Annotated in this window: 45 protein-coding genes, 1 pseudogene and 1 riboswitch; of the genes and pseudogenes, 24 read left to right on the top strand and 22 right to left on the bottom strand. The window is 73.4% G+C overall.

Annotated elements, in window-relative coordinates; translation table 11 throughout:
• Nucleotides 1-92: riboswitch (cobalamin riboswitch) on the bottom strand. This riboswitch is flagged as partial in the annotation.
• Nucleotides 93-170: 78 nt separating this feature from the next.
• Together UWG_RS0108065 and UWG_RS0108070 are read right to left on the bottom strand one after the other, a co-directional pair.
• The gene (locus UWG_RS0108065; RefSeq protein ID WP_016906693.1) at nucleotides 171-1232 is read right to left on the bottom strand and encodes an MBL fold metallo-hydrolase; all 1062 of its coding nucleotides are present in this window, start codon (nucleotides 1230-1232) and stop codon (nucleotides 171-173) included.
• Nucleotides 1233-1299: 67 nt separating this feature from the next.
• Nucleotides 1300-1926 carry a TetR family transcriptional regulator gene (locus tag UWG_RS0108070; protein WP_016906694.1) on the bottom strand — a complete coding sequence of 209 codons (627 nt, stop codon included), beginning with the start codon at nucleotides 1924-1926 and terminating at the stop codon, nucleotides 1300-1302.
• Nucleotides 1927-2182: 256 nt separating this feature from the next.
• On the opposite strand from UWG_RS0108070, the gene UWG_RS0108075 reads away from it, so the two are divergent.
• The 3 genes from UWG_RS0108075 (at nucleotide 2183) to UWG_RS0108085 (ending at nucleotide 5425) form a co-directional block, all read left to right on the top strand.
• On the top strand, nucleotides 2183-3529 hold the full coding sequence (locus tag UWG_RS0108075) for a glycosyltransferase family 4 protein (protein WP_016906695.1): 1347 nt from the start codon (nucleotides 2183-2185) through the stop codon (nucleotides 3527-3529).
• A 70-nt stretch (nucleotides 3530-3599) separates the two neighbouring features.
• Nucleotides 3600-4340 (top strand): class I SAM-dependent methyltransferase, encoded by a 741-nt coding sequence (locus UWG_RS0108080; protein WP_016906696.1) that lies wholly within the window; start codon nucleotides 3600-3602, stop codon nucleotides 4338-4340.
• Entirely contained in the window at nucleotides 4337-5425 is a 1089-nt protein-coding gene (locus tag UWG_RS0108085; protein WP_016906697.1) for a glucosidase family protein, read from the top strand. The genes UWG_RS0108080 and UWG_RS0108085 overlap by 4 nt, the downstream gene beginning before the upstream one ends.
• A gap of 108 nt (nucleotides 5426-5533) precedes the next feature.
• On the opposite strand, the gene UWG_RS0108090 is transcribed toward UWG_RS0108085, so the two are convergent.
• The 3 genes from UWG_RS0108090 to UWG_RS0108100 form a co-directional block, all read right to left on the bottom strand.
• A complete protein-coding gene (locus UWG_RS0108090; RefSeq protein ID WP_016906698.1) occupies nucleotides 5534-6349 on the bottom strand; it encodes a hypothetical protein in 816 nt (271 codons plus the stop codon).
• Between the two features lie 179 nt (nucleotides 6350-6528).
• On the bottom strand, nucleotides 6529-7449 hold the full coding sequence (locus UWG_RS0108095; RefSeq protein WP_016906699.1) for an N-acetylmuramoyl-L-alanine amidase: 921 nt from the start codon (nucleotides 7447-7449) through the stop codon (nucleotides 6529-6531).
• A gap of 31 nt (nucleotides 7450-7480) precedes the next feature.
• Nucleotides 7481-8125: a class I SAM-dependent methyltransferase gene (locus tag UWG_RS0108100; RefSeq protein WP_016906700.1), complete on the bottom strand. Its 645-nt coding sequence runs from the start codon at nucleotides 8123-8125 to the stop codon at nucleotides 7481-7483.
• A gap of 241 nt (nucleotides 8126-8366) precedes the next feature.
• Here UWG_RS0108100 and UWG_RS29685 point away from each other — a divergent pair, with 241 nt between their 5' ends.
• From UWG_RS29685 to UWG_RS0108115, 3 genes are all read left to right on the top strand, one after another.
• Nucleotides 8367-9917: an MFS transporter gene (locus tag UWG_RS29685; RefSeq protein ID WP_033196029.1), complete on the top strand. Its 1551-nt coding sequence runs from the start codon at nucleotides 8367-8369 to the stop codon at nucleotides 9915-9917.
• Complete coding sequence (locus tag UWG_RS0108110) at nucleotides 9907-10689, top strand: SDR family NAD(P)-dependent oxidoreductase (RefSeq protein ID WP_016906702.1); 783 nt, start codon at nucleotides 9907-9909, stop codon at nucleotides 10687-10689. Before UWG_RS29685 ends, UWG_RS0108110 begins: the two co-directional genes overlap by 11 nt.
• 251 nt (nucleotides 10690-10940) lie before the next feature.
• Nucleotides 10941-11798: a MaoC/PaaZ C-terminal domain-containing protein gene (locus UWG_RS0108115; protein WP_016906703.1), complete on the top strand. Its 858-nt coding sequence runs from the start codon at nucleotides 10941-10943 to the stop codon at nucleotides 11796-11798.
• A 106-nt stretch (nucleotides 11799-11904) separates the two neighbouring features.
• Here UWG_RS0108115 and UWG_RS33005 read toward each other — a convergent pair whose 3' ends face one another.
• Both UWG_RS33005 and UWG_RS0108125 read right to left on the bottom strand, forming a co-directional pair.
• On the bottom strand, nucleotides 11905-12063 hold the full coding sequence (locus tag UWG_RS33005) for a hypothetical protein (RefSeq protein WP_016906704.1): 159 nt from the start codon (nucleotides 12061-12063) through the stop codon (nucleotides 11905-11907).
• A gap of 68 nt (nucleotides 12064-12131) precedes the next feature.
• Entirely contained in the window at nucleotides 12132-14804 is a 2673-nt protein-coding gene (locus UWG_RS0108125; RefSeq protein WP_016906705.1) for a hypothetical protein, read from the bottom strand.
• A gap of 310 nt (nucleotides 14805-15114) precedes the next feature.
• Here UWG_RS0108125 and UWG_RS0108130 point away from each other — a divergent pair, with 310 nt between their 5' ends.
• Genes UWG_RS0108130 through UWG_RS0108140 form a run of 3 tightly spaced genes read left to right on the top strand, consistent with a single transcriptional unit; the run spans nucleotide 15115 to nucleotide 17989 of the window.
• Nucleotides 15115-16023 (top strand): Nif3-like dinuclear metal center hexameric protein, encoded by a 909-nt coding sequence (locus UWG_RS0108130; protein ID WP_016906706.1) that lies wholly within the window; start codon nucleotides 15115-15117, stop codon nucleotides 16021-16023.
• Entirely contained in the window at nucleotides 16020-16763 is a 744-nt protein-coding gene (locus UWG_RS0108135) for a zinc ribbon domain-containing protein (protein ID WP_193386427.1), read from the top strand. The genes UWG_RS0108130 and UWG_RS0108135 overlap by 4 nt, the downstream gene beginning before the upstream one ends.
• Nucleotides 16760-17989 carry a bifunctional RNase H/acid phosphatase gene (locus UWG_RS0108140; protein ID WP_016906708.1) on the top strand — a complete coding sequence of 410 codons (1230 nt, stop codon included), beginning with the start codon at nucleotides 16760-16762 and terminating at the stop codon, nucleotides 17987-17989. Before UWG_RS0108135 ends, UWG_RS0108140 begins: the two co-directional genes overlap by 4 nt.
• Before the next feature lie 34 nt (nucleotides 17990-18023).
• On the opposite strand, the gene UWG_RS0108145 is transcribed toward UWG_RS0108140, so the two are convergent.
• Nucleotides 18024-18644: a bifunctional 4-hydroxy-2-oxoglutarate aldolase/2-dehydro-3-deoxy-phosphogluconate aldolase gene (locus UWG_RS0108145; RefSeq protein ID WP_016906709.1), complete on the bottom strand. Its 621-nt coding sequence runs from the start codon at nucleotides 18642-18644 to the stop codon at nucleotides 18024-18026.
• A gap of 160 nt (nucleotides 18645-18804) precedes the next feature.
• Between UWG_RS0108145 and UWG_RS0108150 the strand changes: the two genes are divergently transcribed.
• A complete protein-coding gene (locus UWG_RS0108150; RefSeq protein WP_016906710.1) occupies nucleotides 18805-19242 on the top strand; it encodes a cupin domain-containing protein in 438 nt (145 codons plus the stop codon).
• Between the two features lie 6 nt (nucleotides 19243-19248).
• Here UWG_RS0108150 and yaaA read toward each other — a convergent pair whose 3' ends face one another.
• The gene (yaaA, locus tag UWG_RS0108155) at nucleotides 19249-20052 is read right to left on the bottom strand and encodes a peroxide stress protein YaaA (RefSeq protein WP_016906711.1); all 804 of its coding nucleotides are present in this window, start codon (nucleotides 20050-20052) and stop codon (nucleotides 19249-19251) included.
• Nucleotides 20053-20143: 91 nt separating this feature from the next.
• The gene (locus UWG_RS0108160) at nucleotides 20144-21484 is read right to left on the bottom strand and encodes a radical SAM protein (RefSeq protein WP_016906712.1); all 1341 of its coding nucleotides are present in this window, start codon (nucleotides 21482-21484) and stop codon (nucleotides 20144-20146) included.
• A gap of 321 nt (nucleotides 21485-21805) precedes the next feature.
• On the opposite strand from UWG_RS0108160, the gene UWG_RS0108165 reads away from it, so the two are divergent.
• Together UWG_RS0108165 and UWG_RS0108170 are read left to right on the top strand one after the other, a co-directional pair.
• On the top strand, nucleotides 21806-22624 hold the full coding sequence (locus tag UWG_RS0108165) for an SAM-dependent methyltransferase (protein ID WP_016906713.1): 819 nt from the start codon (nucleotides 21806-21808) through the stop codon (nucleotides 22622-22624).
• 53 nt (nucleotides 22625-22677) lie between these two features.
• Nucleotides 22678-23385: a type 1 glutamine amidotransferase gene (locus UWG_RS0108170; protein WP_016906714.1), complete on the top strand. Its 708-nt coding sequence runs from the start codon at nucleotides 22678-22680 to the stop codon at nucleotides 23383-23385.
• 4 nt (nucleotides 23386-23389) lie between these two features.
• Here UWG_RS0108170 and UWG_RS0108175 read toward each other — a convergent pair whose 3' ends face one another.
• From UWG_RS0108175 to UWG_RS0108185, 3 genes are all read right to left on the bottom strand, one after another.
• The gene (locus UWG_RS0108175) at nucleotides 23390-24541 is read right to left on the bottom strand and encodes a lactonase family protein (RefSeq protein ID WP_029391266.1); all 1152 of its coding nucleotides are present in this window, start codon (nucleotides 24539-24541) and stop codon (nucleotides 23390-23392) included.
• Nucleotides 24542-24712: 171 nt separating this feature from the next.
• Complete coding sequence (locus UWG_RS0108180; RefSeq protein ID WP_016906715.1) at nucleotides 24713-24940, bottom strand: hypothetical protein; 228 nt, start codon at nucleotides 24938-24940, stop codon at nucleotides 24713-24715.
• A gap of 334 nt (nucleotides 24941-25274) precedes the next feature.
• On the bottom strand, nucleotides 25275-26753 hold the full coding sequence (locus UWG_RS0108185; protein WP_016906716.1) for a helix-turn-helix domain-containing protein: 1479 nt from the start codon (nucleotides 26751-26753) through the stop codon (nucleotides 25275-25277).
• A gap of 373 nt (nucleotides 26754-27126) precedes the next feature.
• On the opposite strand from UWG_RS0108185, the gene UWG_RS0108190 reads away from it, so the two are divergent.
• Nucleotides 27127-27693 (top strand): putative immunity protein, encoded by a 567-nt coding sequence (locus tag UWG_RS0108190; RefSeq protein WP_016906717.1) that lies wholly within the window; start codon nucleotides 27127-27129, stop codon nucleotides 27691-27693.
• Between the two features lie 99 nt (nucleotides 27694-27792).
• Here the strand turns inward: UWG_RS0108190 and UWG_RS0108195 are convergent, their stop codons facing one another.
• Nucleotides 27793-29136, bottom strand: a complete 1344-nt coding sequence (locus UWG_RS0108195; RefSeq protein ID WP_016906718.1) for an MFS transporter — start codon at nucleotides 29134-29136, stop codon at nucleotides 27793-27795.
• Nucleotides 29137-29873: 737 nt separating this feature from the next.
• Between UWG_RS0108195 and UWG_RS0108200 the strand changes: the two genes are divergently transcribed.
• Genes UWG_RS0108200 through UWG_RS0108210 form a run of 3 tightly spaced genes read left to right on the top strand, consistent with a single transcriptional unit; the run spans nucleotide 29874 to nucleotide 32181 of the window.
• Complete coding sequence (locus UWG_RS0108200) at nucleotides 29874-30269, top strand: GntR family transcriptional regulator (RefSeq protein ID WP_016906719.1); 396 nt, start codon at nucleotides 29874-29876, stop codon at nucleotides 30267-30269.
• The gene (locus UWG_RS0108205) at nucleotides 30266-31165 is read left to right on the top strand and encodes an ABC transporter ATP-binding protein (RefSeq protein WP_016906720.1); all 900 of its coding nucleotides are present in this window, start codon (nucleotides 30266-30268) and stop codon (nucleotides 31163-31165) included. The genes UWG_RS0108200 and UWG_RS0108205 overlap by 4 nt, the downstream gene beginning before the upstream one ends.
• On the top strand, nucleotides 31162-32181 hold the full coding sequence (locus UWG_RS0108210) for a hypothetical protein (protein ID WP_016906721.1): 1020 nt from the start codon (nucleotides 31162-31164) through the stop codon (nucleotides 32179-32181). The genes UWG_RS0108205 and UWG_RS0108210 overlap by 4 nt, the downstream gene beginning before the upstream one ends.
• 23 nt (nucleotides 32182-32204) lie before the next feature.
• Here the strand turns inward: UWG_RS0108210 and UWG_RS0108215 are convergent, their stop codons facing one another.
• From UWG_RS0108215 to UWG_RS0108220, 3 genes and pseudogenes are all read right to left on the bottom strand, one after another.
• Nucleotides 32205-32426, bottom strand: a complete 222-nt coding sequence (locus UWG_RS0108215) for a hypothetical protein (protein WP_016906722.1) — start codon at nucleotides 32424-32426, stop codon at nucleotides 32205-32207.
• Between the two features lie 166 nt (nucleotides 32427-32592).
• Nucleotides 32593-32949 (bottom strand): annotated as a pseudogene (locus tag UWG_RS32040) (PaaI family thioesterase); the annotation flags it as partial.
• 111 nt (nucleotides 32950-33060) lie between these two features.
• The gene (locus tag UWG_RS0108220) at nucleotides 33061-33678 is read right to left on the bottom strand and encodes a LysE family translocator (protein ID WP_016906723.1); all 618 of its coding nucleotides are present in this window, start codon (nucleotides 33676-33678) and stop codon (nucleotides 33061-33063) included.
• A 111-nt stretch (nucleotides 33679-33789) separates the two neighbouring features.
• Between UWG_RS0108220 and UWG_RS0108225 the strand changes: the two genes are divergently transcribed.
• Entirely contained in the window at nucleotides 33790-34248 is a 459-nt protein-coding gene (locus UWG_RS0108225) for an Lrp/AsnC family transcriptional regulator (protein ID WP_016906724.1), read from the top strand.
• A gap of 34 nt (nucleotides 34249-34282) precedes the next feature.
• Here UWG_RS0108225 and UWG_RS0108230 read toward each other — a convergent pair whose 3' ends face one another.
• Nucleotides 34283-34549: a hypothetical protein gene (locus UWG_RS0108230; protein ID WP_016906725.1), complete on the bottom strand. Its 267-nt coding sequence runs from the start codon at nucleotides 34547-34549 to the stop codon at nucleotides 34283-34285.
• Between the two features lie 10 nt (nucleotides 34550-34559).
• A complete protein-coding gene (locus UWG_RS0108235; RefSeq protein ID WP_016906726.1) occupies nucleotides 34560-35930 on the bottom strand; it encodes a TRAP transporter large permease subunit in 1371 nt (456 codons plus the stop codon).
• Nucleotides 35931-36139: 209 nt separating this feature from the next.
• Here UWG_RS0108235 and UWG_RS0108240 point away from each other — a divergent pair, with 209 nt between their 5' ends.
• From UWG_RS0108240 to UWG_RS0108250, 3 genes are all read left to right on the top strand, one after another.
• A complete protein-coding gene (locus UWG_RS0108240; RefSeq protein WP_016906727.1) occupies nucleotides 36140-36892 on the top strand; it encodes a GntR family transcriptional regulator in 753 nt (250 codons plus the stop codon).
• Nucleotides 36893-36997: 105 nt separating this feature from the next.
• Nucleotides 36998-38374, top strand: coding sequence for an acyclic terpene utilization AtuA family protein (locus UWG_RS0108245; protein ID WP_016906728.1), 1377 nt, complete (start codon nucleotides 36998-37000; stop codon nucleotides 38372-38374).
• Between the two features lie 29 nt (nucleotides 38375-38403).
• Nucleotides 38404-38727 carry a DUF4387 domain-containing protein gene (locus UWG_RS0108250; protein WP_016906729.1) on the top strand — a complete coding sequence of 108 codons (324 nt, stop codon included), beginning with the start codon at nucleotides 38404-38406 and terminating at the stop codon, nucleotides 38725-38727.
• A gap of 48 nt (nucleotides 38728-38775) precedes the next feature.
• Here UWG_RS0108250 and UWG_RS0108255 read toward each other — a convergent pair whose 3' ends face one another.
• On the bottom strand, nucleotides 38776-39906 hold the full coding sequence (locus tag UWG_RS0108255; RefSeq protein WP_016906730.1) for a CaiB/BaiF CoA transferase family protein: 1131 nt from the start codon (nucleotides 39904-39906) through the stop codon (nucleotides 38776-38778).
• Nucleotides 39907-39992: 86 nt separating this feature from the next.
• On the opposite strand from UWG_RS0108255, the gene UWG_RS0108260 reads away from it, so the two are divergent.
• Both UWG_RS0108260 and UWG_RS0108265 read left to right on the top strand, forming a co-directional pair.
• Nucleotides 39993-41183 (top strand): acyl-CoA dehydrogenase family protein, encoded by a 1191-nt coding sequence (locus tag UWG_RS0108260; protein WP_016906731.1) that lies wholly within the window; start codon nucleotides 39993-39995, stop codon nucleotides 41181-41183.
• A 68-nt stretch (nucleotides 41184-41251) separates the two neighbouring features.
• Nucleotides 41252-41920: a GntR family transcriptional regulator gene (locus tag UWG_RS0108265; RefSeq protein ID WP_237720028.1), complete on the top strand. Its 669-nt coding sequence runs from the start codon at nucleotides 41252-41254 to the stop codon at nucleotides 41918-41920.
• A gap of 265 nt (nucleotides 41921-42185) precedes the next feature.
• Here UWG_RS0108265 and UWG_RS0108270 read toward each other — a convergent pair whose 3' ends face one another.
• Both UWG_RS0108270 and UWG_RS0108275 read right to left on the bottom strand, forming a co-directional pair.
• Nucleotides 42186-43463 (bottom strand): sensor histidine kinase, encoded by a 1278-nt coding sequence (locus UWG_RS0108270; protein WP_016906733.1) that lies wholly within the window; start codon nucleotides 43461-43463, stop codon nucleotides 42186-42188.
• A 350-nt stretch (nucleotides 43464-43813) separates the two neighbouring features.
• A complete protein-coding gene (locus UWG_RS0108275) occupies nucleotides 43814-44473 on the bottom strand; it encodes a response regulator transcription factor (protein ID WP_016906734.1) in 660 nt (219 codons plus the stop codon).
• A gap of 484 nt (nucleotides 44474-44957) precedes the next feature.
• Here UWG_RS0108275 and UWG_RS0108280 point away from each other — a divergent pair, with 484 nt between their 5' ends.
• Together UWG_RS0108280 and UWG_RS0108285 are read left to right on the top strand one after the other, a co-directional pair.
• Nucleotides 44958-45725 carry an ABC transporter ATP-binding protein gene (locus UWG_RS0108280; RefSeq protein ID WP_016906735.1) on the top strand — a complete coding sequence of 256 codons (768 nt, stop codon included), beginning with the start codon at nucleotides 44958-44960 and terminating at the stop codon, nucleotides 45723-45725.
• 3 nt (nucleotides 45726-45728) lie between these two features.
• The gene (locus tag UWG_RS0108285) at nucleotides 45729-48302 is read left to right on the top strand and encodes an FtsX-like permease family protein (RefSeq protein WP_016906736.1); all 2574 of its coding nucleotides are present in this window, start codon (nucleotides 45729-45731) and stop codon (nucleotides 48300-48302) included.
• The last annotated feature ends 98 nt before the right edge of the window (nucleotides 48303-48400 follow it).

Here is a 48400-nt window from a genome sequence, read left to right on the forward strand (position 1 = left end):
GCTCACGGTTGCGGGTCAGCGCCGGATTCGCACCGGCCTTCCCCCGGTCGGGACCTGTTGGGTACATGAGTACCTCGGCCACTGTAGCCGCAGCACCGCAGGCGCCCTCCGGCCGCGTACCCGTCGACGGGAGCACACGCACACACACCGGGACGATCCCGGCATTCGCCTCAGGCGGCGCGGTACCTCCCCGGATCGCTCTCGGGCACCTGCTCGGCGCGGCCCAGCTTCACCAACCGCCACAGGTGCGCCGCCACCTCGGAGACGGCCATCCCGCGCGAGGCGAACGGGATCTCGGCCCACGGCCGGTTCCACGTCATCCGCTCCGCCAACTCCCAGGGCGTGCACGGTCCTTCGGCGAGGAGGGCGTACATCTCCTCCAGCCGCTCCCCGTGGTGCGAGAGGAGTTCGGCGACGCGTCCCCGGGAGTCGGTGAACGCGTACTGGTGGGCGGGGAGCACTTCGGCCGGGCGGAGGCGGTCGACGCGCTCCAGCGAGTCGAGGTAGTCGCCGAGCGGGTCGACCGAGTCGTCCTCGGGGTCCTCGTAGAGGCCGATGTGCGGGGAGACCGTCGGGAGGAGGTGGTCGCCGGAGAAGAGGCGGCCGTGGCCGGTGAGCGTCCCTGGGTTCGGGTGCTCCTCCTCGAGGTGGAGGCAGACGTGTCCCGGTGTGTGTCCCGGCGTCCAGATCGCGCGGAGGCGGCGGCCCGGCAGGTCGAGGAGTTCGCCGGGGACGATCTCCCGGTCGGGCAGCGCCGCGTGGTGGCCGGGGACGGCGTCGGGCCCGGCCTCGGCGGCGAAGGCGCGGAGCGGGGCGATCTCCTCCTCGGGGGCGCCGGTGAGGGCGAGCCGGTCGAGGAGCGAGAGGAGCCAACTCGCGGGCGCCGTCTCGCGGCTGCGGCGCACCACGTCGGCGTCGGCGGCGTGCATCGCGATCCAGGCGCCCGACGCCTCGCGCACGCGGGCGCTGAGGCCGTGGTGGTCGGGGTGGTAGTGCGTGAGGACGACGCCCTTGAGCTCCTCGACGGAGGTGCCGCACGCACGCAACCCCTCGGTGAGCGCCTGCCAGGAGGACGGGTGGTCCCATCCCGTGTCCACGACGACGGGCCCGGTGTCCGTCTCGACGAGGTGGACGAGGGTGTGGCCCAGCGGGTTGTCGGGGATCGGCACCGGGATGCTCCACACCCCGCCGCCGTGTTCTGTCGTCTGCGGCGGCTGCGCCGGGTTCGCCATGGGTCGGCCCCCTTCTCCCTTGCCGGACAAGGGGATTCTTCCTTGTGACGAGAACAAGTACTAGTTTTCAGAGTGTGGGTGGTGTCACAGCTCCGGTCTCCCGCTCCCCGACGAGCCGGCAGGCGGTGGCGAGGTCGGTGGCGACCTGGTCGAGGGAGGCGCGCCCCGAGAGCCAGGTGATCACCAGTGAGAGCCAGGTGTGCTCGATCACCCGGACCGCGGAGAGCTGCTCGGGCGCGGGCTCGCCCGGCAGGCGCATCGCGTCGAGGATCACCGCCGTGGTGAGCCGGGAGGCGGCCGCCACCTCGTGCCCCGCCGAGCGGTCGGCGAACGTCAGCGCCCGCACCATGGCGTCCGCGAGCTGGGGCTCCCTGCGCAGCGAGCGGAAGGCCCGCGTCAGCGTCTGCGCGACGCGCTCGCCCGCGTCCTCGGCGTCTGGCGGGTGGCGCAGCAGCTTGCGGTGCATCGCCTCCAACTGCTCGCCGAGGACGGCGACGAGGAGGTGGATCTTGGAGGGGAAGTACCGGTAGACGGTGCCGAGTGCGACGCCCGAGCGCTCGGCGACCGTGCGCATCTGGACCGCGTCGAAGCCGCCGCTGCGGGCGAGTTCGGCGGTGGCCGCCAGGATGCTGCTGCGGCGGGCCGCCTGGCGGGGGGTGAGCCGGGTGGTGCGGGGGATGGGGTGTGCGGTCATGCGTCCTCGCCGTTTCGCGCCGTGCCGGGGCTGCGCGCGTACGGCTGCGGCGGTCCGTCGTGCGTCCGGCGGAGTCCGCGGACGGCGGCTCCGGCAGGGGTGGCGTGAATCACCTGTGCCCCCCGTACTCCGGAAGTGACCGGCCGGTAGATTCTTCTCCGCGGGCGCTGCGCCCCGTCGGCATTGTTGGAACTTGTTCTAGATTAACGCGAGCGGCTACGCTCCGTCCACGAAACTGAGGCGAAGGGGGCCGCGAGTGACCGCAGAGGCCGTACGCGACAGCGAGCCCGGCCCCCGGAAAGCCGCCGGGCCCGAACCGGCGGAGGACGGCCGACGCCCCCTGCGCGTGGCCCTCTTGACGTACAAGGGCAACCCCTTCTGCGGCGGCCAGGGCGTCTACGTGCGCCATCTCTCGCGCGAGCTCGCCGCGCTGGGCCACACCGTCGAGGTGATCGGCGCCCAGCCCTACCCGGTGCTCGACGACGGCGTCGCCCTCACCGAGCTCCCCAGCCTCGACCTCTACCGGCAGCCCGACCCCTTCCGCACTCCGCGCCGCGGCGAGTACCGGGACTGGGTCGACCTCCTGGAGGTCGGCACCATGTGGACGGGCGGCTTCCCCGAACCCCTCACCTTCTCGCTCCGCGCCCGCCGCCATCTGCGCGCCCGCAGCGGCGAGTTCGACGTCGTCCACGACAACCAGACGCTCGGGTACGGCCTCCTCGGCGACGTCGGCGCGCCCCTCGTCACCACCGTCCACCACCCCATCACCGTCGACCGCAGGCTGGAGCTGGAAGCGGCGGACGACTGGCGGCGCCGGTTCTCCGTCCGCCGGTGGTACGGGTTCACCAGGATGCAGAAGCACGTGGCGCGGCGGCTGCCCGCCGTGCTCACCGTCTCGGAGTCCTCGCGCCGCGAGATCGTCGAGGACCTCGGCGTGCGCCCCGACCGCATCCACACCGTCCCGATCGGCGCCGACGCGCGCACCTACCGGCCGGACCCGGCGGTGCCGAAGGTGCCGGGCCGGATCGTCACCACCTCCAGCGCCGACGTGCCGCTCAAGGGACTCGTCCACCTCGTCGAGGCGCTCGCCAAGGCGCGGGTCGAGCGGCCCGAGGCGCACCTCGTGGTGATCGGCAGGCGTCCCGAGGAGGGCCGGGTCGCCGACGCCGTCGCGGAGTACGGGCTCGAAGACGCCGTCGAGTTCGTCAAGGGGATCACGGACGAGGAGCTCGCCGCGCTGCTCCAGGGCGCCGAACTCGCCTGCGTCCCCTCGCTCTACGAAGGGTTCTCGCTCCCGGCCGCCGAGGCGATGGCCACGGGCACGCCGCTCCTCGCCACGACGGGCGGCGCCATCCCCGAGGTCGCGGGGACCGACGGCGAGACGTGCCTCGCGGTGCCGCCGGGGGACGCGGGAGCGCTCGCCGCCGGCCTCGTCCGGCTCCTCTCCGACGCCGAACTCCGCGCCCGCATCGGGGCCGCCGGGCGCGCACGGGTGCTCGCCCGCTTCACCTGGCAGCAGGCAGCGCGCGCCACCGTCCGCCACTACCGCGCCGCGCTCGCGGCGCGGACCGCAGCCCCCAGGCCCGCCGCACACCCCGGCTGAGCCGCCCCCGGCCGCCCCGCCGGCCGGAAGCCACCGCACCGCCCCGCACGCCAGGAAGGCAGAACTCCAAGTGCTCACCGTGGACTTCACCCGCTTCCCGCTCGCCCCAGGCGACCGCGTACTCGACCTCGGATGCGGAGCGGGACGCCACGCCTTCGAGTGCTACAGGCGCGGAGCGCACGTCGTCGCGCTCGACCGGAACGCGGACGAGATCCGCGAGGTCGCCAAGTGGTTCGCGGCGATGGACGATGAGGGCGAGGCGCCCGCAGGCGCCACGGCGACCGCCATGGAGGGGGACGCGCTCGCGCTGCCCTTCCCCGACGAGAGCTTCGACGTCGTCGTCATCTCTGAGGTGATGGAGCACATACCGGACGACAAGGGCGTCCTCGCGGAGATGGTCCGGGTCCTCAAGCCGGGCGGCCGGATCGCGGTGACCGTGCCCAGGTACGGTCCCGAGAAGGTCTGCTGGGCGCTGAGCGACGCGTACCACGAGGTCGAGGGCGGCCACATCCGCATCTACCGCGGGGACGAACTCCTCGGCCGCATGCGCGAGGCGGGCCTGCGCCCCTACGGCACCCACCACGCGCACGGCCTCCACTCGCCGTACTGGTGGCTCAAGTGCGCCTTCGGCGTCCACCGGGAGGGCGACGACGCCGCGCTCCCCGTCCGCGCCTACCACAAGCTCCTCGTCTGGGACATCGTCAAGAAGCCGCTCGCCACCCGCGTCGCCGAGCGCGCGCTCGACCCGCTGATCGGCAAGAGCTTCGTCGCGTACGCCACCAAGCCGCACGCGCGCGAGGCCGCCGCGTGACACCGCACCGTCCGCGGCCCGGGCAGACCGAGCAGTTGGTGCTGTCCGGCGTGCTCACGGCCGAGCAGGCCGCGGAGACCGTCGCGGGGATAGCCGCCGTGCAGCGCGACGACGGCGCCATACCCTGGTTCCGCGGCCACCACCTCGACCCGTGGGACCACGTCGAGGCGGCGATGGCGCTCGACGCGGCCGGCGAGCACGAGCGCGCCGCCGCCGCCTACGCCTGGCTCGCCGCGCACCAACTCCCCGACGGCTCCTGGTACGCGGCCTACGACGACGGCGACGCCTCGACCCCCACGGACCGCTCGCGCGAAAGCAACTTCTGCGCCTACCCGGCCGTCGGCGTCTGGCACCACTACCTCGCCACGGGCGACGACGCGTTCGCCGAGCAGATGTGGCCGACCGTGGCGGCGGCGGTCGAGTTCGTCCTCCGGCTCCAGCAGCCGGGAGGCCAGATCGGCTGGAAGCGCGAGCCGGACGGCACCCCCGTGCACGACGCGCTCCTCACCGGCTCCGCCTCCGTCCACCAGGCGCTCCGCTGCGCCCTCGCGCTCGCCGAACACCGCGAGGAGCCGCAGCCCGACTGGGAGTTGGCGACGGGGCTGCTGGGCCACGCCGTCCGCGCCCACCCCGAGCGGTTTCTCGACAAGAGCCGCTACTCGATGGACTGGTACTACCCCGTCCTCTCCGGCGCCGTCCGCGGAACCGAGGCGAAGCAGCGGCTGGAGGACGGCTGGGACACCTTCGTCGTCCCCGGGCTCGGGGTGCGCTGCGTCTCGCCCAACCCGTGGGTGACCGGAGGAGAGAGCGCCGAACTCGCCCTCGCGCTCTGGGCGATGGGCGAGTCCGACCGCGCGCTCGACGTCCTCCGCTCGATCCGTCACCTGCGCGCCGAGGACGGCATGTACTGGACGGGTTACGTCTTCGACGACGGCGTCGTCTGGCCGCGCGAACGGACGGCGTGGACCGCCGGCTCGCTCCTCCTCGCGGTCGCCGCGCTCGGCGGGGAGGAGGCGACCGTGCAGATCTTCTCCGGGGAGCGGCTGCCGTCGGGGCTGGAGCCCGACGCGGCCGACTGCTGCTGATTCCGGCACACGCGAAAGGGCCCGCACCGAGGTGCGGACCCTTTCGCGTGTGCCGGGCTGCCGGCGGGGTCCCCCGTGCGTCCCCCGGTCCGGCAGCCCGCTACGGCGTCAGCCGCGCTGGATGCCGCTGGTGTCCTGGAGGATGCCGCGGCGGCCGTCCTGCGTCTGCGCGATGAGCGCCTGGCCCCGCTGGTCGACCGCGAGAAACCAGGTGCCCGGGGTGAGTTCGGCGACCGGCTGCGGAGAGCCGTCCTCGGGGAAGAGGGGCCTGGCGACCGGCACGGCGAACCAGAACGGCTGGAACGGCTGGGCCGCGCCCATGTCCTGCGGCTGCGGTGCGCCCGGCTGGGGCTGCTGGCCGTACGGCTGCTGCCCGTACGGGCCCGGCTGGCCCTGCTGCGGTGCGCCCGGGTAGCCGTAACCGCCGGGCTGCTGGCCGTAGGGCATCTGGCCCATCTGCGGCTGCTTCGGCCCGCCCGCCGGGATCAGCGGGGTGCGCAGGGCCGGGACGAGCGGCGTCGCGAGGGCGAAGCCGGCGATGACAAGGGTGGCGAGGAAGCCGAGCCACGCGCCCGCGCCGAGGCTGAGCCCGGAGGCGTCGGGCTTCAGCACCAGCGACCAGAACGAGCTCCAGAAGGCGGCGACGGCGAGCGGTACGCCCCACTGCCCGAGGCTGAGCGTCGCGAACTTGACGTCCTGCTGCATCAGCCGGCCGAGGACGACCAGTACGGCGGCGATGATGCCGAGGAGGTACACCGCCGGCAGGATCACGGTCACCATGTCCGTGTCCCAAGCGCTCGGCAGCTCGTTGCAGCGCTCGCCGCAGTCGTCTGCCGTGTAGAAGTTGAGGAACGAGGCGATGAACAGCAGGACCGCTGCTGCAGCCACCGCGCCGTCGCCTCGTGTGAGCGAGCGGATGTTCACGTGGGGTCCTTAGTCGGTTTCGTCGTGGTCATGGTCTGCCGGGGGTGAGGCCCCATCGTACGGATGAACCCCCTGCCGCATCCGGCGGGTTCGGTACTTCGCGCTGTGAGATCGATCAGGTCCTCGCCCTCCGGGCGGGGATGGTGACTCCCTCTGCGGGCAAGGCTGTTGACCGGCGCTTACCTGCGGTCACTCGCCGCGGCGCCGCGCGTCAGGTACGCGGTCAGGCCGTCGGCCACCCCCGCGGCGGCGCGCTTCTGCCATGCGGGCGAGGAGAGTTGGGCCGCGTCGCGGGCGTTGCGCATGTTGCCGCACTCCAGGAAGACCTTGGGGACGCGGCTGAGGTTGAGGCCGCCGAGGTCCGCGCGGATGTCGAGGCCGCTTCCGTCGCCGATGTACTCGGCCGGCCGTGCACCCGTCGCCGCGCGGAAACCCGACGCCAACTCCCGGCCCAGCCGGGCCGAGGGCGCCACGATGGCGCGGGTGTCCGCGCCCCGGGTGCGGACCTCGCCCGGGAGGATGACGTGGAAGCCGCGGGCGTCCGCGGGGGCTCCGTCCGCGTGGAGCGAGACCGCGGCGTCCGCCTTCGCCTCGTTGCCGATCCGGGCGCGCTCGTCGACGCACGGCCCCCACTCCACGTCCCCGCGCTTCTCGCCGCCGGAGTGCACCAGCACCACCTCGGCGCCCTCCGAGACCAGCAGCCGCTCCACGCGCTCGGCCAGCGCCAGTGTGAACTCCGCCTCGGCGTAGCCGTCTTCGGTCTCGGTGCCCGTCGTGTCGCACTCCTTCGTCCCCTCGCCCATGTCGACCTGACGGTTGATCTCCCGTGCGTGGTCGCGGTTGCCCGGGTGGTGCCCGGGGTCGAGCACGACGGTCCGGCCGTCCAGCACCTTCTCCTGCGCGGACGGGCTTCCGGACGGCCGCGCGTCCGGGGCGCGTTGCGCGGTACCTGCGCCGTCGTCCCCGCCCCACACGCGCCAGCCGAGCCAGCCGAGGAGCACGAGGGGGACGGCCACGCAGAGGGCGAGCAGGACGGCGCCGCGCGGGCCGCGGCGTCCCGGCGGCCGGTCGGGCAGGGGCGGGGGGAGGGTGTTCGACACGAGTGGCGATGGTAGCCGCGGCGTGCGGCGTTCAGATGCCCGGTCCTGTACGGCGCAGCACGCGGAGCGAGCGCACGGTCGAGATCTCGGTGAAAGCGCCGGAGGAGAGCGCCCTCCTGTGCATGCGGTACGGCGCCTGGCCGCCGTCGGCCGGGTCGGGGAAGACGTCGTGGATGACGAGGAGTCCGCCCTCCGCGAGGTGCGGTGCCCAGCCCTCGTAGTCGGCCGTGGCGTGCTCGTCGGTGTGTCCGCCGTCGACGAAGACGAGCCCCAGCGGGCTGCCCCAGACGGCCGCGATCTGCGGCGAGGCTCCGACGAGTGCGACGGTGTGCCGCTCCAGCCCCGCGGCGTGCAGCGTGCGGCGGAACTCGGGCAGCGTGTCCGTCAAGCCGACGGCGGGGTCGACGAGTTCGGCGTCGTGGTACTCCCAGCCCGGCTGCTGCTCCTCGCTGCCGCGGTGGTGGTCGACGGTGAGCGCGGTGACGCCCGCCCGGCGGGCCGCGTCGGCGAGGAGGAGGGTGGAGCGGCCGCAGTACGTGCCTATCTCCAGCAACGGCAGCCCGTTGCCCGCCGCCTCGACGGCGGCGGCGTGGAGCGCCATGCCCTCGTCGCGGGGCATGAAGCCCTTCGCCTTGTCGAAGGCGGCGAGCAGTTCGGCGGAGGGGCGCTGGTGCATGGGCTTCCCGTGGTCGTGTGGTGCGTGCGCCGGGGCCGACGGGCCGCCGTGCGCCGGGCGGACGGCCGCCTCGTGTCCGACGCCGCTCCCGTGCGGGGCGCGCGGGCGGCCGCCCCCATGCTGCCGTACGCTCCCGGCTGCGCGGTAGGCGGTGCGGCACCTGCGCCCTAGGTCGCGGGGCCGAGGGGCCGGGGCCGTCTTCCCGACGCGGTTGTCGGTGGCGGGTGCCAGGATGCTCCCTATGGCATCCGAGACAGCAGGGCGCGGCGGCGCCGCAGTGCGCACACCGGCAGGCAGGTGGGGCGTCGTGCTCGCCGCGTGCGCCGGGCAGTTCCTCGTCGTCCTCGACGTCTCCGTGATCAACGTGGCGCTGCCCTCGCTCCGCGCCGACCTCGGGCTCAGCGCGACGGGGCTCCAGTGGGTCGTCAACGCCTACACCCTCACCTTCGCCGGCTTCATGCTCCTCGGCGGGCGGGCCGCCGACCTCTTCGGACGCAAACGCGTCTTCGTCACCGGGCTCGTGCTCTTCGCGCTCACCAGCCTCGCGGGCGGACTCGCGCAGGAGCCGTGGCAGTTGGTGGCCGCGCGCGCCCTGCAGGGCGTCGGTGCCGCAGCGCTCGCACCCGCCACCCTCACCATCCTCACCACCACCTTCCCCGAGGGCCCCGCGCGCACCCGCGCCATCGGCACCTGGACCGCGGTGGGCGCGGGCGGCGGCGCGATGGGCGGCCTCGTCGGCGGTGTCCTCACCGAGTTCCTCTCCTGGCGGTGGGTGCTGCTCGTCAACGTCCCCATCGGGGCGCTCGTGCTCGTCGTGGCCGCGGTGTGGGTGGTGGAGCGCCGTGGGCGGGGGCGCCCGCGGCTCGACGTCCTCGGGGCCGTCCTCGTCACCTCCGGGATCGGGGCGCTCGCCTACGGCATCGTCAACGCCGAGACGAGCGGCTGGGGTTCGGCGCAGTTCCTCGTGCCGTTCCTCGGCGGGGCGGTGCTGCTCGGCCTCTTCCTCCTCGTCGAGCGGCGCACGGCGCAACCGCTGATCCCGCTCGGCCTCTTCCGGCTGCGCTCCGTCGCCTCGGCGAACACCGTCCTCTTCGTCAACGGCTCGGCGATGGTCTGCATGTGGTATTTCTTCTCCCTCCACATGCAGAACGTCCTCCACTACCCGCCGCTCCAGGCCGGGTTGGGGTTCCTGCCGATGTCGGTCTCGATCGTCCTCGGCTCCAAGGCGGCGCCGTGGATCATGGTTCGCGTCGGGGAGCGCACGCTCGCCGTCGCGGGCACCCTGACGGCCGCCGCCGGCTACCTCTGGGCGGGCACCATGACGGCGGGCGACGGCTTCGCCGTGACGGTCCTCGGTCCCGGCGCCCTGATGGCGCTCGGTGCCGGGCTGGCGAGCACCACGCTCGCCTCCGTCGCCACGGCGGACGCCGCCCCGCAGGACGCCGGCCTCGTCTCCGGCATGATCAACACCTCCCGTACGCTCGGCGGCGCGCTCGGCCTCGCGGTGCTCTCGACCGTCGCGGCCTCCCGCATCCAGGAGGACGAGCAGGTCGCCTCCCTCGCCTCCGGATACGCGCTCGCGTTCCTCACCGGCGGGCTCGTACTGCTGGGGTGCGCGGTGCTCGGCGTCGTCGCGCTGCCGCGGCCGCGCCGGCGGGCGGCCTCGCCCGCCGCGGGCGCCACGCCGAACGCACCGGCAGGCGACCGGAGTTCGCCCGCCGCGTCCCCCGCGTCCTCCACGTCCGGAGGCACGGGACCCGAGAACCACGAGGAGCAGACCGATGCACGCTGAGTTCCCCTCCACCGGCCGCAGAGTCCTGGTGACGGGCGCTGCCGACGGTCTCGGCCGCGCCCTGGCACGGGAGTTCGCCGCGGCGGGGGACCGCGTCGCGGTGCACTACGGCAGCCGCCGCGCTCAGGCGGAGGAGACGCTCGCGCTGCTCCCCGCCGTCGAGGCGGGACCGCACACCCTCCTCGGCGGCGACCTCTCGGACACGGCCGAGCCCCCGCGGCTCGTGGCGGCGGCCGTGGAGAGCCTCGGCGGACTCGACATCCTCGTCAACAACGCGGCCGTCAACCTGCCGCACCCTCCCGTCGACACGTCGTACGCCGACTGGACTGCGGCCTGGCAGCAGCACACCGCGGTGAACCTGCTCGGCACCGCCGGGCTGGCCCATCAGGCGGCGGCGCGGATGATCGCGCAGGGCCGCGGCGGCCGGATCGTCAACATCGGTTCGCGCGGGGCGTTCAGAGGCGAGCCCGACCACCCTGCCTACGGCGCCACCAAGGCCGCCGTGCACGCCCTCGGCCAGTCGCTCGCGGTCGCCCTCGCGCCGCACGGCATCGCCGTGGCCTCCGTCGCGCCGGGGTTCATCGAGACACCGCGGGTCGCGGACCGCCTCGGCGGCGAGGCGGGCGAAGCGATCCGTGCGCAGAGCCCGTTCGGACGGGCGGCGCAGCCGGAGGAGGTCGCGGCTGCCGTGGCGTGGCTCGCCTCGCCGGCGGGGGAGTGGAGCTCGGGCGCCGTGCTCGACCTCAACGGGGCCTCGTATCTTCGTACTTGAGTCCGGTGCCTGCCGCCGCGGTGGTCCGGCGGGGCAGCGGGGTCGGGGGTGTGCTTGGCGCCAAGGAGGTTCGTGCCTGCGTCGTCGAGACGGCGCCCGTCGGTCCTGCTGCACCGAGGATGAGGTGGTCCACGTCGACGGGGGTCCCAACTCCCTTACCGCTCGGTAGGATCGGGCCGACGCAGCGCAGCCCGGGCGTGCGCGCGCCTCCCGGCGGTGGCGGCCCCGGGCGGGGAAGGAGGCACACCGGGATGCCGATCGACGCCGAGCGGGCCCTCGCGGCCGAACCCACCACGGCCCGGATCGCCTGGGACCACAAGGACGTTCAGCTCTACCACCTCGGCCTCGGAGCCGGCACCCCCGCACTCGACCCGCAGGAGCTGAGGTACCTCCTCGAAGACCGCCTCCACGTCCTCCCCACCTTCGCCACGGTGGCCGGCGGCCGGATGAACGTGACCGACGCGCTCTCGACGCCCGGCCTCGACGTCGACCTCGCCGGAGTCCTCCACGGCGGCCAACTGGTGCGCGTACACCGGCCGTTGCCGATGCGCGGGGACGCCGAGCAGACCTCGCGGATCGTCGCGCTCCACGACAAGGGGAAGGCGGCCGTGCTCGTCATCGAGTCGGCGGCGTCGGACGCCGAAGGGCCGCTCTGGGAGCAGCAGACGCAGCTCTTCCTCCGCGGCGAGGGCGGGTTCGGCGGCGAGCGCGGACCCTCCGAGCGGATCGCGGCGCCCGAGCGCGAGCCGGACACCGTCGTGGAGAAGCCGATCCGCGAGGACCAGGCGCTGCTCTACCGCCTCTCCGGCGACTGGAACCCCCTCCACGCCGACCCGGAGTTCGCGGCGCTCGCCGGCTTCGACCGCCCCATCCTGCACGGACTCAGCTCCTACGGCATGGCCCTCAAGGCCGTCGTCGACAGCGTCCTCGGCGGCGATCCGACGCGGGTGCGCAGCTACCGCACGCGGTTCGCCGGCGTCGTCTTCCCCGGTGAGACGCTCCGGGTCCGCCTCTGGCACGTCGGCGAGGGGCGCGTCCAGCTCACCGCGACGGCCGTGGAGCGGGAGGACGCGACGGTGCTGGCGGACACCGTCGTCGAGCACACCTGAGCGCGGCGCGCACACCGCGAGGGCGGTGCCGAGGAGACGAACTCCTCGACACCGCCCTCGGTTTGTCTCTCCCCCTTTTTGGTGTGTGCCGGCCGCGGTCAGCCGCTCAGGCGACCGAGGCGTCCGGCTGCTGCGGTGGCCGCCGATGGCGCCCCTGCCCCTGCGCGGGAACGCTGGGCTCCCGCTCCTCCGCAACGGAGGCCGGCCCCCTGTGCTTCCCCGGGGGGTGCTCTTCGCGGGGCGAGTCGGTCTGGATCTCGGACATCGCGAGGTAACTCCGTGGTCTTGCTTGCGCCGTACCCGACCGGATTCTAACGGTGCGTCGGCTCGTCCTCATGTTCTCTCGGCCGCTGCGAGCGGCGCCTCCTGCAGCGGCACGGGCCGGTGCGCAGCGGCGCTGCCCGCGGAGAACTCCGCCGCCGCGCCCGGCCGCCGGCACACCCCTGCCTCTTCCGGACGCCCGGGTTGTTGCGGGGTTGTGATCCTGCGGCGCGCCTCGGCCGACGCGGGCCCCGGACGCGCCTCCCGCTGCCCCTCGTGGGCCGCCGACAGCGCTTCGACGGCGGGTAGTTGGAGGGCCAGGAACGGTGCACCTGCCCGCGGGGCCCAGTGCTGCGGCCCGGTGGCGGGGTCGTCCGCGCCACGAGGTCGGTCGCTGGACACCTTGAGGGCACCACCGGGGCTCTGCGCCTCGTCGTGCGCTGCGTCGGCGACCGGTTCGGCGGAGTGCGGTGCCCGGGGGCCCTTGGGCGCGGGGTGGTGGGCGGGTGGCTCCGGTGACGGGACGGGGGGAGCGGTTCGCCAAGTTGCCGTGGTCGGCGCCGCATTGGGGAGCCCTCCCTGCGGCAGCCCGGTGGTGCTTTGGTCAGGGGTGTCGGGGGCCTGTGGTGCGGGGGCTGCCTGGGCGGGGATGTCGGGGTGTTGTGCGGGAGAGGGTGGGGAGGTCGGCTGGTTCGAGGGTGCCGGCTCGGTGGCCGAACAACCGGCGGGGGCCGACGGGCCGGGAGCTGCGGAGTGCCAAGTCGTTGTGGCAGGGGGTGGGCTGTGCAGCTCGGGGATGCCGCGGGTGTCGGGAGCCGCGGCCTGTGGTGCGGGGGCTTCCTGCGCGGTGCTGTCGAGGTGCTGCGCCGGAGGGGGTGGGGAGGTCGGCTTGTTCGAGGGTGCCGGCTCGGTGGCCGGGCAACCGGCGGGGGCTGACGGGCGGGGAGCGTGGACAGGGATCACGGGACGCCAAGTCGCCTCCGCAGAAGGAGAGTTGTGCGGACCGGGGGTGCCGCCGGTGTCCGGACCCGGGGGCTGCGGCGCGGGCCGTACCTGGCCGCAGGTGCCGGGCCGCTTCCCCGGCGCCGTGGACGAACCGGTCGACGGTGCCGGACCGGCGGCCGACGGCGCGCCGGGTCCGGGCTCCGAGGAGGCAGGCGGTGCCGGTCGCGGGGGATCGGAGCCGTCGGCGCCGGGCGGCGGATGCGGGCCGTCGTTCCCCGAGGGCGCTGCCCCGCGGGTGGGCTGCCGGGGAGACGCCGCCTCCCCGGTGGCATGCCGGCCGCCCTCGGGGCCGGGTCTCGGAGGTGTGTCGTCGTCGCCCTGCTGCGGGTCCCCTTCCATGCCGGGGAGTCGGGGCGCGGAACCGGGCGGGCGGCGACCCCGGCCGGACGAGGAGTTGCGTTGCGCGGGCATGCGGGGGTGCTCGGTGCCGGATCCTCGCGGGCTCGACGGCTCGTCGGAGGGCTGACGCCGAGTCGCCTCGGTGGCCTGCGCGTCGGAGGAGTTCTTGTCCGGGCCCCGCTCCCGCGCGCCCTCGGCGGGACGCGCATCCCCGTCGGACGGTTCGTGCCCGGCGCCGGACTCCTCGCCCTCCGGCGTGCCGGAGCGTTCCTGCACCGGCGCGTGCCCTCCGGCCTCCGGCGGCTCGGGGAGGGGAGTGCGGAGGCAGGCGAGCCCGCAGAGCGCGTGGGGCACCGAGTACGGGAGGCGGAGGTCGCCCTCGGCGCTCCAGAGGCCGTGCCCCGTCAACCATCCCTGCGGCGGCGGGATATGGCGCACCCCGCGCTGCGCCGGGCGCCAGACCGCCAGCCAGCCCTCGCCGCCGAGCGGCATGCGCACCCCGTGCGCCCCCGCGTCCCGCGGCGCCGCGGCGCCGGGCGCGGGCACCGGCTGGGCGAGGAGCGCGACGGTGCACCGTTCGGGGAGGAGCGTCTGCCGCGGCTGGGTCGCGAAAGGGGTGAGCCGGACGCCGTGCGGATGGAGCGCCTCGGGGAAGCGGACGGGCCGGTGGCTGCCGAGCACCCCCCAGCCGAGGCGTGCCTCGCCCGGCGCGTCGGAGCGGACGAGGAGGAGGCCGCTGTCCCGGTCGGCGAGGAGGAGCCGGTCGTTGCTCGTCTCCGTGATCTGGAGGAGCGGGCTCACCTCGCCGCCCCGCGCCAGGTCGACGACGACGCTCTTGACGGGCGCCGAACCGCCCCCTGCCTCGGCCCGGTCGACGGCGAGGAGCCGGCCCTCCGGGTCGAGCCACGCGCCGCCGCTGCACCGCCCCTGCACGTGCGCGAGCAGTTCGGGCCGCCCCGGCGTCCCCCCGGCGACGAGCCAGACGGCGGAGCCCTCGCGCCCCTGCGCGAGGGCGTAGACGCGGGTCCCGCACGGGGAGGGCGGGAGCAGCGTGAGCCGCGGGGACTCGACGGAGCCCAGGGGGAGTTCGCCGGTCCCCGAGTCGGTGGGGTAGAGCAGTGCGAGCGCGTACTCGCCGCCCACGTCGCGGGCGATGAGCACCCGGCCGTCTGTGAGGGGGAGGACCTGGGTGCCGGGCTCCTCCGGCTGGTTGCCGGGGAGCGGGACGGCGTAGGGTTCGGGACCCGCGAGCGTCCAGCGCTCCGGATACCAGTTGGGCGCGGCGCTGCCGGGCTCGGCGGGCGCCAGCCGGGCGGCGTAGGAGCCGTCGGCTGCGATGGTGAAGCTGCTGCCGGGCGCCGCGGGCGCGGGCGCGTTGCCGTCGTCGGTACGAGACGTCACGACGCGATCACCTCCTGTGACAGAAGCAAGCTAGGTCTCGTACTTCCTGTCGAACAACGGGAGTTGAGTTCGTTCATGCGGAAGGGTGAAGCGCAGAACACTCGGTCGCGTGCCTCTGTGACCCCTGGGGTTTCTGTGGCCGACGGGGCGGACAGGGTCCGCCGAGCCGCTGCTCCTCGGGTTCGCCGCCGCCCAACTCGGCGCCGTGCAGCGGCCTTGCGTACGCCCGGCCCGCCCGCGGCCGCGCTCGTCCGCAAGGGGCCTCCCCGGGCCCCTCGCGCGGTGCCGCACGGCAGGTAGCCTTTCCTCCGTGCCCGCACTCTCCGAAGTCATCGCCGTGCTCGACGCCCTGTGGCCGCGCGAGCGCGCAGAGCAGTGGGACGCCGTCGGCACCGTCGTCGGCGACCTGCACCACGATCCGGACGTCGGCCGCGTGCTCTTCGCCGTCGACCCCGTGCAGCAGATCGCCGACGAGGCCGTCGCGCTCGGCGCCGACCTGCTCGTCACCCACCACCCGCTCTACCTGCGCGGCACCACCACCGTCGCCGCCGACACCTTCAAGGGCCGAGTGGTGCACACTCTCATCCGCAGCGGCACGGCGCTCCACGTCGCGCACACCAACGCCGACACCGCGGACCCCGGCGTCTCCGACGCGCTCGCCGGCGCCCTCGGGCTCCGCGTCGTCGCGCCGCTCGTCCCCGACGCCTCCGACCCGGCGGGGCGCCGCGGCCTCGGCCGGGTCTGCGAACCCGAGGAGCCGCTCAGCTTCGCCGAGTTGACGAGGCTCGCGGCCGAGCGCCTGCCCGCGACGGCGCAGGGCATCCGCGCCGCGGGCGACCGGCAGCAGATCGTTCGCACGGTCGCCGTCAGCGGCGGCAGCGGCGACAGCCTCTTCGACGCCGCGCGTGCCGCGGGCGTCGACGCCTTCCTCACCTCCGACCTGCGCCACCACCCCGTCTCGGAGGCCCGCGAGCACTCCCCGCTCTGCCTGCTCGACGCCGCGCACTTCGCCACGGAGTGGCCCTGGTGCGAGCAGGCCGCAGCCCAACTCGACGCCGTCGCCGCGGAGCGCGGCTGGGACCTGCGCACCCACGTCTCGCACACGGTCACCGACCCGTGGACGGCACACGCCGCGTCCCCGGTCGCCGGCGCCGCCCCCTCCTCCGTCGCGTCCGCCGCGCGGAGCACCGACCGACCCACACCAGGAGCCCCCAACTGAACGCCGCGCCAGCCGACCAGATCCGACTCCTCGACGTACAGGACCTCGACACCCGCCTCACCCAGCTCGCGCACCGCCGCTCCCACCTTCCGGAACACCAGGAGGTGCAGCAGCTCGAGGCCGACCTCGTGCAGCTCCGTGACCTGCTCGTCGCCGCGCAGACCGAGGAGAGCGACACCACTCGCGAGCAGACCAAGGCCGAGCAGGACGTCGACCAGGTCCGCCAGCGCGCCGCGCGCAACCAGCAGCGCCTCGACTCGGGCGCCGTCACCAACCCGAAGGACCTGGAGAACCTCCAGAGCGAACTCGCCTCCCTCGCCAAGCGCCAGGGCGACCTGGAGGACATCGTCCTGGAGGTGATGGAGCGGCGCGAGTCCGCGCAGGAGCGTGCGGAGGAGCTCGCCGAGCGCGCCGAGTCCGCGGGCAACCGCGTCGCCGAGGTCACCGAGCGCAGGGACGCGGCGCTCGCCGAGATCGACGACGAGATCTCCTCCACCCGCAAGGAGCGCGAGGTCACGGCCGGTGCGGTCCCCGACGACCTACTGAAGCTCTACGACCGCATCCGCGAGCGCGAAGGCGGCGTCGGCGCGGCCAAGCTCTACCAGCGCCGCTGCGAGGGGTGCCGCCTGGAGCTCAACATCACCGAGCTCAACGACGTCCGCTCCGCAGCCCCCGACACCGTCGTCCGCTGCGAGAACTGCAACCGCATCCTCGTCCGCACACCCGAGTCCGGTCTGTGACGACCGCGCACCGCACCCTCCTCGTCGAGGCCGACGGCGGCTCCCGCGGCAACCCCGGGCCCGCCGGCTACGGCGCCGTCGTCAAGGACGCCGCGACGGGCGGGACGCTCCAGGAGGTCGCCGAGTACATCGGACGCGCCACCAACAACGTGGCGGAGTACCGCGGGCTGTTGGCCGGGCTGCGTGCCGCGCACACGCTCGACCCGGAGGCCGCCGTCCTGGTGCGGATGGACTCCAAGCTCGTCGTGGAGCAGATGTCGGGGCGCTGGAGGATCAGGCACCCCGACATGCAGCCCCTCGCGGACCAGGCACGCGGCGTCTTCCCGCCGGGTGCCGTGACGTACGAGTGGATTCCGCGCGCCGAGAACAAGCACGCGGACCGCCTCGCCAACGAGGCGATGGACGCGGGTGCCGAGGGCGGCGAGTGGCAACCGGGGGCGTCGACGGCGGAGTTGGAGGCACAGACCGCGGCCGCGGAGCGGGGCGCGGAGAAGGGGGCGGCCGCGGAGAAGGCCGCCGTCGCCGAGGCGGCGGTGCAGGCAGGCGAGGCGAGCGCCGAGCGCGCCCCGCGGACCGTGCAGGGGTGGGGCCCCGACCTCGGTCCGCCCGCCACCTTCGTCCTCCTGCGGCACGGCGAGACGCTCCTCACCCCGCAGAAGCGCTTCTCCGGCAGCGGCGGCACCGACCCCGAACTCTCCGAGGCGGGCAGGGCCCAGGCCCGCGCCGCCGCCGACGCGCTCGCGGCCCGCGGCACCGTGGAGGCCGTCGTCACCTCGCCGTTGCTGCGCTGCCGCGAGACGGCCGAGGTCGTCGCGGCGCGGCTCGGCCTGGAGGTGCGCACCGAAGAGGGCCTGCGCGAGACCGACTTCGGCGCCTGGGAGGGCCTCACCTTCCGGGAGGTGCGCGAGCGCCATCCGGCGGACCTCGACGCCTGGCTCGCCTCCCCCGAGGCGCAACCGACGGGCGGGGGCGAGTCGTTCGCCGACGTGGGCCGCCGCACCGCCGTCGCCAGGGACGAGCTGCTCGCGCGCTACCGGGGGAGGACCGTCCTGCTCGTCACGCACGTCACGCCGATCAAGACCCTGGTGCGGCTGGCGCTCGGTGCGCCGCCCGAGTCCCTCTTCCGTATGGAACTCTCGGCGGCTTCCCTCTCGGCCGTCGCCTACTACGCCGACGGCAACGCGTCGGTGCGGCTCTTCAACGACACGGGGCACCTGCGGGGTTGAGTCGCGAAGGCCGCCCGCCTCGACGCCGGCAGCCTCACCCCCGCAGCCCGCTCGCCTGCTCCGCGAGCCGCGTCACGCGCGCCCAGTCCCCCGCGGCGAGCGCGTCCCCGGGGGCGAGCCAGGTGCCGCCGACGCAGCCGACGTTGGGGAGCGCCAGGTACTCCCGCGCGTTCTCCGGCGTGATGCCGCCCGTCGGGCAGAAGCGGGCGGACTCCAGGGGTGAGGCGAGCGCCTTGAGGTAGGGGACGCCGCCCGCCGCCTGGGCGGGGAAGAACTTCATCTCGCGGACTCCGCGCTCCAGCAGCGCGACCGCCTCCGACGCCGTGGAGACGCCGGGGAGATAGGGAAGCCCGCTCCGCTGCGCCGCGCCGAGGAGGCGGTCCGTCCACCCCGGGCTGACGAGGAACCCGGCCCCTGCGGCGCGCGCCTCCTCGACCTGCTCCGGCCTGAGCACCGTACCCGCGCCGACGGCCACCTCCGGCACCTCGGCCGCGATGCGCCGGATCGCCTCGACGGCGCCCGGCGTGCGGAGGGTGACCTCCACGGCCGTCAGCCCGCCCGCTGCGAGCGCGCGCGCCAACGGAACCGCGTTCTCCGGATCTTCGAGGACGACGACGGGAAGCACGGGCGCGAGGTCGAGCGGGGAGTGGTCCATGCCGCCATCCTGCCCGCGGCACCCATACCGCGCAACGGCCGTTGCGCACTGCGCAATGCGGTCCGCTCGCCGCCCGATCCTCCTGGCACGGACCGGAGTTGACAGCGACCCGGCCCGGAATGCCCGGATACCGGAGGTCGACGGTGAGAGGCTGGGCGGCGTGAAAGACGCGGAGCGGTTGAGGGAACGGTTCGGCCTGGCGCCGCACCCGGAAGGCGGCTGGTACCGGAACGCCTACACCAGCCCCGTCCCCGTGCACCTCGACGACGACCGCGGCACGCGCCCGGCGGCGACGCTCATCCACTACCTCCTCGACGCGGGCGAGGAATCGGCCTGGCACGTCGTCGCCTCGGACGAGGTCTGGCTCTGGCAGCTCGGCGGCCCGCTGGAGCTCCGGCTCGGCGGCAGCGGCGCCGCGCCGGACGGGACGACCGCCGTCGCACTGGGCCCCGAGCCAGGCGAGCAGCAGCTCCAGAGCCTCGTCCCGGCCGGGACCTGGCAGACGGCCCGGCCCCTCGCCGACGAGCCGGTGCTCCTCGGCGTCCTCGTCTCACCCGGCTTCGACTTCGCCGACTTCCGGACGCGCAACGGCGGTTGAGCCCCGCTACAGCTCGCTGACGACCACGTCGAACTGCCGCACCCGCCCGGCCTGCGCCTCTTGTGCCTCGATCGTGTACCCCAGCGCCCGCAGCGCCTCCGCCAACTCCTCGGGCCCCGCGGGCTCGGCGCCCGACTCCAGGAGTTCCCGTACGAGACGGCCCTTGGTCGCCTTGTTGAAGTGGCTCACGACGGAGCGCTTCTCCACCCCGTCCACCGTCCGCACGTGGAGCACCCGCACCGACGCGGTGCGCTCCGCCAACTTCCGCGCGGGCTTGAACATCCCGGTGTACGCCGAGGAGCGCAGGTCGAGCACGAGCCCCTCCCCGGCGGCCTGCGGCACCGCCTCCCCGAGCGGGCCGCGCCAGTGCGCCGCGAGCCCGCCGACGCCCGGCAGCTTGACGCCGCCCGCGCACCGGTAGGCCGGGATCGCGTCCTCGGGTCCCACAACTCCCCACAGCCCGGAGAAGATCAGCACCGAGCGCGCCGCGCGCTCGCGCGCGGGCCGGCTCAGCGTCGCGAAGGAGAGCGCGTCGTAGAGGACGCCCGTGTACCGCTCGCGGGCGGGGAGCGTGGGTGCCTGACGCAGCGCGGCGTTCTTCGCCACCTCGGCGCGCTGGCCCGGGCTGAGTCCGAGGACGGTGCGGGCCTTTTCGACGGCGTCGTCGTCGCCGGAGCAGAGCGCCACCAGCTCGTCGAGGACGGCGCGCCGCGCGGGCGCCAGTCCGGGGAGCGTCAGCGACGCCGGGTCGACGGGGGGCCCTTCCCCGCCCTCGGCCTTGCCTTCGGACGGGGGCAGCAGCACCAGCACTGCGTCTCTCCTTGCTCTGCGAGGTCTCCGGCGGAACGCCCGAGCGCCCGCCCCCGCCGGGCGGCGGGGGCGGGCGCAGCGCGTGCGGTGTTCAGCCCGCGGCGGCCGTCGACGGCTCGTCCGCGGCCTCGTTGGGCGCGAGCGTGTCCATGAACGAGCTCACGGAGAAGACGGCGTTGCCCGCGCCCGCCGGGCCGTAGCCGGGGGGAGAGGTGAGGCCGTGCTTGTCCATGGTGGCGCGGTACGCGTCGAGGAGGCGGATGTGATACTCAAGCGGGGCGCCCTTGGGGTTGGTCTTGCCGAGCGGCGTCGTCGGCTCCGGGCACCAGGTGGTGAACCGGGGTGTGATGCCCTTCGACATGAAGTACTCGAGGCCCTCGGTGGTCGAGGCGATCGCCTCGTCGACGTCGGTGAAGCCGAAGGGCTCCGCCATCTCGACGCCCGCGACGAAGTTGGGGATGACGTTCCGCGGCCCGAAGATCTCGGCGGAGTCGAGGATGCGGCGGTGCCACTCGTCACGGCCGACGTACCGCTCCTTGCCGGGGCAGTACAGCTCGAAGAGCCGGCGGTCCCACACCTCGTAGTTGGGGTGGTAGATGCGGATGCCGTAGTCGTGGAAGCGCTGGACGTCCTCCTTGGGGAGCGCCTGCGCGACGACCTTGCCCGTCCAGCGGCCGGGGAAGCGCTCCTCGATCGCCTTGGCGTAGCTGCCGTAGAAGTCGGCCTCGTCGCGGCCCTGCACCTTGGAGGTGATCGAGCCGCCGGTGAGCGTGTAGGCGCGGGAGGTGCCGGCCGTGTCGTACTGCGCGATGATGTCGAGCGCCTCCAGCACCTCGTCGGCCGGCTTCACCCCGGTGTACGGGCGTCCGGCGGCCTTGTGCTGGCGCCAGTTGTGGTTGATGTCGCAGTACTGGCACTCCTCCTTGGCGCCGAAGTACTGGCAGACGCGGAAGACGGTGAGGTAGATGAGGTAGCCCCACTGGATCGTCGGCGCCACCTCCATCACGGACTTCCCGTTGGAGAGCTTGTGCCGGTAGTACTCGGGCATGGGCGGCAGCCCGACGTCGCCGATGAACCGGCCGTCGAGGTAGAGGCCGAGCACGCCCTCGTCGTCCGGCTTCACGGTGTACGGCGAGTCCGGGTTGACGCGCACCGAGACGACGGTGCGGCGCAGTTCGTACGGGCCGCCCGTGAGGACGATCTCCTCCGGCGGGCGCTTGAGCGCCGCGGCTCCCAGCTCGGGCAGGGTGCGGTGGTCGAAGGAGAAGATGAAGTAGGACTTCGGCTTGACGTCGCCGTCCTCGTTGCCGCTGAGCGCCGACTCGTCGAAATTGATCCCGCCGCGGAGGAGGTCCTCCTTGAGTACGGCCTCCCGCGGAATGTGCGGGAAGCGCTCCATCAACTCCTCGACGACTGCGGTACGGCTGTCCATCAACGTTTCGTCTCCCTAGGTTCCCGTCCCGTGACCCCCGACGGTACTCCGCGGGATCAGCGGTGCGTACACCCCTCCCCGTCATGGGCCGAGCGCCGCCCGCGTACCGGCATACGCGGGCAACCCAGATATACCGCACCCCTCTCCGCCGTTCCGGAACCGGACCCGGGGACGCGTCCGGCCGGCCCGGATGATCGCCGGGGGTGACAAGCAGGCGCTCCGGTGCGATTCTTGCGCCTTCGCACCACCCTTCCCAGCAGGCCGCGCGGTACGCGCGGAGGTATCCCGGACGGAGAATCCAGCGTGCTAAGGAGTACGGCTGTGCCGGAGGACGCGCAGAACCGCTTCGAGGCCACGAGGCCGCACCCGGCGCGGGTGTACGACTGCCTCCTCGACGGCAAGGACAACTACCCGGTCGACCAGGAGGTCGCCGACGAACTCGCGCGCCGCTGGCCCGAGATACGCCTGGGCACCCAGGAGAACCGGGCGTGGATGCACCGCGTCGTGCGCCGCCTCGCGACCGAGCACGGCGTCCGCCAGTTCCTCGACATCGGTACCGGCATCCCGACCAGCCCCAACCTCCACGAGATCGCGCAGGAGGCGGCGCCGGCCGCTCGCGTCGTCTACGTCGACAACGATCCCGTCGTCCTCGCGCACGCGCAGGCCCTCCTCACCCCGGTGAGCGCCGCAGGCACCACCAGCTACGTCCAGGCGGACCTGCGCGACCCGGCCGCCGTCCTCGCCTCCGAAGAGGTGCGCGGCACCCTGGACTTCAGCAAGCCGATCGGGCTGACGCTCGTGGCGATCATGCACTTCCTCGAGGACGCCGAGGACCCGTACGACGTCGTCGCCACCCTCGTCGACGCGCTGCCGACGGGCTCCTACGTCGCCCTCTCGCACGCCTGCGGCGACGCGGCGCCGGCGAGCGCGGCGGAGGCGGCCGTCTTCTACCGCGAGCGCGGTGTCTCCGCGCCCGTGGTGCCGCGGAGCGTGGCGGGGATCGAGCGGTTCTTCGACGGTCTCGAACTCCTCGACCCCGGCGTCGTCCCGGTCAACCGCTGGGACGAGGACCCGGAGCGGCGGCTCGACGAGGACGTCTGGTTCTTCGGCGGGCTCGGCCGCAAGCACCGCACCTCCTGAGGCCGTCCGTCGGGGAGCGCGGGACCAGCAAGCCGAGAAACGGAGCACCGCACGTGCCGCGGACACTCGTCGTTCAGCACACGCCGACCTCGGGGATCGGCCGCCTCGGCGGCTGGTTCGAGGAGGACGGCCTCACCCTCGACCACGTCCACGCCTACCGCGGTGACCCGCTGCCCGAGGCGCTCGACGCGTACGGGGCGCTGGTGGTCCTCGGCGGCGGCTACCTGCCGGACGAGGACGCCCGCGCACCGTGGCTCGCGCGCACGCGCCAACTCACCACCCTCGCCCTCCGGTCGGGCACGCCCGTCTTCGGTGTCTGCCTCGGCGGCCAGCTCCTCGCGCACGTGGCGGGCGGCGCCGTCACCGCCCGCCACGGCCTGCCGGAGGCCGGCAGCACTCCGCTGACGCTCCGTCCCGAGGCGGCGGAGGACGCGCTCTTCCGCGGGCTGCCGGAGCGCGTGACCGCCGTCGAGAACCGGGTCGACGCGGTGACCCGGCTGCCCTCCGACGCGGTGTGGCTCGCCGAGAGCGAGCGGTGTCCCGTGCAGGCGTTCCGGGTCGGGGAGCGCGCCTGGGGTGTGCAGTTCCATCCGGAGGCCGACGCCGCCCGGGTCGCCGGCTGGGACCGGGAGGAGCTCGCGGCGCGCGGTTTCGACCGGGAGGAGCTGGTGCGCGCCGCCGAGCGGGACGAGGCGGCCTCGCGGCAGGTCTGGCGGACGGTGCTGCGGAGGTTCGCCGCGCTCGTCGCGCCCGGCGGCTGAGCCGCTACAACGGCAGCAGGAAGACCGGCGAGGGGACGTCCAACCGGTCTGCGACGGGGGAGAGTTCGCCGCTCGCCTCGTCGACGTCGAAGACCTGCACCGCGTCCGAGTGCTGCCCGCCGACGAAGAGGAGCCGTCCGTCGGGCGAGAGCGCGAGGTGGCGGGGGAAGGCCACGTCGAGCGGGACGGTGCCGAGGAGGCGGAGGCCGGCTCCGCCGTCCTCGACGGCGTACCGGGTGAGCGTCTCGTCGCCGCGGTTGCCGAGATAGGCGTGGGCGCCGTCGCCCGTGACGACGAACTGCGAGGGGGCGCTGGGCGCCGTCGTGCCGGTGCCCTGCGGGGCCGCGGGGGTGAGGGTGCCGGTGGCCGCGTCGTAGGCGCAGACGGCCACCGTGTCGTCCAGCTCGTTGGCGAGGTAGGCGTAGGCGCCGTTCGGATGGAAGGTGAGGTGCCGCGGTCCTGCGCCGGGGGCGAGTGCGGCCCGGGCGACCTCCCGCAGGGTGCCGGCCGTCTCGTCGAACGCGTAGCTGTAGACGGTGTCGGTCCCCAGGTCGCAGGCGAGCGCGTGCCGTCCGTCGGGGGAGGGGAGCAACTGATGGGCGTGCGGCCCCTGTTGTCCTGGTCCGGGCGGCGGGTCGTCGTGGACGACGTGTGCGGTGAGCGCGCCGAGTGCGCCGTCGTGCTCGATCGCGTGCACGGCGACGCTGCCGGAGCCGTAGGCGGCGCTCAACAGCCAGTCGCCCGACGGGTGCACGGCGACCTGGCACGGCGCGGAGCCGCCGGCGGGCACGGTGCCGAGCACCTCGTACGCCCCGTCGTCCCGCACGGCGACGGCCGTGATCCCGCCCTCCTCCTGTTCGTTGACGGCGTAGAGCGTCCTGCCCGACGGGTGCGGTGCGAGGTACGACGGGTTCTCGACGGGTACCTCGCCGACGAGCGAGACGGTCCCGCTCGCCGCGTACTCCGCGACGCCGATCCCCGTCGCCCCGTCCTGCCCGGTGTAACTCCCCAGCAGCAGCCGCCTGTCGGCGCCGCCGGACCGCGGACCCGCATGCGCCGGACCCGGGGCGGCGACGGCCCCTGCCGCCAGGTCCTCCGTCACCGCGCGCCGGGTCGGGCGGGCGTCTCTCGGCGGCTTGCGGTGCGGGTGCGGCATCGCGTGTACCTCGGTGTCGGGTGCTGGAAGGCTGCGGTCCGGACCAATGCCACCCTGGCGGTTGGCTCGCCGGATGACAAGAGACGGCCACCCGCCCCGGCGCGGCGAGTCGGGACGCGCACGGGCCGGCCCGAGGGGAACTCCCGGGCCGGCCCGTGCCGGTGCGCTCCGTCAGTACCAGAAGAGGCCGCCACGGCTCTTGCCCGTGGTGCTCTCCTTGGCGTCGAAGTCCGTGAGGTGGAGGGTCGGGGTGGTGAGAGAGCTGCCCGACACCCCCTTGTCCTTGTGGAAGGAGGAGTCGTGCCAGCCGAAGCCGTCCGCCTGGGCGGCTGCCGCACCGGACAGGCCGAAGCCTGCCAGGGCGACGGTGACGACTGCGGCGCGCAGGGTCGTACGCATGGGGAGACCTCCCGCTCGTCGATTGGATCGAGGGCGAGGTACCACAGCGGTGCGCCCGGTGCACCTGCCGTGACCCCGACGGCGGACGACGCGCATGCGGATGGCGGCAGGCGGCGCCGGCACACCCCGCCACGGCGGAGGGCGGCGCTCGCGGACCGCGTCGAGGGCCGGCCGACCGTGGGCTGCCGCGCGGCGCTTCCCCCGATGCGACGCCGGCGATCGCCCTCTCGCCCCCGTGCCGGTCGGCCGACCCTCGATGACGAGCGTAGGAGCGCCGCGAGCACCGGACCACCGTGCACTCTGCTCAGGTTCGCGCGCCGGGTGTGCACGGTGCTCAGTCCGCCGGTGCCGTCCCACCTGTGATGTCGAGCGCCAGCACAAGGTCGTGGACGCCCGAACCGCTCGTCAACAGGTCGCGATTGAGGAGGCGTTCGGCCGTGCGCAGGCGCGCCCTGACGGTGTTGCGGCTGATGCCGAGGTGCTCGGCGGCTCTGCGCGCGTCCGCGTTGGCGGCCGTCCAGGCCCGCAGCGTCGACTCGACGTGCCCCGTGTCGCGCAACGGGTGCAGGAACGACGAGGCCCAGGCGGCGGCGGGGCCCGAGCGCAGCAGGTGCTCCAGCGTCGCGCGCGGAGTGGGCTCGTCCGGCTGCTGACGGGACGGCGCGAGCGAGAGCGCCAGGCCGAGCGCGGCGCGGTCGTGCAGGTCGCCGAGGTCGAGCCCGAGCGCCTCCTCGACCGTGTGCAGGTGCGCCGCGACGGTGTTGCGGCTCACCCCCAACAGGCGCGCGACGAGAGTCCTGGGGAAGGTGACGCTGAGGCGCGCGGCGTCGAGGGTGAGCGCCTTGGCGGACTCCAGCGGGCGGAGGAAGCCGTGCGCCCAGGCCGGCGCCTCGGGACGGGGCAGCGTGTCCCCGAGCGGCGCCGTGCCGCGGTAACCGGCCACGCGCGCGGGGAGGTTGCGGGCCACGGCGAGCGAGTGCAGGGACTGCGCGTACGCCGTGCCCGTGCCGTGGAGCGGCTGGGGCTCGCTGATCCCCAGTGCGTACCGCGGCTTCTCCCGCACCAGTCGGCGCAGCAGCGGCCCGAGCCCTTCGTCCGGCGCTTCCGTCCCCGCCGGCTCCGGGACGACGCAGATGAGGTGCTCGGCGAAGGCGGGGCACTGCACCATCAGGCCGCGGCCGTGGTAACCCGACGGGTCCTGGAAGCCGTCGGCGATGTCGTCGCGCTCCCTCGGTACGCAGTGGAGGAGGTAGACGCGGACGCGCTCGGCGTCGAGGAGCGGCGGTACGGAGCCGATCGTCATCCGGCGGGCGAGCACCGGGTCGCCGTCCATCAGCGAGCTGAGCAGGGCGAACCGCAACTGCCGTGATTTGAGGCGGTAGTTGCGGTCCATCTCGGCTGCCCGCCGTGCGCCGTCGAGGATCGTGAGGACGCTGCCGGTGTGCGAGACGAGCGTGGCGGCGGCCGGCGGCAGCGGGGTGTCCCCGACCACCACGAGGGCCGCGCGTCCCCCGGACGTCTCCACGGCCTCCGCGTGCACGTGGTGGCCCTCGGCGCGGACCGCGGCCGTGGCGGTGTGTCCGTCGAGGAGGCGGCAGAGGAGCGGCCCGATCGGTTCCAGCGCGGAGTGCGGGAACCCGCTCGTCGCCGCCTGCACTTCGCCTGTGGCGCCGAGGAGCGCCACGCGCGAGCCGATCTGGCGGTCGAGCCACCGCAGCAGTTGGTCCGGGTCGGTCGCCGTCGTCTGGCGGCGCAGTTCTCGCAGCAGCCCCTCCAGCCGCCGGGCGTGCCATTCCGCTTCAGCTGTCTCCATGATCCAAGGGTCTCCGCTCCGCGCCTGTCGCCCGACTCGGCCCCCGTCTCAGGCGTGGGATGAGACGCGAGTGGTTCGCCGGTGGTTCGGGGTGCGGACGAAGTGGTCGGATTTTCTTGAGAGTTGGTTCCGGATGGGTGTCGGGGCGGGGGCTACGGCCTGTTCCCGCCGTTCGTGCGGCGTGCCGCGGATGCCGCTGCGGGCCGTCGGCCTTGTGGTGCGGTGACTCGTCTGCCCGGAATTCGGGCGTGCAGGCCGGGGACCTTCGCGGACGGCAGGACGAGGGCAGCGCTCTCCAGTACGAACTACCCTCCTGCGAACCGTACTTGTAGCGTTTCCAGCGCGCGTGGGCCGAGGCCGAGGAGCACTGACCATGATCCTTCCGAAAGTCCGGGACCCCCGGTTCACGACGATCCGCCGCGGTGGCACCCTCACCGACCCCGATCACCACCTCCTCGCTCTCTGGGCGGCGACTTGCGCCGAGCACGTCCTCCCCTTCTTCGAGTCGGTCCGGCCCGAGGACCCGCGGCCGCGCCGGGCGATCGGGCACGCCCGCGCCTGGGCGCGCGGCGAGGTCGGAATGACCCCGGCACGTACCGCGGGCGGCCACGCGATGGGCGCGGCGAGGGACTTGCGCGGGGCCGCACGGCACGCCGCTTACGCTGCCGGCCAGGCCGCGGTCGTCGCCCATGTCGCCGCGCACGAACTCGGTGCGGCCGCCTATGCGATCAAGGCCGCACGTGCTGCCGTCCCGGAGGGAGAGGGCGAGGCGGCGAGGCGGCTCGAGTGCCAGTGGCAGCGTGACCGGTTGCCGGAGGCGATACGCGAACTGGTCCTCGACGACCAGCGGTTGCGGAACGACATCTGCTGGTCGGTGTTTGACGTCCAGGGCACGCCGGGTGCGGATGCCGCCGGAACCGCTCCCACAGAGGGCCGGTGACGGGCACGTGACCTTCTGCTCGACAGTGGCGCTCGTGATCCCGTTTGTGCCCAGGGCTGCGCCCGACCGGGCCGCCGGACGGGCGCAGCCTGCCCGGGATCACCCGAGCTTTTCCTCCATCACGGCGGCGGGCATGGAGATCCGCCAGGCGATGCACCCGGCCGCAGCGAGCCCGGCGACCGCCAGGAAGCTACTGGCGAGGAACGGGTCGGCGCCGTCCAGAGCGGGAGCGAACCCTATGCCGACGTAAAGCGTGACACCGGTGGAACCGCCCAGTTGGTCGGCGGCTCGCTGGACGCCGGAGGCGATGCCGGCGTCGTCCTCGGTCACTCCGGTCACCGCGACGTACTGCAACCCGACGATCCCGAACCCCATCCCGGCCGCGATCAGCATCATGGCCGGAATCAGCGCCGGACCGGTGGCCCCGAGGAAGGCGACCAGGGCGATGGCTGCCATCGCCAGCGCGGTGAAGCCGATCCCGGCCAGGACACAGACCCGGGCGCCCCACCGTCCGAGCAGCCGGGGAACCAGCACCGAGGCCGCGATCAGGGACACCGCCAGCGGCAGCATGGTCAGGCCGGCCCGGAGCGGACCGGCGCCCAACCGGTCCTGCAGGTAGTAGGTGAACAGCAGGAAAGAGGTGGAAAGCGCCGCGCTCAGCAGAGCGGTGGCGAGGTTGGCCAGGACGCGCGGCCGGTTTCGGAAGAACCGCAGCGACACGAGCGGGTTCCGTGAACGGTGCTCGACCCTGACGAACAGGACTCCGGCTGCCGTCGCGCCGACCAGCGCCACCGGCGGCAGCCAGGACAGGGTGCTGTCCGCCTCTCCCGCTTCGATGACGCCGAGGGTGAACAGCAGCGGAGCCGCGACCAACAGGAGCGAACCGGGCAGATCCAAAGGCGTGGGCCCGGCGGGCCGTTCGCTCGGCACGAGAAGGACCACGGCGGCGAGCACGACCGCGATGAACGGAACGGACACCAGGAAGATCCACCGCCAGCCGAGCAACTCGGTGATGATCCCGGAGACCACGAACCCGAGGACGAGGCCACAGCTCGCGACGGCCGCCCACACGCTCAGCGCCCGCGACCTGTGCGGCCCCTCGGGGAACATGAGCACGATCACTGCCATCGCTGCCGGAAGCGCGACGGCTTCCCCGGCGCCCTGCAGCAGCCGGGCTGTCACCAGCACGGCGAAGGATGGCGCGAGTCCGGCCAGCAAGGACGCGGCACCGAAGAGCGTTGTGCCGAGAAGGAGGATGCGGCGCCTGCCGAGCACGTCGCCCAGTCGGCCGCCGAGCATCAGCAGCCCGCCGCCGGTGATCGTGTATCCGACCACGACCCAGGTCAGGGCGTGCCCGTCGATCCCGAAGTCTGCGCCGATCGAAGGCAGGGCGACGTTGACCACGGTCACGTCAACCGCGATGAAGAACTGCAGCATGGCCATGCAGCACAGCAACAGCCACGCATGCACCGGGGACCATCCGTCCCGGCGCGAAGAGAGAATGCCTGAAAACACCGAGTGCTCCGTTGCCCAGAAGAAGTTCCGAGCAGCACGAACGTGCCGCTCCGGTTCAACCACGGAGCGACGGAACGTTCAACAGAAGTGAGACGAACGCCCCGCCGCTAGCGGAGCGTCCTCGTCACCGCGGCGCAAGCCGCGCACGAAGCAGCAGACATGTTGCCGATACTACCGGAGCCGACGACAAGTGATCCCTTGACGTCACTCCGCCGCGGAGCTATCAGCCACACCCAGCCCCTGGCCGCCCGTCACGCCCGGCCGGGCCGGCGCCGTCGGAGAGACCTGCCGCCTGTCCGCGCGACTCCCCGGGCGAAGTCGGGTGGCCGCGCGCGGTCGCCCGTGCGGCGGCAGCCGCGGTCGGGCGACGGCCGGCGGAACAACGCGCGGTGTACGTACACGGGTTGAGCAGTCCTCGGCCCGTTCGGCGTGCGGCGGGTGGTGCGCACCGTCAGGAGGCGGAGTCACGCCTACGCCCCGAGCCCCCGGACCCGCCGCCGACCGCCCCGAAAGCCGCAACACACCCGCCGACGCCCAACTGCACGGCGAACACTTCCGGTTGACAGCCCCATTCGCCCAGTTCCCCGTCGAATGTCGCGGTTGACAACTCGGCCCGCCTACAACCACCCTTTCACTACTCAATTAGTGAAAGGGTGGTTGTCCGAGTGGTCGAGTACCGCATCGACCGGCGCAGTGGCGTCGCCACCTACGTGCAGATCGTCCAGCAGACCAAGCAGGCGCTCCGCATGGGCCTGCTGCAACCCGGCGACAAGTTGCCCACGGCCCGCGAGGTCGTCCAGGCGACGGCCGTCAACCCGAACACGGTCCTGAAGGCGTACCGCGAACTGGAGCGCGAGGGGCTCGTCGAGGCCCGCCGCGGCCTCGGCACCTTCGTGCGCAAGGTGCTCGGCACCGCCCCCGCCGAGTCCCCGCTGCGGGCAGAACTCGCCGACTGGGCCGTACGCGCCCGTACGGCCGGACTCCAACGGGACGACGTGGCGGCGCTCTTCACTGCCGTACTCGACGAGCACTTCGAGAACTCCGAAAGGCAACAGGGATGACCAACACCGCCATGGAAGCGGTCGAGCTCGGGAAGAAGTTCGGCCGGCGCGGCAAGTGGGGGCTGCGGGGCTGCGCGTTCCGCCTGCCCGCCGGGTGCGTGTGCGCCGTCGTCGGCCCGAACGGCGCGGGCAAGTCGACGCTCCTCTCGCTCGCCGCGGGACTGGAGGCGCCGACCGAGGGCGCGCTCAAGGCGCTCGGCGAGCAACCGGGCGCCGTGCGCGCCCGCGTCGGGTACGTGGCCCAGGACAAGCCGCTCTACCCGCAGCTCACCGTCGCGGAGACGCTCCGCACCGGCGCGGAGCTCAACCCCGCACGCTGGGACGCGGACGCCGCCGAGCAGGTCGTGGCCGGCGGCGACCTCGATCCGCGCTCCCGCGTGCGCTCCCTCTCGGGCGGGCAGCGCACCCGCGTCGCCCTCGCCCTCGCGCTCGCCAAACGCCCCGAACTCCTCCTGCTCGACGAGCCGATGGCCGACCTCGACCCGCTCGCCCGCCACGAGCTGATGGGCCTCCTGATGACCCGGGCAGCCGAGCACGGCACCACCGTCGTGATGTCCTCGCACGTCGTCGCCGAGCTCGACGACGTCTGCGACCACCTGCTCGTCATGCGGGACGGAAGCGTCCGGCTCGACGGCGGCACGGACGACCTGCTCCGGTCGCACACCCTCGCGATCGGTCCGGCGGACGCCGCGGACCAGCCGGCCCCGCACGCGGTCGTCGAGTCCCGCAGGACGGGCCGCCAACTCACCGCGCTCCTCCGCGCCGACGAGCCCGCACCCGAGGGCTGGCGCTCCGAGCAGCCCTCGCTGGAAGAACTCCTCCTCGCCTACCTGCGCGCCCCGCAGACCCCCGACGCCCCGTCCGCTCCGGCCGAGACCCAGGAAGCAGCCGTATGACCACCCTCGTTCCCACCGCACCGCGCGGGCGTTCCGAACTCCTCGCGCAGGTCCGTCTCCTGGTGCGCCTGCACCGCCCGGCGCTCATTCTGTGGGCGGCGTTCGTCGTCGCCGCATCGGCGCTGCTGTGGGCCGTCGGCGGCCCGCTCACCGACGCCTCCGCCGCCGCGTGGGCGGAGTACAACGCCTGCACCTCGCAACCGTGCGCCTATGATCAGGACGCGATCATCCGCTACCGGGACGCGTACACCTACTCCACTCTCGCCCTCCTCGCCGTCCCCGCGGTCGTCGCCGCCTGGGGCGGTTCCGCCCTCGTCGGCCGCGAGGTGGAGAACGGCACCGCCAGGCTCGCCTGGACGCTCGGCATCTCGCCCTTGCGGTGGCTCGCGGTGAAGCTCGCGCTGCCGGCCGTCGCTGTCGGGGTCGGCACGGGGCTGCTCGCCGTCTTCCACCGCCTCGCCTGGTCGGCGGGGCAGGGCCGGATCGACTCCGCCACGTCGTGGTACAGCACGGCGACTTACTACGCCAACGGCCCCGTCGTCGTCGCGCTGGCCCTCGCGGGGCTCGCCCTCGGCGCGCTCGCCGGGCTGCTCTGGCGCCGCTCGCTCGCCGCACTCGGCACCGCTCCGCTCGGCCTTCTGCTGCTGTGGGGCGGCCTCCACCTCGTCGCGCCCTACCTGTGGCCGTCGGTGACGCGGAACAGCAGCCTCTCCGACTTCCTCCCGGGCGCCGGGATCAACGTCAGCCAGGGCGTCGTCGACTCCTCGGGCGGGCGCCACGATCTCGTCTCCGGCTGCGGGCAGATCTACGACGTCGCGCCCTGCCGCGCCGCCTACGACAAGCTCGACGCCGTCGGCTTCTACCACGACTACCACCCGGCGTCGCACTTCTGGCCGCTCCAACTCGCCTCGACCGCCCTCCTCCTCATCGTCGCCGCGCTCCTCGCCCTGGCCGCCTTCCGCCTCCTCAAGCGCCGCACCGCAAGCACGCGGCCCGAGGTGCGCATCGCCGCCTGACGGCGCCGCCTGACGACGGCCGCTCACGCTCCGGCGGGCCCCTCCCGGGCCCGCCGGCGCAGCTCCGGACGCGCGGCCCCTCCCGGCGAGTCGAAGTACGGATGCCAGAACAGCCGGGTGGAGAGGCGCAACAGCCGACGGCGCAGGACCGCGGCGTCCTCGGGCCGGTCGGCCAGCGCTTCGTAGGTGCGGTTGTGGGCGCGTTGCAACTCGATGAGGTCCGGGGGGAAGCGTGCGGAGACCATGGTTCGGATTCAACCATGCGTTCGATTTCTGGGCCAAAGCGCACACGGCGAGAGCCGGGCCGATTCCGGCCGCGGCTGCGCGCACGGCCGTAGCGCTGCGACAACACCGCAGCAACGAGGGCGGCTTGGCGACGACCCGCCACCGCCGGCCTTGCGGGCCGTCGCTGACGCGGACGAGGGTCTGCTGCCCGTTGGCGACGAGTCGACGCTGATCGCCCCGGAGGCCGAACACCTCCATCCGGCACACGGCCGGCGTGCGCCCGGGCTTGAGCACGGTGCCGACGGCTTCGACGTGGTCGCCCGCGGCCGGTGCGAGCAGGTTGATCTTGTACTCGACCGTGAGGACCTCGGTGTCCTCCGGGAAGAGGGTGAGCGCGGCGTAGCCGCCTGCGCTGTCAGCGATGGCGCTGGTCGCCCCGGCGTGGAAGTCTCCGTGCTGCTGGGTGACTTCAAGCCGGCAGGGGAGCGCGATGTGCACGCGTCCTGGTGCGACGCGTGCGAGCCGGGCGCCGAGGTGTTCCATCAATCCCTGGCGTTCGAAGCTGGTTCGGACGCGCTCCTCCGTGTCCGGGCTCGCCCTGAAGGTCCCGGTCCTCCACTTGCCTCCTCCTGGTGGCGTCGCGGTGAACGGCGGTCAGCCTGCGAGGCGTTCGGCCAGCAGGAGCCCACCGATGACGATCATCATGGCACCTGAGACACGGGTGACGGCGCGGGCCGCAGCGGGCCGGGCCCGGAGCACGGCGCGGGCCAGGACGCCGACGCTGAGGTAGACCACGGCGCAGGCCGTCATGTGGACGATGCCGAGCAGCCCGGTCTGCGCGGCGACGGGCCAGCCGCCCCCCGGGTCGATGAACTGCGGGAACAGCGACAAGTAGAGCAGCAGCGCCTTCGGGTTCAGTCCGCTGATCCCCATCCCCTGCAACAGCACCTGCGCCGGGGAGGAACCCGTGGTCTCCGCCGAGGCCGTCGCCACGGCCGGCCGCCGCAGCACGCTCCAGCCCAGCCACACCAGATACCCGGCCCCGGCCGCGGTCAGCGCGGTGAGCAGGGCCGGGGAGCTTGCGACGAGCACCGCCAGCCCGGCGACGGCGAGCAGGGTGTAGCCCACGTACCCGGCGAGCAGTCCGGCGACCGCCGGGACGACCGAGCGGTCACGCAGCCCGGCGGCTATGGCGAAAGCCCAGTCCGCGCCCGGCGTGAACACCAGCAAGAGGTCCACCGCCAGGAATGCCGCCAGCGTGGTCGTGTCCATCGGTCGGTCCTTCTCGCATGCTGTCCTGCCACAGCAAGGTTAGGAGCGACCGGATCGAAAGTGTTCCCTGATCTGCTCCGGGAGCAGCGCGAATGAGGGAGTATTTTCCCCATGGACGCCTTGGACCGAAAGATTCTTACCGAGCTCCAGCAGGACGGCCGCCTCACCGTCACCGAGCTGGCCGCACGCATGAAGCTGAGCGTCTCGCCCTGCCACCGCCGACTGCGCGACCTGGAGCGCCGGGGAGCCATCCGCGGCTACCGCGCCGTCGTCGACCCCGTCGCCGTCGGACTCGAATTCGAGGCACTCGTCTTCGCGACCCTGCGCTGGGAGGACGGCGACACCGTCGCCTCCTTCGAGGAAGCCGTGTCCGCCGTCCCGAACGTGTTGCAGGCCCAACGCCTGTTCGGCGACCCCGACTACTTGCTGCGTGTGGCCGCGGCCGACCTGACCGCCTTCCAACGGCTCTACGACGAGCAGCTCGCAAGGCTGCCCGGCGTCCAGCGGCTCAACTCCACCCTCGTCATGAAAAACGTCGTCCACGACCGCCCCCTGCCCGAACAGCCGTGAACGCGACGGCGAACGGGCGCCTCCCGCCCGGAGGCTAGGAGCCACCGGACTCGGACGTCTTCGGCGGCGCCGCGGTGAGGGAGTGCTCCCTGCTGAGGTAGGTGTGGACCACCCCGACGAGCACGGCGCCCGCGGCGACGGAGATGCTCCACTTCGCCGTCGTCCCCGCCCACTCGCTCACGGTCGCACCGGCCGAGCCGCCCAGGATCAGGGCCACGAGGAAGAGCAGAGCGATCACGACGGCGAGCGCGGTGGAGAGGAAGGCGAGCGCGCCGTAGCAGGCGGTGAGAATCTTCTTCACGGTTTCCTCCTCAGATTCCGGTGATCGGCAGCAGTCCTGCGAGCAACACCATCGACAGCAGCAGGTGGGACGCGACCCATATGAGGCTGGCCTTCGCGGTCTTGCCGAACTCCGAGCCCGCTATGCCCATCGTCACGAAGAGCCCGAGGGCGAGCGGCGGCGTCATCCCCTCCAGCGCTCCGGTGAGGGCGGGGAGCATGACGGCGAGCAGCAGCGGGTCACCGCCGAGCGAGCCGAAGGCGGCGATCACGGGGGCGCCGAGGATGGCGACCTGTGCGGTCCCGGGGATCACCATCCCCAGGACGCAGAAGGCCAGCGGCACGATGACGACGAGCGTCGCGAGGTTCAGGTCGAGGCCGGTGAACCATGCCTCGATTTCTTTGTCGGCGTCGAGCCCGGCGAACGCCTCGGAGATGGAGTAGGCGAAGTACACGGTGGCCGCGACCGGTACGACCTTCCCGAGCGAGCCGCGCAGGATCTCCAGGATCGGCGCGAGGCGCAACCGCCCGCCCGGCAGCGCCCGACGTCCGACGGCGAGGGCGTAGACCGCGGCTATCCCGGGCGTGAACATCAGCACCGAGTCGGAGAACGCGGTGGCCCCTTCCGTTCCGAGGCGCGCGACGAGCAGGTCCTCGGCGAGGACGTCGAGCATCAGCGGGACGAAGATCAGCAGCGGCAGCAGCAGCGCCGAACGCCCCTCCCGCCAGGCGGACTTGAAGGTGGGCCGCTCCTCGACCGGGATCGGCTCGACCTTGGTGGCGCGGCAGACCACGAAGAGCAGCAGCAGCTTCTGCACGAGGAACCAGCCGCCGACGGCGAACGAGGCGAGCGTCCACGCGCTGAGGCTCATCCTGCCGGGCTCGACGCGGTCCACGACCCCGTAGGCGAGGAAGATGATGCCGGCGGGCGGAATGATGTTGCCCAGCATGCTGGCGGACATCTCGATGGACGCGGCCATGTGGGGTTTGAACCCCGCCCGCTTCATCATCGGGATGGTGAACGCGCCCACGGCGGCGGCGTTTCCGGGGCCGCTGCCGGAGAGCGCCGCCATGAAGGCGCTCGCCAGGGTGGCGACGTATCCGGACCCGCCGCGGAACCGGCCGATGACCGCCAGCGCGATCTTCACGATGCGTCCCACCACGTCGGTCGCGTCGAAGACCACGGCGACGACCATGAACGTGAAGATGACGTAGAACAGGCTGGTCCGCGCGGGATGGAGCAGGTATTCGCCGAGGCTTCCCCACTGTCCGGAGAGGGCGACGAGCAGGATCAGTCCAAGAGCCATGTTCTCGTACATCGGCCGTTTGAAGACCAGGAACATGACGCTGATGAACGCGATGAGCGCGAGCAGCAGCACGAGCGCTTCCGGCAACCCGAACAAGGCGCCTCCCTGCCAGAACATAGCCGGGGAGACCAGTGGTATTACTGGTCATGTCAAGTGCGCGGACGCTAGCACGCCGCACCGCGGGACGGAAGATCTCCGGTGACCCCTCGCCCCCTGCTCCGTACCGGAGTTGCTCCGGGAGAGCCGCCCCGACCAAGATGGGGAGGCACCCGCATCGCAAGAGGTCATTACAGGGGGAGAGTGCGTTGCTGAACCGGGAAGACGGGCTCCCTCTGTACGCGCAACTCGTCGAGGACCTGCGCTCGGGCATCGAGGCCGGGCGTTGGCCCGTGGGCTCCCGGCTCCCCTCGGAGCGGGAGCTGTGCAGGCAGTTCGACGTCAGTCGGATCACCGTCCGCCACGCCATCGACACCGCGGTGCGGGAGGGCCTGGTGGAACGCGTCCACGGCGTCGGCACCTTCGTGGCGCGACCCCCCGTCGAGCAGGCGCTCGACCGCATCAACAGCTTCGAACGCACCCTCGCCGAGCGGGGGTTGGTGGCTGCCACCTCCGTCCACTCCTCCACGGTGACGGTCGGCGACCTCGCGCTGACGAGCATCCTCCGCCTCGACGCGGCGGAGTCGGTGACCAATCTCCAGCTCGTCGGCACCGGCAACGAAGAGCCGGTCGTGTTCTACGACAGCTTCTTCCCGCAGGACGTCGGCGAGGAGATGGCGCGCGCGGCGGAGCACGCCCAGGAGAAGGGCGACCCGTTCTCGACGCTCGACCTCTACCGCGACCCGGTGCGGGTCGCGCCCGACCGGTTGGAGCAGACCTTCGAGGCCATGGTGGCCGACCGGACGCTCGCCGCGCTCCTCGCCGTCCCCGAGGGATGGCCGGTGCTGCGGGTCACCTCCGTGATGTCGCAGTCCGGCCGGCCCATCGAGTACCGGCTGGCGAGCTACCGGGGCGACCGCTACCGGTTCGCGGTCGACCGCGGCCTTCCCGCTTCCTCCTGAGTTCGCGCGCCGACTGCGCGCGGAGCCAAGGGCGTTGACATCCCGACAAGCGCAGTGCCAGCCTGCTCCGTGAAGTGGTTATAACCAGTAATGGAGCGAGGTCTCATGAAGACGGAACTGCGCATCGTCAGTCCCAACGGCCACCTGGGATTCGCTCCCACCAAGGAGGAGAGCTTCCGGATAGCGGCCGGGACGAGGCCCGACTACTACTGCTGCGACTCCGGAAGCGACGACATCGGTCCGGCCGCCCTCGGCTCCGACCGCTCGGTGAGCATGTACGAGTGGCAGCGGCACGACCTCGAACTCATGCTGCTCGCCGCACGCGAGCAGGGTGTCCCGATGATCGTCGGCTCCGCGGGGGACTGCGGGACGAACAGCCGGGTCGACATGTACGTCGAGATCATCAAGGATCTCGCCGCCGAGCACGCGCTACCTCCCTTCCGGCTGGCGTACTTCTACTCGGAGACGGACACCGCCGACCTGCGCGCCCGGATGGACGGCGGGGTCGTCTTCGAGGGCCTCGACGGCCGGGACCAACTGACGGCCGAGCAACTGGACATGACCACCCGCGCCGTGGCGGTGGCCGGCGTCCACCCGTTCCTGGAGGCCCTGCGCGGCGGCGCGGACGTCATCATCGGGGGGCGCTCCAGCGACTGCGCCGTCTTCGCCGCCCCCGCGATCCACGAGGGTTTCCCGCCCGAGCACGCCTACTACCTCGGCAAGGTCCTGGAGTGCGCCTCGTTCTGCGCGGAGCCGTACGGGGCGAAGGAGAGCGTGATCGGCACGGTCACCCGGGACGACGTGCGGGTCACGGCGATGGCGCCGCACCAGCGTTGCACGGTGGCCAGCGTCGCGGGGCACGCGATGTACGAGCGGAGCAACCCCTACTACGAGTACTTCGCCGGCGGCATGTTGGACATGTCCGAGTGCCGCTACGAGCAGTACGACGAGCGGACCACCCGTATCACCGGCCAGAAGTACGTCCCGATCGAGGGTGACACCAAGGTCAAGATCGAGGGGTCCGCCCGGCTGGGCGAGAAGTTCATCGGCATCGCCGGCATCCGCGACCCCTACACGATCGCCCACATCGACAAGGTGCTCGACCTGGCGCGCGGCGAGGTGGCGGCGCAGTTCGAGGGCATCGACTACCGCCTGAACTTCCGGGTCTTCGGCAAGAACGGGGTGATGGGCGACCTGGAGCCGGTGAGCGAGATCAGGTCGCACGAACTGTGCGTCGTCCTCGAAGGCATCGCGGAGACCGCCGAGTTGGCCGAGAGCGTCACCCTCATGGGGACGCGGCAGATCTTCTACGCACGCCTGCCCGAGGTGAAGGGGACGGCGGGCACGGCGTCCTTCGTGGTCGACGACGTCCTCCCGGCCGGCGCCTCGTACCTGTGGACGATCAACCACACCCTGCCCGTCGGCGACCCGATGGAGCTGTTCCCGCTGTCGACGCTGGAAGTCGGCGGCACCGCACGATGAGCACCCCCACCACCCCGACGGGAGCGAGCATGGGCACGAGGACACTGGCCGAGCTGGCCAAGACGATCCGGAGCAAGAACGCCGGCACCGACCGGATCACCTTCGACGTGATCTTCCACGCCGAGGAGGAGTACCGACACGTCAAGGAGAGCGGCGTGTTGACGAGGGAGGCGGTCGCGGCCCTCTTCAAGGTGGACGAGGAGCGCGTCGTGGACTTCGTCTACTTCGACCCCGCGTACGCCGTGAAGTTCACGCTGGCGCGGGCGGCCCCGAGCGGGAGCCCCGGCGAGGGCGACGTCTTCGGCTGCCAGCAGTATCCGCCGCTGCTCGACATCGTCGTGCCCATGGACTGACGCGTCCCGCGGGGCGGTGGACCACGTCCGCCGCCCCGCGCCGTCGTGTCAGGAGGCGGGCGCCTCCGTGCCGCCGAGCGCCGGCGGCGCCGAGCGATAGGTGGGCGGGGTCGCGGAGAGGCGGATCGGGTTGCGGACGCTCGGTGCCGACGTCCCGTCGGCGCGGGGCACTTCGACGATCGGGGCGAGGTCGAGGGACTCGGCGAGCGCGAAGGCCCCGGCGATGTCGTTGACCCGCCCGGCCGGCACTCCGGCGTCCCCCAGCTCGCGTATCCATGCGGCGGCCGGGCGGCCGGCGAGGGCGTCCACGAGGAGGCTCCGCAGCTCGCCGCGGTGGCTCACGCGGAGGTCGTTGTCGGCGAAGCGCGGGTCGTCGGCGAGCTCGGGGCGGCCCAACACCGCCGCGAGGGAGCGGAATTGACGGTCGTTGCCGACCGCGAGCACCAGCTCGCCCTCGGCCGTGGGCAGCGGCTCGTACGGTGCGATGCTCGGGTGCGCGTTGCCCATGCGGCCGGCGACGTGTCCCGCCACGGCGTACGCGGAGCCCTGGTTGGCGAGCGCCGCGAGCAGCGAGGAGAGGAGGTCGACCTCGACGCGCTGGCCCTCGCCCGTGTGCGCGCGGTGGCGCAGCGCCGTCAACACCCCGACGGCCGCGAAGAGTCCGCTGAGCACGTCGACGAGCGCGACCCCGACCTTCTGCGGCTCGCCCTCGGGTTCGCCCGTGATGCTCATCAGCCCGCCCACCGCCTGGATCAGCAGGTCGTACCCGGGGAGTGCGGCGCCGGGGCCCGAACCGAAGCCGGTGATGGAGCAGTACACGACGCCGGGCGACTCGGCGCGCACGGCGTCGTAGCCGAGACCGAGGCGGTCCATGACGCCGGGGCGGAAGTTCTCCACGACGACGTCGGCGCCGGCCACCAACCGCCGCGCCTCGGCCCGTCCTTCGTCGCTCCGGAGGTCGAGGACGACGCTGTCCTTGTTGCGGTTGGCCGCCTGGAAGTAGGTGGCCTGACCGGCTTCGTCGTAGGGCGGGCCCCACGCCCGGGTGTCGTCGCCCGTACCCGGTCGCTCGATCTTGGTCACCGTCGCCCCGAGGTCCGCGAGGACCATTGTCGCGAACGGCCCGGCGAGCACACGGGAGAAGTCGACGATGCGGAGGTCTTCCAGGGCTTGGGTCATGGGGCGGCTCTCTGTTGAGGGGGAGTCGAGTCTGTGGTTTCCTACCCTAGATTTTCGAGGATTTATTGCCAAGGGAGGCGGAAACGATGACGCGACAGGGCGGCAGGGCCAACAGCGGGCCACGACCCGGGGACTTCCTGGACATCGACCACCAACTCTCCGACGAGGAGCGCGACATCCGGGACACGGTGCGCTCCTTCGTGGAGGACCACGTCACCCCGTACGTCGGCGACTGGTACGAGGAAGCCCGCATCCCTCGCGAACTCCCCGCGCAGCTCGGCGGGTTGGGTGTCCTCGGCATGCACCTGGAGGGGTACGGCTGCGCCGGCGCCGGCGCCACCGCGTACGGTCTCGCCTGCCTCGAGTTGGAGGCGGGCGACAGCGGCGTCCGCAGCCTCGTCTCCGTCCAGGGCTCCCTCGCGATGTACGCGATCCGGCGCTGGGGCTCCCAGGAGCAGAAGGAGCACTGGCTGCCCGGGATGGCGGCGGGCGAGACCGTCGGCTGCTTCGGACTCACCGAGCCCGACGCCGGGTCCGACCCCGGGGCCATGCGTACCCGCGCGCGGTGGGACGGTGCCGACTGGGTCCTCGACGGCCGGAAGATGTGGATCACCAACGGCTCCCTCGCCGACGTCGCGGTGGTGTGGGCCGTCACCGACCAGGGGCCCCGCGGCTTCCTCGTACCCCGCGGCACACCCGGGTTCTCCGCGCACGAGATCCACAAGAAGCTCTCGCTGCGGGCCTCCGTCACGGCCGAACTCGTCCTGGAGGACGTGCGCCTGCCCGCGGACGCCGTACTGCCCGAGGCCACGTCGCTGCGGGGCCCGCTCTCCTGCCTCAACGAGGCCCGGTACGGGATCGTCTGGGGTGCGGCCGGTGCCGCCCGCGCCTGCTTCGAGGCGGCGCTCGGCTACAGCATGGAGCGCACCGCCTTCGGAAAGCCGATCGCCGGGACGCAGATCCAGCAGCAGAAGCTCGCGGCCATGGCGCTGGAGGTCAACCGCGCGACGCTGCTCGCACTGCACCTGGGCCGGCTCAAGGACGAGGAGCGGCTGCGCCCCGAGCAGATCAGCATGGGCAAGCTGGCCAACGTGAACGCCGCGCTGGATGTCGCCCGCACCGCCCGCCAGGTGCTCGGCGCGAACGGCATCTCGCTGGAGTACCCCGTCATCAGGCACATGAACAACCTGGAGTCGGTGGTCACTTACGAGGGCACGGCGGACGTCCACGCGCTCGTCGTGGGCGGGGCGCTCACGGGTATCCAGGCGTTCCGGTGAGCCGGCGCCGTCCGGCCGGTGCGCACCGGCCGGACGGCCCTCAGGGGCGAAAGGCTATGCTCCCGGCGGTGAACGATCCCCAACTCTCCGAGCCCGCCACGGCCCAGCAGCACGCCGTCGACGCCCTGCGCCGCCTCATGGTCTCCAGTACGCTCCGGCCCGGGCAGCGGGTGAACCAGGAGGACGTCGCGTCGCGCACCGGGCTCAGCGTCGCACCGGTCCGCGAGGCGCTGCGGGTCCTGGAGCAGGAAGGCCAGGTGACCTACCGGCCGCGGCGCGGGTACTTCGTCACGGAGCTCCAGTACGACGACCTGCAGGAGATCTACGAGCTGCGCCAGGTGCTCGAGGAGCGCGCCGTCCGGTACGCGCTGCCGCACCTCGACGACGCGGCGCTGCGCCGCATCGACGCCGACGCCGGAGAGTGCGCACGCGCGGCGGGCGCCGGCGACGTGGCGGCGGAGCTCGCGGCGAACCGCCGGTTCCACTTCCACCTCATGGAGGCGCCGGGCCAGCGCCACGTGCTCCGCCTGATCCGGCTGCTCTGGGACGCGACCGAGGTGTACCGCGCCATGTACTACAACCTCCCCGAGGAGCGCGCCGAGTCCGTCGACGCCCACGAGCGGATCGTGCGGGCGGTCAGGTCCCGCGACGCCGACCGGCTCGTCGCCGAGCTCGACGCCCACCGGGAGCGGGCGCTGGAGGTGCTCCAGGGGGTGATCGGGGAGCCGGGTGGCTGAGGGCGCGGGTCGTACGCGCGTCGGCGGTTCGGCAACCCCCGTACGGCCGTTGGTCGGTCTCCTCGTCGGGGGACGCCGGCCGGTCCCTTCGGACAGCCGTGCCGGTCGCTCGTGGACCGGTGCGGCGACTCTTCCGACGTGCGGGCCGAGACGGCCGCCCGACGTGTCCGCCGCGGGACGGGGCCCGACGTGTCCGCCGCGGGACGGGGCCCGCGCCTGAAGGCCGAGCGACTCCCCTTCCTCCGCGGCCCGTTCGCCGTGCGACTCACACCCCGCAGGGGAGGCGTACCTCCAGCGCCGTCGGGCCGCCCGGTGGGCTGCCGACGGTGAGCGACCCGTCGTGCGCGGCGACGCGGCGGCGGATGCCGGAGAGTCCCGAACCGCCTTCCTCCTCGGCGCCGCCGTGGCCGTCGTCCTCGATGCGGAGGTGGAGTCGGCCGCCGCTGCTGCTCACCTTCACGGCGGCGCGGTGCGCCCCGCTGTGCTTGGCGATGTTCGTCAGCGCCTCGGCGACGACGAAGTACGCGGTCGCCTCGACGGAGGCGGCGCACCGCTCCGCCGCCTCGACCTCGACGGCGCACGGCACCGCGCAGTCTGCGGCGAGCGCCGTCAGAGCCGCTTCGAGACCCCGGTCGGCGAGGACCGGCGGCAGGATGCTCCGGGAGACGGAGCGGAGTTCGGCGAGGGCGTCCTCGACGGCGGTCTGCGTCTGCTCCAGCAGGCTCTCGGCCTGCGAAGGGTCGCGGGCCGCCATGCGGCGGGCGGCGCCGAGCAGGACGGTGACCCTGATCATCCGGTTCTGTGCACCGTCGTGCAACGCCCGCTCGATCCGCCGCAGTTCGCTGGCGTGCGCGTCCAGCGCCGCGGCCCGGCTGGCGGTGAGCTCGGCGACCCGCAGCGACAGGTCCGCCTCCGGACTGGCCGCCAGCAGGCGCCGGCCGGCACCCGCCTGCAAGCGGGCCATGCGGGGGGAGAGCAGCAGGACGGCGGCGCACCAGCAGAGCCCGAGCAGACCGGCGGCGCCGGCGTCCGTCCAGGAACGGGCGGTCCCGATCCCGATGGACGTGCTCGTCACGCCCTCCGGGACCAGGCGCCACCAGAGCGGAAAGCTGACGTCCCGCACGGCGAAGAGCGGCAGCAGCACGCCCAGCGCGCCGAGCAGCAGCCCGAACGTGCCGTGCCGGACGAGCCAGCGCAGTGTGCGGCGCGTCACGGGGTCGGCCCAGGCCAGGCGCAGCCGCGTCGACGGCCGTTCGGGACCCACGACCTCAGGGCCCCAGCGCCCGAGCCGTTCACGTTCCCTGTGCGCCAACGCGTGCGCGGCGCTCAGCGCGACGGGCGTGAGCAGCACCCCGACACCCAACGGAACGGTGAGGACGCCGAGGAGCAGCCACGGCAGCACGAGCAGCGCGAGCACCGAGGTGGCAAGCCCGCCCGCCAACTGCTCCAGCGCGGCGAACGCCCGGGAGACCGTACGGGCGGCGACGGCAGCGGCCCCCGTACGCCCCTCCCCGCCGCCCGGCCGCTCGGGACTCGCTGCCATGTCCCTCCCCGTCCGCTTCGTTCGCCCACAACCCTATGACGACGCGGAACCGGGTCGGGAGGCAGGCGCCCGCGGGGCCCCGTTGCGCGGAGCGCGAGCGTGGCCGTGGCGGCGGGCGTCCTTGTCGGTGCGAGGGCGGAGCCCGGTGTCCGGATGCGTCGCGGGGGCCGGTCCGTCGATGTCGTTCTGCTGGGTACGGGCACGCTCCGGGGCGAGGCGCGCCGAGCGTCGTCGTGCCGGGGCGGACCCGGCGTCCGTGCACCGTCGTCGGGCGGTGCCGTTCCGCTGCGGGCGGGACGCCGACGGGGGCCGCTCGGCCCCGCTGCTGAGCTTTGAGCGAGGGGGTTGCGTCAGAGCCTGAGCCGGGCGTCGTCGAGGTAGCGGAGGACCGCGGCGACGCGGCGGTCGGTGCGGTCGGTCGGCGTCAGGTCGAGCTTGGTGAAGATGCTGCGGATGTGCTTGTGCACGGCGCCGTCGGTGACGGCGAGGCGCTCGGCGATGGCGGTGTTCCCCAACCCTTCGGCCATCAGGGCCAGTACGTCCCGTTCCCGTGGGCTCAGGCGGGCGAGCCGCGCGTCGGGGCGGGCCCGCGCGAAGAGTTGGGCGATGACCTCGGGATCGATCGCGGTCTCTCCCGCCGCCACCCGGTACAGCGCGTCGAGGAAGTCCTCGACCCTTCCGACACGCTCCTTGAGGAGGTAGCCGAGCCGGGCGCTGCCACCCGCCAGCAACTCGGTGGCGAACGCCTGCTCCACGTGGGCGGAGAGGACGAGCACGGCCAACTCCGGGCGGCTCCGCCTGGCCCGCATCGCCGCGGTGATCCCCTCGTCGGTATGGGTCGGCGGCATGCGGACGTCGACGACTGCGACGTCCGGGTCATGGGCCTCGACAGCGGCGAGGAAGGCGTCGGGCGTGCTGGTCGCGGCCGCCACGTCGAGCGCCTCCGCGCGGAGCAGGAGAGCGAGCCCCTCGCGCAACAGCGGGTCGTCCTCGGCTATCACGATGCGCATGCTTCACTCCCGGATGGCGGGCTCGTCCGCTCCCCGCGCGGCGGGACGTTCGGGAGCCCGGAACTTCGGACGCTCGAGCGCTCCGTACGGGACCGCGCCTACCGATGAGCCACGACCGGGCGCCGCCCACCGGTCCACGCCGCGAGGGCCCGAATCCGTCCGCGCGCGCAGGTCGTTGGGCACGTCCGTACTATATGCCGGGACCCGACGCTCAGCCGGCGCGGGGTACAGCCTGCTGTACCCCGCGCCTTCCTGTTGGCCGGATCGTCGCCGATGACGAGCGTCCGTAACGTCGAGCACGAACTCATCAGCACCACAAGGAGTCCCACGTGACCGAGCCCTGCAGCGGCTTCGCAAGCCCCCGGAAGCCGCGGACACGGCCCGCGCCCCCGCCCCGCACGCGCACCGTCGGAGCCCGCGCCGAGCACCGAGTCGCGCTCGGCGCCGTCGCGTTCGCCGCTCGCCACGGGATACGGAGGGCGTCGTGAGGTACGCGTGGGACGCGGCGGCCGGCGTCGCGGAGAGCAGTCCGCAGGCGCCCGCTGTGGTGCTGCAAGGCGTGACGAAGACCTACCCCGGGGACGTGCAGGCGCTGCACGGCGTCTCCCTCACCGTGCAGCGCGGCACGTTCCTCGCCGTCATGGGCCCCTCGGGTTCGGGCAAGAGCACGTTGATGCACTGCGCCGCCGGGCTGGACACGCCGACGAACGGTCGTGTCTTCGTCGACGGCACCGAGATCGGCACGTTGAGCGAGACCGCCCGCACCGAACTGCGCAGGGACAGCGTGGGGTTCGTCTTCCAGTCCTACAACCTGGTGCCGTCGCTGAGCATCGAGGACAACATCACCCTGCCGCTGCGGCTCGCCGGCCGGACGCCGGACCGGGAGTGGGTGCGCGGCCTCGTCGAGCGGGTCGGTATCGGTGAGCGACTCTCCCACCGCCCGGCCGAGTTGTCGGGAGGGCAGCAGCAACGCGTCGCGATAGCCCGCGCGTTGGCGGCCCGTCCCGCCGTCGTCTTCGCCGACGAGCCGACGGGCGCGCTCGACCTGCGCACCGGACGCGAAGTGCTGGCGCTCCTCCGCGACATGGTCGACACGCTGGGCCAGACCGTCGTGATGGTCACCCACGACCCGGCAGCCGCCGCGCGGGCAGACCTGGCGACCGTGATGGCCGACGGGCGCGTCGTGGACACGTTCGTCCAGGCCACCGCCGCCGAACTCGCGGCCGCTGTCACGAAGTTGGAGACGGAGTAGCCGATGCTGTACTGCGCATGGCACATGGTGCGCCGCAGGATCGCCGCGCTCCTCGCCGTGGTCTGCGCGGCGCTGGGCGGTGCCGCCATGGTCACCGGCATCGGCGTCCTCGCCGACTCCGGCTGGCGCTCGCACGCGCCGGTCGAGCGGCTCGACCGTGCCGACGTCGTCGTCTCGGCGAGCCAGAGCCACCAGCCGCCGAAACCCTTCCTCCCGTCGATCGCGCTTCCCGAGCGCGTCCAGGTCCCCGAAGAACTCGCCGACCGGCTGGCGCGGTTGCCCGGCGTCGCCGACACGGTGAGCGACCGGAGCTTCCCCGCGGCCGTCGTCACGGACAGCGGCGACGCCGCGCCGGCCGAGGACGCGAGCGTCAACGGGCACGGCTGGTCCTCGACCGGCCTGCTCGCCGCCCACGACGTCAAGGGCTCGGCCCCCGCGGGGCCGCGCGAGGTCGCACTCGACCAGGGCACGGCCGCCGCGGCGAACGCGGAGCCGGGCGACCGGGTCACCGTGGTCGCCGCCGGACGCACGGGCAGCTACCGGGTCTCCGCCGTGCTCCAAGTGCCGGGCAGCGGTGTGTACTTCACCGACGCCGCGGCGGCTGGGCTGGCCGCTCCCGGCACCGCAGCCGGCACGCAGGACGCCTCCGGCGAGGACTCTCCGGCGTCCGCCGACCTCATCGCCGTGCGCGCCGAGCCCGGCGAGGCCGACAGGGCCGCCGACGAGGTGCGCCAGGCCGTCGCCGACGACGACCTGAACGTGACCACCGGAGCCGCCCGCGGCGACGCCGAGTCCCCAGGAACGACCGCCGCCCGCTCCCTCCTGCCCACCCTCGCAGCCTCGTTGACCGGAGTGACGCTGCTCGTCGTCGGGTTCATCGTGGCCGGAGCCCTCTCGGTCGCCGTCCAGTCCCAGCGGCGCGAACTCGCGCTGATGCGCGCCGTCGGCGCGACCCCGCGCCAGATCCGGCGGATCGTCACCCTCCAGGCGGTGCTCACCTCGGCGGCGGCGGCCGTCCCAGGGGCCGCGCTCGGCTACCTTCTCGCCGAGCGCTTCCGGGACCTGCTGGTGTGGACGGGGATGCTGCCGTCCGGACTGCCCCTCACCTACGGCCCGTTGCCCGCCGTCGCAGGCGTGGTGTTCCTCGTCGGCGTGGTGAGCGTGGCGGCGTGGTGCGTCGCCTGGCGTACGTCGCGGATGCCGGCGACCGAGGCGGTCGCCGAGTCCCGCAGCGAGCCCCGCAAGCCGTCGCCCGTGCGGGCGCGGATCGGGCTGGGGCTCATCGTCGGCGGTACCGCGCTCTCCATCGGGCCGCTGCTGATCCGGTCGCAGGTCGGGGCCGTGGGCACCGCGCTCGCCGGCATCCTCGCGGCGATCGGCCTCGCGCTCGTCGGGCCCGTGCTGGTCGGCCGCATCGGCCGGGCGCTGTCCCGCAGGCTCCCCGAGTCGGCGCCGGCGTCGACCTGGCTCGCCGTGGCCAACAGCCACGGCTATGCGCAGCGCGCCGCAGGGGCCGCCAGCACGCTGGCGATGGCCGTGGTCTTCACCCTCACCTACACACTCACCCAGACCACCGTGGTGGCCGCCACCTCGGGCGAGGTCCGCGACGCGACCCGGGCGGAGTTCGGCGTGAGCGCACCGGGACTCGGCGGCGTCCCCGAAGACCTCGCCGGCGACCTCAGGGACCGGCCGGGTGTGGACGCGGCCGCACCCGTCACCACGACCACCGCCCTGTGGCCGTTCCAGGTGCTCAACGAAACCGAGGTCGAGAGCGCACCCGCGATGGTGCTCGACCACGAGGCCGGCGGCGTGCTCGACCTCGACGTGCGCGACGGCGACCTCGCGGACCTCAAGGGCCGCACCGTCGCCGTCAGTGCCGACGCCGCCGAATCCCGTGACGTGCACGTGGGCAGCACGGTGGAGTTCTACCTAGGCGACGGCGCTCCGGTCTCCGCACGCGTCGTGGCGACGTACGGGCGCGGCCTCGGCTTCGGCGAGCTCGTCCTCTCCCGCGACCTGGCCGGCTCCCACACCACCACGGGACTCGACCAGCAGCTCTACGTCACGACCGACGGCTCCGAAGCCGCCGAACGCGAGGTGACCGAACTCGTCTCCTCGCACCCGGGGTTGGCCCTCGACGACGACCCCGGCGCGGCGGAGAAGGGCGGCGTGGGAGGCGTACCGCCCCAACTGTGGATCAACATCGCCGTACTCGCCGTGCTGCTGGCGTATCTCCTGGTCGGGATCGCCAACAAGCTCGTCGCCACCACCGCGGCACGGCGGACCGAACTCGCCACGCTCCAACTCGTCGGGGCGACACCGCATCAGGTCCGCGCGATGATGCGGCGCGAGGCGGCGCTGCTCACGGTCGCGGCGTTGGTCGGCGGGCTGCTGCTCTCGATCGTCCCCCTGGTGCTGCTTTCGGCAGGTTTCCTCGGCCGGCCCGTGCCGTCCGGGCCCGCCTGGTTGCTGCCCGCCCTCGCGGTGGTTGTCGCGGCCATCGCCTTCCTCTCGACGGAGCTCCCCACGCGCAGAGCCCTGCGCACTCCGCCGACCCAGGCGCTCACGCGCACCTGACGGCTCGCCCGGGGCCATGCCGGCGTCGGCCGGTCGTGCACCGGGGCTGCGTGCCTGCCGTCCGCCCGCCACGGTGAACGCCGTGGCGGGGGGGGGGG

Source organism: Streptomyces xiaopingdaonensis (assembly GCF_000262345.1).
Lineage (GTDB): Bacteria > Actinomycetota > Actinomycetes > Streptomycetales > Streptomycetaceae > Streptomyces > Streptomyces xiaopingdaonensis.

What these genes read in the sequence shown, in the direction of transcription:
- UWG_RS0108255 (WP_016906730.1), bottom strand. Translation starts at nt 39,906, where the DNA reads ATGACCCAAGCCCTGGAAGACCTCCGCATCGTCGACTTCTCCCGTGTG.
- UWG_RS0108285 (WP_016906736.1), top strand. Translation starts at nt 45,729, where the DNA reads ATGCTGTACTGCGCATGGCACATGGTGCGCCGCAGGATCGCCGCGCTC.
- UWG_RS0108145 (WP_016906709.1), bottom strand. Translation starts at nt 18,644, where the DNA reads ATGGACCACTCCCCGCTCGACCTCGCGCCCGTGCTTCCCGTCGTCGTC.
- UWG_RS0108065 (WP_016906693.1), bottom strand. Translation starts at nt 1,232, where the DNA reads ATGGCGAACCCGGCGCAGCCGCCGCAGACGACAGAACACGGCGGCGGG.
- UWG_RS0108275 (WP_016906734.1), bottom strand. Translation starts at nt 44,473, where the DNA reads ATGCGCATCGTGATAGCCGAGGACGACCCGCTGTTGCGCGAGGGGCTC.
- UWG_RS0108175 (WP_029391266.1), bottom strand. Translation starts at nt 24,541, where the DNA reads ATGCCGCACCCGCACCGCAAGCCGCCGAGAGACGCCCGCCCGACCCGG.
- UWG_RS0108225 (WP_016906724.1), top strand. Translation starts at nt 33,790, where the DNA reads ATGGACGCCTTGGACCGAAAGATTCTTACCGAGCTCCAGCAGGACGGC.
- UWG_RS0108100 (WP_016906700.1), bottom strand. Translation starts at nt 8,125, where the DNA reads ATGCACCAGCGCCCCTCCGCCGAACTGCTCGCCGCCTTCGACAAGGCG.
- UWG_RS0108215 (WP_016906722.1), bottom strand. Translation starts at nt 32,426, where the DNA reads ATGGTCTCCGCACGCTTCCCCCCGGACCTCATCGAGTTGCAACGCGCC.
- UWG_RS0108070 (WP_016906694.1), bottom strand. Translation starts at nt 1,926, where the DNA reads ATGACCGCACACCCCATCCCCCGCACCACCCGGCTCACCCCCCGCCAG.
- UWG_RS0108160 (WP_016906712.1), bottom strand. Translation starts at nt 21,484, where the DNA reads ATGGACAGCCGTACCGCAGTCGTCGAGGAGTTGATGGAGCGCTTCCCG.
- UWG_RS33005 (WP_016906704.1), bottom strand. Translation starts at nt 12,063, where the DNA reads ATGTCCGAGATCCAGACCGACTCGCCCCGCGAAGAGCACCCCCCGGGG.
- UWG_RS0108245 (WP_016906728.1), top strand. Translation starts at nt 36,998, where the DNA reads ATGAAGACGGAACTGCGCATCGTCAGTCCCAACGGCCACCTGGGATTC.
- UWG_RS0108110 (WP_016906702.1), top strand. Translation starts at nt 9,907, where the DNA reads ATGCACGCTGAGTTCCCCTCCACCGGCCGCAGAGTCCTGGTGACGGGC.
- UWG_RS0108220 (WP_016906723.1), bottom strand. Translation starts at nt 33,678, where the DNA reads ATGGACACGACCACGCTGGCGGCATTCCTGGCGGTGGACCTCTTGCTG.
- UWG_RS0108190 (WP_016906717.1), top strand. Translation starts at nt 27,127, where the DNA reads ATGATCCTTCCGAAAGTCCGGGACCCCCGGTTCACGACGATCCGCCGC.
- UWG_RS0108115 (WP_016906703.1), top strand. Translation starts at nt 10,941, where the DNA reads ATGCCGATCGACGCCGAGCGGGCCCTCGCGGCCGAACCCACCACGGCC.
- UWG_RS0108205 (WP_016906720.1), top strand. Translation starts at nt 30,266, where the DNA reads ATGACCAACACCGCCATGGAAGCGGTCGAGCTCGGGAAGAAGTTCGGC.
- UWG_RS0108185 (WP_016906716.1), bottom strand. Translation starts at nt 26,753, where the DNA reads ATGGAGACAGCTGAAGCGGAATGGCACGCCCGGCGGCTGGAGGGGCTG.
- UWG_RS0108260 (WP_016906731.1), top strand. Translation starts at nt 39,993, where the DNA reads ATGACGCGACAGGGCGGCAGGGCCAACAGCGGGCCACGACCCGGGGAC.
- UWG_RS0108180 (WP_016906715.1), bottom strand. Translation starts at nt 24,940, where the DNA reads ATGCGTACGACCCTGCGCGCCGCAGTCGTCACCGTCGCCCTGGCAGGC.
- UWG_RS0108195 (WP_016906718.1), bottom strand. Translation starts at nt 29,136, where the DNA reads ATGGCCATGCTGCAGTTCTTCATCGCGGTTGACGTGACCGTGGTCAAC.
- UWG_RS0108250 (WP_016906729.1), top strand. Translation starts at nt 38,404, where the DNA reads ATGGGCACGAGGACACTGGCCGAGCTGGCCAAGACGATCCGGAGCAAG.
- UWG_RS0108270 (WP_016906733.1), bottom strand. Translation starts at nt 43,463, where the DNA reads ATGGCAGCGAGTCCCGAGCGGCCGGGCGGCGGGGAGGGGCGTACGGGG.
- UWG_RS0108210 (WP_016906721.1), top strand. Translation starts at nt 31,162, where the DNA reads ATGACCACCCTCGTTCCCACCGCACCGCGCGGGCGTTCCGAACTCCTC.
- UWG_RS29685 (WP_033196029.1), top strand. Translation starts at nt 8,367, where the DNA reads ATGGCATCCGAGACAGCAGGGCGCGGCGGCGCCGCAGTGCGCACACCG.